Raw genomic sequence first — 56,713 nt, forward strand, 5'->3', positions numbered from 1 at the left:
GGTCCATGCAGAAGTCGATGTCGAAGTCGGGCATCGACACGCGTTCGGGGTTCAGGAAGCGCTCGAACAGCAGGTCGTAGGGCAGCGGGTCCAGGTCGGTGATGCCCAGCGCCCAGGCCACCAGCGAGCCGGCGCCGGAACCGCGGCCCGGGCCGACCGGGATCTCATGATCCTTGGCCCAGTTGATGAAGTCCGCCACGATCAGGAAGTAGCCGGGGAAGCCCATCTTGATGATGACGTCCAGCTCGATTTCCAGGCGCTGCTCGTACTCCTCTCGGGTCTTGCCGGGCGCGAGCGGGTTCTTCTCCAGGCGCTTGGCCAGGCCTTCGCGCGACTGGCTGCGCAGCCACGATTCGATGGTGTGGTCGCTCGGCGTGGGAAACGCCGGCAGCGCGTATTCGCCCAGCTTGAGCTCGACGTTGCAGCGCGTGGCCAGGGCCAGCGCGTTGTCGAACGCGTCGGGCACGTCGGCGAACAGCGCGGCCATTTCCTCGCCGGTCTTGAGGTATTGCTCTTCGCTGTAGTCGCGCGGGCGCTTAGGGTCGTCGAGCACGCGGCCCGAGGCGATGCACACGCGCGCTTCGTGCGCTTCGAAGCCGTCGCGGTCGAGGAAGCGCGCGTCGTTGCTGGCCACCACCGGCAGGCCGCGCTTGCTCGCGGCCTGCAGGGCGAAGGCGTTGAACGCGTCTTCGCCGTCGCGCTGGGTGCGGGTCAGTTCCAGGTGCAGGCGGTCGCCGAACACGCCCTGCCAGTCGACCAGCCAGGCGTGGGCGAGCTCTTCGCGGTTGCTCGCGGCCAGACGCGCGGCCAGGCTGTTGCGGCCAGCGAGCGCGAACAGGCCGTCGTTGTCCTCGCGCAGCCATTCCGGGCGCAGCACCACGCCTTCGGTGCGGTGGCCTTCCATCCAGGCGCGGCTGAGCAGGCGCGACAGGCTCAGGTAGCCGCCGCGGTCGCGGCACAGCAGGGTCAGGCGCGAGGCCGATTCGTTGCCGTCGGCCAGATGCACGTCGGCGCCGATGATCGGCTTGATGCCGGCGCCTTCGCAGGCTTTGTAGAACTTGACCGCGGCGAAGATGTTGTCGAGGTCGGTCAGGGCCACGGCCGGCTGGCCGAGGGCGACGCAACGCTTGACCAGCTCGCCGATGCGGAGGGTCGAGTCGGCCAGCGAGTACTCGCTGTGCAGGTGGAGATGAACGAAAGGAGCGGACATGCGTACCGATTGTGCGGCCGTGCCGGGAGAGCGTGCCGGGAGCCGCGCGCCTTGATGGCGCGAGCCCGGGACGGCATCGGCACGGCGGGGAAAGTGCCGGATTGCAGGGTATCAGCCCGGTGGCGTGGGGCAAGGCTTGACAGGGGATTGAGGGCGCCCGACGGGCGATGGGACGCGAGCGGCGAGTCGCTGGCTGAGGGGCCGGCGGCGAGGTTGTGCGGTTTTGGGCGGTTGCGGTTTCGGGGCTGCGGGGGCGGGGCTGCGTCTGCGCGCAGAGCGTCGCGGGAAGCGGGGATACGAGGTCGGGCGGGGCGTCGCGCCTTCGTATTTCCTCGGCCGACGATTGGCCGCGGCGCGGGCCCGGGCGGCGCCCGCCCCCGGGACGGGTGCGCCCCCCCCGCCCCCCCCGCGCGGCGGGGGCCCCGGGGTTGTCGTCAGGCGCCGGCGCGGGCCGCCATGCGGGCCTTGCGTGCGGCCAGCTTCTCGTCGAACTTCGCCGCCTCTGCGTCCAGTCCGCTCATGTACAGTCCCAGCTCCTCCTGCGCCTTGCGGCCCTCGGGGCCCAGGCCGTCGATCTCCATGATCTTCAGGAAGCGCAGCACGGGCTGCAGGACGTCGTCGTGGTGGATGCGCAGGTTGTAGACCTCGCCGATCGCCATCTGCGCGGCGGCGCGCTCGAAGCCGGGGATGCCGTGACCGGGCATCCGGAAGTTGACGACCACGTCGCGGACGGCCTGCATGGTCAGGTCGGGGGCGAGGTCGAACGCCGCGCGCAGCAGGTTCCGGTAGAAGACCATGTGCAGGTTCTCGTCGGTCGCGATGCGGGCGAGCATGCGGTCGCAGACCGGGTCGCCGGACTGGTGGCCGGTGTTGCGGTGCGAGATGCGCGTGGCCAGCTCCTGGAACGCCACGTAGGCGATCGAGTGCAGCATCGAGTGGCGGTTGTCCGACTCGAAGCCCTCGCTCATGTGCGACATCCGGAACTGCTCCAGCTTGTCCGGGTCGACGGCGCGCGAGGTGAGCAGGTAGTCGCGCATCACGATGCCGTGCCGGCCCTCCTCCGCGGTCCAGCGGTGCACCCAGGTGCCCCAGGCGCCGTCGCGGCCGAACAGCGAGGCGATCTCGTGGTGGTAGCTGGGCAGGTTGTCCTCGGTCAGCAGGTTCACCACCAGCGCGATACGGCCGATCTCGGTGACCTTGGACTGCTCCTTCTCCCAGGCCTCACCGTCCTCGAAGAGGCCGGGGAAGTTGCGCCCGTCGCTCCAGGGCACGTACTCGTGCGGCATCCAGTCCTTGGCGACCTGCAGATGCCGGTTGAGCTCCTTCTCGACCACTTCCTCCAGTGCGTACAGCAGCTGAGCGTCGGTCCAGGTGCCGGCGGGGCTGCCGAGATGGGGAGCGGTGATCGTCATGGACTCTCCAGGGGGACATGCGTACGAGCGGTGTGCAGTAACTTACGGCATCGTAGGCTACGTTCCCGTAGGTTACGAGGTCGTAGGTTAAAGGTGCCGTAAAGACCGCAGATCAGCGATGTCGTCCGTAGGCCCGCCACAGCGCGCGGACCCGCAGGTCCGTGGCCGGACGGCGGCTGCGCCGGCTCGTCAGACGTACAGCTCCCGCAGCCGGACCGAGAGACATGTCACACAGCCTTCGAGCTTCTCGAACTCGCTGATGTCCACGACGACCGGTTCGTAGCCGAGGTCGGAGAAGAGGTCCGCCGTCTTCGGGGCGCTGGCCGCCATCAGCAGTCTGTCACCGCCGAGCAGGACGACATGGGCGCCGGCCTCCTCCGGGACGGGCAGGAAGCGGGCGAACAGCGAGGGGGCGTCCAGCGTCGGGATGTGACCGATGACCGTCCCGTCGGGCAGGGCCGTGACCGCGGACTTCAGATGCAGCACCTTGCTCACCGGCACGGCGACGACCCGGGCGCCGAGCGGCTCGAACGCGGCGCGCAACTGCTGGACACCGGCGGCGTTGGTACGTCCGCCACGGCCGACGTAGACCGTGTCGCCGATCTTCAGGACGTCCCCGCCGTCCAGCGTGCCCGGCTCCCAGATCCAGTTCACCGAGCAGCCGAGACCGGCCACGGCCTCCTCCACCCCGGCGGTCTCCGCGCGCCGGGAGTCGGCGCCCGGCCGGGCGATCAACGCCACGTTCCGGAACATGACGACCGTGTCCTCGACGAACACCGAGTCCGGGCAGTCGTCGGCCGGATCCACCTCGATGGTCTCCCAGCCGTGCGTGCGCAGGGCGTCCACGTACGCCTCCCACTGCCGGCCAGCGAGATCGGCGTCGATCCCCTCCCGCTCGATGTGCGTCACCAGCCCTTCGGCAAGACGCGGGCTGGGGCGGCGGACGAGGGCTTTCTTGCTGGGCACGAGCGTGACTCCGTATCGGATGGACGTGTCTGGACCACACCGACGGGGTTCCCGGGATCGGCCGGTACCCCTCGGGCGTCGGCCGACCATCATGCAGGGCGAACGGAGGAGAGGACACCCCCCGGAGCCCGGCGGCGAGGGCGGCGAGAGGGCGGCGATGCGGCGTTCCGAGCAGGGGCGGGCGTGGCGTGCCCGGGCGTGCCGCGGTCAACGGGTTCGCTCCGGGCATCCCATCGCAGTAGCCGATCAACGGTCTTACGGATCATTCACCTGGGCGGGGCCGTACCGATCGTGCGGTGGGTCGTTGGTCGTAGTGCTCCGGCCGAGGCGGCCGGCGACCGAACCGGCGGAAGGAAACCGACACAGATGTACGGCACGCGGCGCATGGCAGTGGTGGCCTCGATCGTGGGGATGCTGGTGGCCGTCCCGGCCGGCATGGCCACGGCCCATGCCGGGGACGGCGACGCGGGGGCGGGCGGTGTGCTGTCCAACCTCTCCGGCCGGAACTCCTCCGGCCACGCCAACCTCTGCGGCACCGGCAAGGTGGCCCTGTTCAAGGAGCGCACCTGTGTGACCGAGGACGACGGCAGGGGCGGCGGCGACCAGGCGGGCCCCAGCGGCGGCGTCCTGTCCAACCTGCTCTTCGCCCGGAACGCCTCGGGCCACAGCAACAACTGCGGCAACGAGACGGTGGCGGTGTTCAGCAGGACCACCTGCGTCACCGCGGACCGTTCCGGCCGCTGAGCGGTCCCACCCGAACAGGCGAGAGGGGCCTCGGTGCCGTCGACTTCCTTGTGCGTGGGCGTGGTCGCGCCGCTGACGGGCCGGCTGGCCCCTCTCGGCTCCCCGCTGTCGTACGTCCTGCGCAGACTCGCCCCCCGCCTGGCACACGTGCGCAACGGCGGCCGGCGGTACACCGTCACCGTCGCCGTGCGCGACAGCCGCTCGGACCCCGAGGCGGCCCGGCGGGCCGTGCGCGAGCTGGCCGCCGCCGGCGCGCACCTCGTGCTGACGATGGCCGGGACGCGGGTGCTGCCCGCGGTCACCGACGCCTGCGAGGAGGCCGGCGTTCCCTGCGTGTCGACCACGTTCCCGTGGCAGGCCTACTTCCACGCGCGCGCCGCCGAGCCGGGGCACCGCTTCCGGTGGACCTACCACTTCGCGTGGGGACTGGACGACATCGCCGCCGTCTTCGCCGACCTGTGGGAGCGCGTGGGCGGCCGGGGCACCGTCGGGTGCCTGTGGAACGACGACCTGCAGGGGGCCCTGCTGCGGCACCAGCACCACGGCTTCGCCCCGGTGACGTCCGCGCGCGGGCACACCCTGGTCGACCTCGGCGCCTACCGGGAACCGGCCCCCGGCTTCGCCGCGCAGGTCGCCCGGCTGCGCGAGCACGGCGCCGACCTCGTCACCAGCGCCGCCACCGCCACCGACCTGGCCCTCTTCCACCGCGAGGCCCGGGCGGCGGGAGTGCGGCCGCGGCTGATCACCTGCTCGCGCTGGCTGACCTACCCGCACACCCACACCACCCCCGCCCCCGGCGTCCACGGCGAACTCGGCGACGCGCGCGTGGCCACCCTCGTCTACTGGAGCCCGGACCACCCCTACCGCTCCGGTCTCGACGGCACCTCGTGCGCCGAACTCGCCCGTGCCTACGAGCGGGACACCGGCGCCCCCTGGCTGCAACCCCTGGGCCTCGCCCACGCGCTGCTGGAGACCGCCCACCACGCCCTCACCGCCGCCGACGACCCCACCGACCGGGCCTGCGTGGCCCGAACCCTCGCCGACACCACCCTCGACACCGTCGCGGGCACCCTCGACTGGACCCGGGGCCCGGCGCCCAACATCGCCCTGCTTCCCCTGGTGGGCGGGCAGTGGCAGCCGACGGCACGCGGCCCCCGTCTCGCCGTCGTCGGCAACCGGGCCCATCCCGGCGTTCCGCTCACCGGGGAGCTCACACCGGCGTGCTGACCTCCGGCCGCACGAACCGCCGCAGATGCTCCCCGGTGAACGACCCGTCCGCCTCCAGCAGTTGCCGCGGCGTCCCCTCGAACACCACCTGTCCGCCGTCCCGTCCGCCGTCCGGGCCGAGGTCGATCACCCAGTCGGCCCGGGCGACCACGTCCAGGTTGTGCTCCACGACGACGACCGTGTTGCCCGTGTCGACCAGCCGGTCCAGCAGGCCGATCAGGCCCTCCACGTCGGCCATGTGCAGACCGGTCGTCGGTTCGTCCAACACGTAGAGCGCGCCCGTGCGGTGCAGCCGCGTCGCCAGTTTGATGCGCTGCCGCTCACCGCCGGAGAGCGTGGACAGGGGCTGGCCGAGCGTCAGATACGTCAGGCCGACGTCCCGCAGGGCGCGCAGCCGGCGCCGTACCGCCTCGTCCTCGAAGAAGCCGAGTGCCTGCTCGGCCGTCATCTCCAGGACGTCGGCAACGGAACGGCCCCGCACGGTCAGATCCAGCACCTCCTCCTTGAAGCGCCGTCCCTCGCAGGTGTGGCACGTCGTCGTGACCGGATCCATGAAGGCGAGGTCGGTGGAGATCACGCCCCGGCCCTCGCAGGTGGGGCAGGCGCCGCCGGAGTTGAAGCTGAACAGGCCGGCCTCGGTCCCCGTCTCGCGGGCGAAGATCTTCCGGACCGTGTCCATGATCCCCAGGTACGTCGCCGGTGTGGACCGGCCGGAGATGCCGATCGACGACTGGTCGACCACCACCGCCTCCTCGTGCGCGGCGGTGAACTCCCCGACCAGACTGCTCTTGCCCGACCCGGCGACCCCCGTCACCGCGGTGAGCACCCCGGTGGGGAACCGTACGGTGACGTCCCGCAGGTTGTGCCGGCCGGCGCCCTTGACCCACAGTTCGCCGGTGGGCCGGCGCACCTCCTCCTTGACCGTCGTGCGCCGGCGCAGACAGCGGCCGGTGAGCGTGTCCGACGCGGCCAGTTCCGCCGGTGTCCCCGCGAAGACCACCGTGCCGCCCCCGGCGCCGGCGCCCGGCCCCATGTCCACGACGTGGTCGGCCAGCGCGATGACGTCCGGGTCGTGCTCGACGACCAGCACGGTGTTGCCCTTGTCGCGCAGCCGCAGCAGCAGATCGCCGAGCCGGCCCACGTCCCGCGGGTGCAGTCCGACGCTCGGCTCGTCGAAGATGTACGTCATGCCGGTCAGGCTGGAGCCGAGGTGCCGCACGGTCTTCAGCCGCTGTCCCTCCCCGCCGCTGAGGGTGGCGGTCTCCCGGTCGAGGCTGAGATAGCCGAGGCCGATCGCCTCGATCCGCTCCAGCGCGGCCACGGCCGCCTGGGCGATCGGCCGGGCCACCGGGTCGTCGATCTCCCTCAGCACGCTGATCAGGTCGGTGACCTGCATCCGGGTGCAGTCGGCGATCGACCGGCCGCCGATCCGGGTGGCCAGCGCCGCCGCGTTCAGCCGCGCTCCGCGGCAGGCCGGGCAGACGCCCTCCACCAGGAATTCCCGGACCAGGTCCCGGGTCTTCTGGCTCATGCCGGACAGGTCCCGCTTCAGGTACAGCCGCTCGAAACGGTCGGCGAGGCCCTCGTACTCGGTGGTCCACGTGCCGCCGCTGCCGGTGACGTCGACCTTGCTGCCGGGCCGCCCGCGCAGCAGGAACTCCCGCTCGGCGGCGGTGAACCGCCCCACGGGCTTGTCCGGGTCGAGGTCGGGGCTGTTGGTGTACGTCTGGCCCTGCCAGGTCCCCGCCGCGAACGGCGGGAAGCGGACCGCCCCGCCGGCGAGCGAGCGATCGGGGTCCAGGATGCGGTCCCAGTCGGGCCCCACGGTCCGGCCGAGCCCGTCGCACTCGGGGCACATGCCCGACGGGTCGTTGAACGAATAGGCCGTGGCCGGGCCGGCGCTGGGTGTGCCGTGCCGGGAGAACAGGACGCGGATCACCGAGTAGACGTCCGTCATGGTGCCGACCGTCGACCGGGAGTGGCCGCCGACCGGCCGCTGGTCGACGACGATCGCGGGGGTGAGGTCCTCCAGGGCGTCCGCGTGCGGCCGTTCGAACTTGGGCAGCCGGTTGCGGACGAACCACGGGTAGGTCTCGTTGAGCTGGCGCTGCGACTCCACCGCGATCGTGTCGAAGACGACCGACGACTTACCCGACCCCGAAACGCCGGTGAACACGGTCAGCCGGCCCTTCGGGATGCGGAGAGTGACGTCCTTGAGGTTGTTCTCACGGGCTCCGGTCAGGGTGATGAAATCGGGCATGCACCCGACGCTAGGCGGAATACCCGACAGCCTCTGGCGTGATTTCCCGCAGTTCTCCCTCCTCCAGCAGCAGCCAGCGCGTGATGCCGATCGACTCCAGGAACGGCAGGTCGTGACTGGCCACGACGAGCGCCCCCTCGTAGGAGTCCAGGGCCGTGGTCAGCTGCCGCACGCTGGCCATGTCCAGGTTGTTGGTCGGCTCGTCCAGCAGGAGCAGCTGCGGCGCCGGTTCGGCGAGCATCAGCGCGGCCAGGGCCGCCCGGAAGCGTTCGCCGCCCGACAGCGTCGACGCCCGCTGGTCGGCCCGGGCACCGCGGAACAGGAAGCGGGCCAGGCGCGCCCGGATCCGGTTGTCGGTGGCGCCCGGCGCGAACCGGGCCACGTTCTCGGCGACCGTCCGCTCCCCGTCCAGCACGTCGAGGCGCTGCGGCAGGAACCGCAGCGGGACGTGCGCCGTCACCTCGCCCGACTCCGGGGCCAGCTCGCCGGTGATCGTGCGCAGCAGCGTGGTCTTGCCCGTGCCGTTGCGCCCGATCAGCGCGACCCGCTCGGGGCCGCGCAGTTCGAGCCCGCCCCGGACCCGGGCGCCGTGGCGGAGCCCGAGATCCTGGAGGGTGAGGACGGTACGCCCCGGCGGGACGGCCGTGAACGGCAGGTCGACGCGGATCTCGTCGTCGTCGCGCACGGCCTCCACCGCCTCGTCGAGCCGCTCCCGGGCCTCCGCGAGCTTCTCCTCGTGCATGATCCGGTGCTTGCCCGCCGAGACCTGGGCGGCGCGGCTCCTGAGCTTCATGACGGCCCGGGGTTCGCGCTTGGTGTCGTACATCTTCTGCGCGTACCGCCTGCGGCGGGCCAGCTTCACCTGCGCGTCCGACAGTTCGCGTTTCTGCCTGCGCAAGTCGGCCTCGGCGACGCGCACCATGCGCTCGGCCGCCTCCCGCTCGGTCTCCAGGGCCTCCTCGTAGGCGGAGAAGTTGCCGCCGTACCAGGTGATCCCGCCGGAGCGCAGGTCGGCGATCTGGTCGACCAGGTCCAGCAGTTCGCGGTCGTGGCTGACGACGACCATGACGCCCGGCCAGGACCGCACGGCCGCGTACAGCCGCCGGCGGGCGTACAGGTCGAGGTTGTTGGTCGGCTCGTCCAGCAGCAGCACGTCGGGCCGGCGCAGCAGCAGCGCGGCCAGCCGCAGCAGGACGGACTCGCCGCCCGACACCTCGCCGACGGTGCGGTCCAGCCCGATGTGCCCGAGGCCGAGTTCGCCGAGCGTGGCCAGGGCGCGCTCCTCGACGTCCCAGTCGTCGCCGACGGTCTCGAAGTGCTCCTCGGCCGCGTCGCCCGCCTCGATGGCGTGCAGCGCCGCACGCCGGGCGGCGATGCCGAGCGCCTCGTCGACGCGCAGGGCGGTGTCCAGCGTGACGTTCTGCGGCAGGTAGCCGATCTCGCCGGCGACGCGGACGGTGCCGTCGGCCGGTAGGAGTTCCCCGGCGATCAGCCGCAGCAGGGTGGATTTCCCGGAGCCGTTGACCCCGACCAGGCCGGTCCGGCCGGGGCCGAACGCGGCGTCCAGGCCGTCGAGGACGACGGTGCCGTCGGGCCAGGTGAACGACAGGGAGGTGACGGTGACGGAAGCGGACATGGAGGCCTCGCTCGGGGTTGCTCGAAGCGGTCAGGGGCACACGCGTGTCGAGACACCTGCGACCAGGGAGGAGGCCTCACGGGCATGGAAAGAGCCCTGCACCGGGGGACGGCTCGAACGCCGAGGTCGCACGCAGCGCACACACCTCACGGGTGGGGCGCGGTGTCTTGAGGACCTCAGACGAGCAACGTCCTTCTCCAATCGACGGCAACAGGACCGCTGTACACCGTAGGAAGGGGTACGGGGCCTGTCAACGCATTAACCGAAGCCGATCACCCCGCTCCAGGAGGCCCCGTGTCCCACGGTTCGCTCACGCTGCCGGCCCGGCTGTCGCTGCTGGCCTGGGACACCGCGCGGCCCCCGGCGGGCGGCGCCGCCCACCCGGCCGGCCCGGTGCGCGCCGGTGCCCTCGTCGACCTGGCCCGGCGCGGGCTGCTCACCGACGAGGACGGCATCGCGACCCCGGCCGACATGGACTCCCGCAGCGGTGACGCCGCCCTGGACGGGCTGCTGGAACTCGTCCACGAGTCGTGCCCGCATTCCTGGCGGACCTGGGTGACGCTGCGGGCACGGGTGACCGCCGACGCCGTACGGGAGCAGCTCGTGGCCGGGGGCTATCTACGGGCCGAGAAGAGACGCGTCCTCGGTGTGTTCCCCTCCGTCGAGTACGCGCTGGAGCGGGCGGCCGCGGTGAAGGTGCTGCGGGAGGAGACGCGCGAGGCCCTCCTCGGGCCGCTCCCGGCCGCCGGCCTCACGGAGCGGGACGCGGCGGTCGCCGTCCTGGCGGACGCGGCGGACCTGCTCGGCGCGAGCGCGGGCGAGCGGCGCGTCGAGGAGCTGACCGAGCGGGCCGGGGCGTCGGTGCCGGGCCTCGCGCGGATCGTCCGCGAGGTCCGCGCGGCGGTGGCCGCGACGGTGCCGGTACCGGCGTCCCTCTGACGGCCCGTCTGCCGCGTTCCGCCCGGATTCCGGCCGGCCGGGGCCACTGGTCGTGGCACGGGCGTGCCGCGCCGGAACGACCGCGCCGCGGCCTTCCGCCGCACTCCGCGGATCCGGCGGTGCCGGGGGAGTCGACCGCTGGGCGTCACCCGCGTCGGCACCGGCGCAGGGCTCGCCCGGTCCTCGCCCGACCCCCCGCTTCGGGCGCCGCGTCGGCGTTCAGCACGCGTCCCGCATCAGTTCCGCCAGGTCGTGGTCCAGATCCAGCTGCAGGTGCTCCAGGCCGACGGGCACGAGCTCGCTCGTCGCAGCCAGGAACGAGCGGATCTCGCTCGACCGGACGTGCACCACGGCGGTGCCCTCGGGGGCGTGGAACTCCAGTACCGTGCGGTCGTACCCGTAGGGCCGCACCCGTACGTCGCCCTGCCCCTCGGGGCCGTCCATCCCGGCGGTGAGCAGCTCGCGGGAGAAGGTCCAGCACACGTCGACGCCCTCCAGCGTCGCCGGGGCGGGGAAGGTCATGCGGACGGCGAACGGGTCGCTCCGGTCGTAGTGCAGCGTCGCGGGAATGCTCGGCATACGCGGCGCGGCGGCGACGAGGCGGGCCTCCACGGGCTGCTCGATGACGATGGACAACGCCTTGCTCCCTTGTGACGACTGGACGGACACGTCCGGGCGGATGAGGCCTGGCATGGGAAGAGACGACGGAATCGGCCATTCCGTGCACACGAGGTGAGAGTGACCTCGGTCACCGCGTTCATGCACGGGAGTGACCCGGCTCTCCTCATGTGCCCCGAAGGGCACGCGTGACGCCTCCCGTCCTGCCCGGCCCGGCCGGGAGGCCGTCTGGACGGCACCCGGGCGGTGGGCTAGCTTCCCCGGCCATGAGGCGCATGGGGAGCAGGCGACGGACGGGACGGGCAGGGCGCGGCGTGATCGCGGCCACGGCGTGCGCGGCGGCCCTGGCGGTCCTGACCGCCGGGCCCGCGGGCGCGCAGCAGCCGGACCGGCGGGCGCCGCACTGGGAACTCAAGGACACCGGCACCCCGGAGGTACGGTTCCGCGGCCTGGCCGCCGTCAGCCGGAACACCGCCTGGGCCGCGGGCACCGCCGGCACCGTGCTGCGCACCACCGACGGCGGGGCCGGCTGGCGGAACGTCTCGCCGCCCGGCGCGGGTGAGTTGCAGTTCCGGGACGTCGAGGCGTTCGACGCGCGCCGGGCCGTCGTCCTGGCCATCGGTGAGGGCGAGGCGTCCCGCGTCTACCGCACCGACGACGGCGGAACGACCTGGACCGAGTCCTTCCGCAACACCGACCCGAGGGCCTTCTACGACTGCCTCGCCTTCTTCGACCACCGCCACGGCCTCGCCCTGAGCGACCCGGTGGACGGGAAGTTCCGCATCCTGTCCACCGGCGACGGCGGCCGGACCTGGACGGTGCTGCCGGACCGGGGCATGCCGCCCGCCCAGGAGGGCGAGGCCGGATTCGCCGCGAGCGGCCAGTGCCTGGTGACGTCCGGGCCGAGGGACGCCTGGATCGCCACCGGCGGAGCCGCGCACGCGCGCGTGCTGCACTCCGCCGACCGGGGACACACCTGGAAGGCCACCACCATGCCCCTGCCCGCGGGCGACCCGGCCCGCGGGGTCTTCGCCCTGGCCTTCCGCGACCGGGCCCACGGCCTCGCCGTCGGCGGCGACTTCCGCCCCGACCAGCCCTCGCCCACGGCCGCCGCGCGCACCTCGGACGGCGGCCGGCTCTGGCGCCCGGCGGCCACACCTCCCCCCGCCTACCGCTCCGGCGTCGCCTGGCTCCCGCACAGCCGCACCGCCGCCCTCGCCGTCGGCCCCACCGGCACCGACCTCACCACCGACGCCGGCCGCACCTGGCGGACGGTCGACCCGGGCTCCTACGACACCGTCGACTGCGCCCCGGACCACGGCTGCTGGGCCGCCGGCGAGAAGGGGCGCGTGGCCCGCCTGGAGCAGTGAGCGAGCGGGGTGCGGTGAGGGTTGGCAGTGTGGGTACCCGTTCACGGGACGTGAAAGGAAGTGAGCGAGAATGCCACGCGGTTCGAGCCCCAAGCGGGAGCGCCAGTACGAGCACATCAAGGAGAGCGCGAAGGACCGGGGCGAGAGCACCGGCCGCGCCAAGGAGATCGCCGCACGGACGGTGAACAAGGAACGCGCCCGCTCCGGCGAGTCGAAGACGGCCGGCCGCACCTCCACCAAGGACATGTCGTCGGGCAAGCGCGGCGGTCAGCGCTCCGGGCAGGGCTCCCAGGGCCCCACCTACGACCAGCTGTACCAGGAGGCCAAGCGCAAGGGCGTCGAGGGCCGTTCCGGCATGAACAAGAGCCAGTTGCAGCGCGCACTGGGCAAGTGAGGCGCACGCTCCACCAGGCCGGCGGGACACCCTGACCCCGCCGGCCTCGGCGCGGGCCGTAGGCTTCGGGCACCATGACGACCGTACGCATCCCCGAGGACTGGCCCGCCACCGAGGAGCAGGCCCGCGCCGTCCAGGAGGCCCTGCGCGAGCGGGTCGTCCTCGACGAACCGGGCCCGCCGCCCGGCAGCGGCCGTGTCACCGGAGTCGACGTCGCCTACGACGACGCGCGCGACGTCGTCGCGGCGGCCGCGGTCGCCCTGGACGCGGCGAGCCTCGACGTCGTCGCCGAGGCGACCGCGGTGGGCCGGGTCTCCTTCCCCTACGTGCCCGGGCTGCTCGCCTTCCGCGAGCTCCCCACGGTCCTGGCCGCCCTCGACGCCCTGCCGTGCGACCCCGGGCTGGTCGTGTGCGACGGCTACGGCCGCGCCCACCCCCGCCGCTTCGGCCTCGCGAGCCACCTCGGCGTCCTGACCGGCCTGCCCACGATCGGCGTCGCCAAGAACCCGTTCACCTTCACCTACGACGAGCCGGACACCCCGCGCGGCAGCACCTCGGCGCTGCGCGCCGGCGACGAGGAGGTCGGCCGCGCCCTGCGTACCCGGGACGGGGTCAAGCCGGTCTTCGTGTCGGTGGGCCACCGCGTGAGCCTCGCCAACGCCTGCGCCCACACCCTCGCCCTGACCCCCGCGTACCGCCTCCCGGAGACCACCCGCAGGGCGGACGCGCTGTGCCGCGAGGCGCTGCGCGGGACCTGCGCGAACTGAGCCGCCACCCGTTCCGGGAAAAGCCGCCACCCGCATCCGGGAAACAGGGGAGCCTCAGGCCGGGGGAGAGGGCGGAGCGTGCGGGGGCGCGTCTGAGTACCGGCACTGAGTACCCGTACGGATGTCCGGCCGGCGCCTCCCCGGCAGGCTGGGGCGCATGACAACGCACCGCGCCCCCAAGCCCGTTGCCGGCCCGACCCAGACCGTCGAGCGGGCCGTCACCATCGGCCTGATCCTCGCCGTGCTCGCGGGGCTCGGCTGGATAGCCGGGATGATCTACACCATCGCCGAGTGGCCGCTGTAGGCCGCCCGGCGACTCCTCAGCGCACCGACGCCACGCGGAAGCGGATGCCCGCCGCCCGCAGCCGCTCGACGAGCGCGTCGCCCATCGCGACCGCCGTGGTGACCTGGCCGGCCGTGTGCGGCAGTTCGTCGAAGGCCAGGCACAGTGCCGACTCGGCCAGCATCTTCGCCGTCTCGCCGTAGCCGGGGTCGCCGCCCGAGACCTCCGAGTACACCCTGCGGCCCCCGCCCTCGCCCACGAAACGCACGGAGAACCAGCTCCTGGCCCGCTTCTGCGGGTCCGGCCCGTCCCCGGGCCTGAGCCGGTCCGTCAGCCAGCGCCGCGCGGGCGGCACCTGGGCCGCCGCCACCAGCGCGCCGAGGGCCGCGACCCCGCCCGCGGCGACCGGCAGCCGGCGGACGGCCGCGTACTGGCGGTAGCGGAAGTCGGGCCCGTACCGGGGCAGGGCCGCCGCCGACCGCCGCACGATCTGCGGGTCGATGGTCGGCATCGGCAGCGCCCACGCCCCGACCTCCCAGGCGAACCGCGGCCCGCCCAGCGGCGCGGAGGCCCGCCGGCCCACCAGCCGCGGCTCGTGCCGCCGCCGGTCCCGCGCGGCGGACGCCATCTGCCGCTGCCGCGCGAACTGGTTGAGGGCGGAGGCGAAGGTCCCTCCGGAGAACGCCGCGTCGACGGTCACGAAGCCCTCGATCCCCAGCGGCACCCCCTCCGGCAGCTGCTGCACGGTGAAGTACACGCCGAGGTCGTACGGGATCGAGTCGAACCCGGCGGCGTGCACCAGGCGGGCCCCGGTCTCCCGCGCGCGTGCGTCGTGCCGGACGTACATCAGGTCCACGAACTCCGGCTCGCCGCACAGGTCCAGATAGTCCGTCCCGGCGTCCGCGCAGGCGGCGACGAGCCCTTCGCCGTAGGTGACGTAGGGGCCGACCGTCGTGGCCACCACGCGCGCCTGCTCGGCGAGGGCGCGCAGCGAGGCCGGTTCGGACGCGTCCGCCCGCACCACGCCGACGTCCGCGGCGCCGGGCAGCCGTTCCCGCAGCCGCGCCAGCTTCTCCTCGCTGCGGCCGGCGATCGCCCAGCGCAGCCCTTCGGGCGCGTGCCCGGCCAGGTACTCGGCGGTGAGCGTGCCGGCGAAACTGGTGGCCCCGAAGAGCACGATGTCGTAGGGACGGTCCGTCCTGTTCTGCCTGCTCATGACACCCCTCGGTCGCGCAGCCCGTGCCGCTGTCGGTGGCCGAGGCTAGCGTGAGCGGTGCGGAGCCCGACGACGAGCCCGGAGGAACGCGATGGCCGTGCCCAGGAATGCCCTGAAGAAGCGGGAGAAAGTGCGCGCGTTCGCGCTGGGGCTGCCGGGCGCCGCCGAAGAGTTCCCCTGGGGCGAGTCCGTCGTGAAGGTCAACCGGAAGGTGTTCGTCTTCCTCGGTGTGGAGGACGGCGGTCACCCCCTCGGGGTGACGGTGAAGCTCACGGACGAGACGGCGCACGCCCATGCGCTGGCCTGCCCCGGCGCCGAGCCCGCCGGATACGGCCTGGGCAAGGCGGGCTGGGTCAGCATCCCCCTGGAGGCGCAGGGCGCCCCGTCCGCCGAGCTCCTGTGCGACTGGGTGGAGGAGAGCTACCGGGTGATCGCGCCGAAGCGGCTGACGGCCGAGCTGGACGGGGGCTGACCCGTACGGCACATTGCTAAGCGCTTGCTCGTTCCGCTCTTGTGCGGAGTGGAACGTGTTCTTAGCATCACTGGTGTTACATCATCGGTGTCACAGCACTGGGGGCCGGATGACCACGGCAGGAACGGCAGCACACGGCCCGCTCACCGGCGTGCGCGTCGTCGAGCTGGCCGGGATCGGGCCCGCCCCGTTCGCCGCCATGCTCCTGGCCGACCTCGGCGCCGACGTCGTACGCGTGGACCGGCCCGGCGGCCCCGGCCTCGGCATCGACCCGGCCTGCGACGTCACCAACCGCAACAAGCGCTCGGTGCTCGTCGACCTGAAGGCCCCCGACGGCCCGGACCGGGTCCTCGCACTGGCCGCTCGGGCCGACGTCCTGGTCGAGGGCTACCGCCCCGGCGTCGCCGAGCGCCTCGGCGTCGGGCCCGGGGACTGCCACGCCCGCAACCCGCGTCTGGTGTACGGCCGGATGACCGGCTGGGGCCAGGACGGCCCGCTCGCCCCCCGCGCGGGGCACGACATCGCCTACATCGCCCCCACCGGCGCCCTCGGCCTGACCGGCCGTCCCGGCCAGCCGCCGCCGGTCCCCGCCAACCTGCTCGGCGACTACGCGGGCGGCTCCCTCTACCTCGTCGTCGGCGTGCTCGCCGCCCTCCACCACGCGCGGGCGAGGGGCACCGGCCAGGTCGTGGACGCCGCCATCGTCGACGGCACCGCCCACCTCGCCACGATGATCCACGGCATGCTCGCCGCCGGCGCCTGGCAGGACCGCCGCGGCGCCAACCTCCTCGACGGCGGCTGCCCCTACTACGGCACCTACGAGACCGCCGACGGCCGGTACATGGCCGTCGGCGCCCTGGAGCCGCAGTTCTACGAGGAGTTCCTCGCCCTGCTGGGGATCGAGGACCAGGGCGACGCCCGCACGGACGTCACCCGCTGGGAGGAACTGCGTCAGGAGGTCGCCGCCCGCTTCAAGAGCCGCACCCGGGACGAGTGGACGGCCGTGTTCGACGGCACCGACGCGTGCGTGGCGCCCGTGCTGTCCCTGCGGGAGGCCCCCCACCACCCGCACCTGGCCGCCCGCGGCACCTTCACCGACCACGGCGGCATCACCCAGCCCGCCCCGGCCCCCCGCTTCTCCGCCACCCCGACCTCGGTCCGCAGCGGCCCGGCCCGGCCCGGCGCCGACACGGCGGACGTCGCCCGGGACTGGGACGTTCCCGGGCTGCTCCGCTCGTCCCCCACCCCTCAGTGAAAGGCCCCCTCGTGAGCACCGAAGCGTACGTCTACGACGCGATCCGCACCCCGCGCGGGCGCGGCAAGGCCAACGGCGCTTTGCACGGCACCAAGCCCATCGACCTGGTCGTCGGACTCATCCACGAGATCCGCGCCCGGTTCCCGGACCTCGACCCGGCCGCCGTCGACGACATCGTGCTCGGCGTCGTCGGACCGGTCGGCGACCAGGGCTCCGACATCGCCCGGATCGCCGCCATCGCCGCCGGACTGCCCGACACGGTCGCCGGAGTGCAGGAGAACCGCTTCTGTGCCTCCGGACTGGAGGCCGTCAACCTCGCCGCCGCGAAGGTCCGTTCCGGCTGGGAGGACCTCGTCCTCGCGGGCGGCGTCGAGTCGATGTCCCGGGTGCCGATGGCCTCCGACGGCGGCGCCTGGTTCAACGACCCGATGACCAACCTCCAGGTCAACTTCGTGCCGCAGGGCATCGGCGCCGACCTCATCGCCACCATCGAGGGCTTCTCCCGCAGGGACGTCGACGAGTACGCGGCCCTGTCCCAGGAACGGGCGGCCACCGCCATCAAGGACGGCCGCTTCGACAGGTCCGTCGTCCCCGTGAAGGACCGCAACGGGCTCGTCGTCCTCGACCACGACGAGTTCCCGCGCCCCGGCACGACCGCCGACTCCCTCGCCAGGCTGAAGCCGTCCTTCGCGGACATCGGCGAACACGGCGGCTTCGACGCCGTCGCGCTCCAGCAGTACCACTGGGTGGAGAAGATCGACCACGTCCACCACGCGGGCAACTCCTCCGGCATCGTCGACGGCGCCTCGCTCGTCGCCATCGGCTCCAGGGAGGTCGGCGAGCGCCACGGCCTCACGCCCCGCGCGCGGATCGTCTCCGCCGCGGTCTCCGGCTCCGAGCCCACCATCATGCTCACCGGCCCCGCCCCCGCCACCCGCAAGGCCCTGGCCAAAGCCGGGCTGACCATCGACGACATCGACCTCGTCGAGATCAACGAGGCGTTCGCCGCGGTCGTGCTGCGCTACGTGCGGGACATGGGCCTGCCCCTGGACAAGGTCAACGTCAACGGCGGCGCGATCGCGCTCGGCCACCCCCTCGGCGCCACCGGCGCGATGATCCTCGGCACCCTCCTCGACGAACTGGAGCGCCAGGACAAGCGCTACGGCCTCGCCACGCTGTGCGTCGGCGGCGGCATGGGCGTCGCCACGATCATCGAGCGCATCTGACCTCCTCCTGACGGATCACACGGAGCACCTCCACATGAGCACAGAATCCACCACCATCCGCTGGGAGCAGGACCGCACCGGTCTCGTCACCCTCGTCCTGGACGACCCGAACCAGTCCGCGAACACCATGAACCAGGCGTTCCGCGACTCCCTCACCGCCGTCGCCGACCGGCTGGAGGCCGAGAGGGACTCCGTCCGGGGCGTCATCATCACCTCCGCCAAGAAAACCTTCTTCGCCGGTGGCGACCTGCGCGACCTCATCCGCGTCACGCCCGAGACCGCCCAGGAGCTGTTCGACGGCGGCATGGCCGTCAAGCGGAACCTGCGCCGCATCGAGACCCTCGGCAAGCCCGTCGTCGCCGCCCTCAACGGCGCCGCCCTCGGCGGCGGTTACGAGATCGCCCTGGCCTGCCACCACCGCGTCGCCCTGGACGCGCCCGGCTCCAAGATCGGCTGCCCCGAGGTCACCCTCGGCCTGCTCCCCGGGGGCGGCGGCGTCGTGCGCACCGTCCGGCTGCTGGGCATCGCCGACGCCCTGCTGAAGGTCCTTCTCCAGGGCACCCAGTACAGCCCGCGCCGCGCCCTGGACAACGGCCTCGTCGACGAGATCGCCGACACGCACGAGGAACTCCTGGCCAAGGCCCGTGCCTTCATCGACGCCCACCCCGAGTCGCAGCAGCCCTGGGACAGGCCGGGCTACAAGATCCCCGGCGGCACCCCGGCCCACCCCGGGTTCGCCGCCCACCTGCCCGCCTTCCCCGCCACCCTGCGCAAGCAGACCAAGGGCGCCCCCTACCCGGCCCCGCGCAACATCCTCGCCGCCGCCGTCGAGGGCGCCCAGGTCGACTTCGAGACCGCCCAGGTCATCGAGGCCCGCTACTTCGTGGAACTCGCCACCGGGCAGACCTCGAAGAACATGATCCAGGCGTTCTTCTTCGACCTCCAGGCCGTCAACTCCGGCGCCAACCGTCCCCAGGGCGTCGAGCCACGCAAGGTCTCCAGGGTCGCCGTCCTCGGCGCCGGCATGATGGGCGCCGGCATCGCCTACTCCTGCGCCCGTGCCGGCATCGACGTCGTGCTGAAGGACGTCTCCCTGGAGGCGGCCGTCAAGGGCAAGGGCTACTCCGAGAAGCTGTGCGCCAAGGCCGTCGCCGAGGGCCGCACGACCCGGGAGAAGGCCGACGCGCTGCTCGCCCGCATCACGCCCACGGCCGAGGTCCAGGACCTGGCGGGCTGCGACGCGGTCATCGAGGCCGTCTTCGAGGACACCTCCGTCAAGCACAAGGTGTTCCAGGAGATCGAGCACGCCGTCGCCCCCGACGCGCTGCTGTGCTCCAACACCTCCACCCTGCCCATCACCGCCCTCGCCGAAGGCGTGGAACGCCAGGGCGACTTCATCGGGCTGCACTTCTTCTCGCCGGTCGACAAGATGCCGCTCGTCGAGATCATCAAGGGCGAGCGCACGGGCGAGGAGGCCCTGGCCCGCGCCTTCGACCTGGTCCGGCAGATCAACAAGACGCCGATCGTCGTCAACGACTCGCGCGGCTTCTTCACCTCCCGCGTCATCGGCCACTTCCTCGACGAGGGCGTCGCCATGGTCGGCGAGGGCATCGAGCCCGCCTCCGTCGAACAGGCCGCCGCCCAGGCCGGCTACCCGGCCAAGGTCCTGTCCCTCATGGACGAACTGACCCTCACCCTGCCCCGCAGGATCCGGGCCGAGACCAGGCGGGCGGTCGAGGAGTCCGGCGGCACCTGGACGCCCCACCCCGCCGAGGCCGTCATCGACCGCCTGGTCGAGGAGTTCGGCCGCACGGGCCGCAGCGGCGGCGCCGGCTTCTACGACTACGACGAGGACGGCAGGCGCGCCGGACTCTGGCCGGGCCTGCGCGAGCACTTCACCAAGCCCGGCCACCGGATCCCGTTCGAGGACATGCAGGAACGCATGCTGTTCTCCGAGGCGCTGGACACCGTCCGGCTGCTGGAGGAGGGCGTGCTGACCTCCGTCGCCGACGCCAACATCGGATCCATCTTCGGCATCGGCTTCCCCGGCTGGACCGGCGGCGTGCTCCAGTACATCAACGGCTACCGGGGCGGGCTGCCCGGCTTCGTGGCCCGCGCGCGGGAACTCGCCGAGCGCTACGGCGACCGGTTCGCCCCGCCCGCCCTGCTCGTCGAGAAGGCGGAGAAGGGGGAGCGCTTCAGCGACTAGGTCGTGTCGTTTGGATCAGGCGTGGCCCTGGTCCGCGGCCGGCCCGCCGGCGGGGCGGGTCAGCCACTCGCCCAACTCTTCCTTGAGCGAGCGCTGGAACGCGGTGAGGAGCGCCTGCACCACCAGCGGGTGCATGTGCGCCGACAGGGACCGCACGTCCCGCGCGTCGCGCTCCGCCACCTCGCCGCGGAAGAGCTGGGAGAGTTCCCGGGCCGCGGCGCGCGCGTGCTCCAGCAGGACCTTGCGCGCCGCGAAGATCGCCTCGGGGGATAGCGGCACGTCCAGCAGCCCGGTGCCCAGCCTGAGCAGGCCGAGGTCGGCCTCGTAGCCGTCCTCGGCGGGCCGGATCACGCCCATCGCCACGAGCCGCTCGACGTCCTCCTCGTCCAGCGGCCGCCCGGCCCGGCGCGCCAGCTCCTCGCGGGTGACCGTCTCGACGGTGTCCGGCGCCCAGGACGCCACCACCGCCCGGTGCACGGCCAGGTCGTGCGCGCTCAGGCCGGGCGGCAGCTGCCGCAGGTAGCGCTCGATGCCGGCCAGCGTCATGCCCTGCCGCTGCAGCTCCTCGATCAGCGCCAGCCGGGCCAGGTGCCCGGGCCCGTAGTGCCCCACGCGCCGGGGGCCGAGCACCGGCGGCGGCAGCAGCCCCTTGGTGCCGTAGAAGCGGACCGTGCGCACCGTGACTCCGGACCGGGCGGCCAGCTCGTCGATCGTGAGGGTCGGCTCGTCGGCGTCGGTCGTCATGTGCAGCAGTATCGCTGTCCCACCAGTGCTGTGACACCTCGTCCGCAGCAAGCGATGACCATGCGGTGAACGTCGGGCGGCCACTGTGCGGGTCCCTGGTGGACCTTGTGAGAAGTGACGCTCTGTGACGCCGGTCACCGTGTGCGAGCTGAGGCGTGTGGGAAAGTGCTGCCTTGGTCTGTGCCGCGTCACAAGGGTGGTGCGGGCCAACGCACTGTACGGACCCCGGACCCACGACGTCCGGGGCGATCCAGGAAGTGGAACCACCCGTGAGCAAGGACGCCGTGAACACGGCTGCGGCCGCGCCGCGCACCGATGCGGCCCAGGTGCCCGCGGACGCGGGCGACGCCGGTTACAGCAAGGACCTCAAGGCCCGCCACGTCAACATGATCGCCATCGGTGGCGCGATCGGCACCGGGCTCTTCCTGGGGGCGGGCGGCAGGCTGCACAACGCGGGCCCGGCGCTCGCGCTGGCGTACCTGGTCTGCGGCGTCTTCGCCTTCTTCGTCGTGCGGGCCCTCGGCGAGCTGGTCCTGTACCGGCCCTCCTCCGGCTCCTTCGTGTCCTACGCGCGCGAGTTCCTCGGGGAGAAGGGCGCCTACGTCGCCGGCTGGATGTACTTCCTCAACTGGTCGACCACCGGCATCGCCGACATCACCGCGATCGCGCTCTACACGCACTACTGGAGCCTGTTCACCGACATCCCGCAGTGGGTGCTGGCGCTGATCGCCCTCGCGGTGGTGCTGGCCGTGAACCTGATCTCGGTGAAGATCTTCGGCGAGATGGAGTTCTGGTTCGCGATCATCAAGGTCGCGACGTTGGTCGGCTTCATGCTCATCGGGATCTTCCTGCTCGCCACGCAGCACGAGGTCGGCGGCCGGACGCCTGGCCTGAGCGTCATCACGGACAACGGCGGCGTCTTCCCGCACGGCGTGATGCCGGTCGTCCTCGTCATGCAGGGCGTGATCTTCGCGTACGCCGCGCTGGAGCTGGTCGGTGTCGCCGCGGGCGAGACCGCCGAGCCGGAGAAGGTCGTCCCGCGAGCGGTGAACTCGATCATGTGGCGGGTGGGCCTGTTCTACGTCGGCTCGGTCGTCCTGCTCGCCCTGCTGCTGCCCGGCTCGGTCTACTCGGCCGACCAGAGCCCCTTCGTCACGGTCCTGTCGAAGATCGGCGTCCCGGCCGCGGGCGACGTGATGAACCTGGTGGTCCTCACGGCCGCCATGTCCTCCCTCAACTCGGGCCTGTACTCCACGGGCCGCATCCTGCGCTCCATGGCGATGGCCGGCTCCGCGCCGAAGTTCACCGCCCGCATGAACCGCAGCCAGGTCCCCTACGGCGGCATCCTGCTCACCTGCGCGGTCTGCGTCCTCGGCGTCGGCCTGAACTTCCTCGTGCCGGCCCAGGCCTTCGAGATCGTGCTGAACGTCGCCTCGCTCGGCATCATCAGCACCTGGGTGATCATCATGATCTGCCATCTGGTCTTCGTCCGCCGTGCCAAGGCGGGCCTGGTCGCCCGGCCCTCCTTCCGCCTCTTCGGCAGCCCGGTCACGGAGATCGCCACGATCGCCTTCCTGATGGCCTGCCTCGCCATGATGTGGAACGACCCCGAGGTCGGCCGCAAGACGCTCCTGCTGATCCCGCTGATCGCGATCATGCTGGTGGCGGGCTGGTTCGGCGTGCGCCGCCGGGTGTCGCAGACGGCCGACCAGGAGCTGTCCGAGCTGGCGGGGTAGCGGCCCCGGCCCGGGCCACCGCCAGTGCCGCGAGCGGCCGGTCCGCCGGCCGGAAGGGGAGCGTCCCGTCAGCGCGGGACGCCGAAGGCCCGCAGCAGGCAGCCGGTCAGCCGGCGGGCGATCGTCCCGCCGGGGTCCAGGCGGGGGTTGAAGATCGTGACGGTGAGGCCGGCCGCGCCGTCACCGGCCAGTGCCGTCCCCAGCACGGTCTCCAGCTCCTGCCAGGACAGGCCGTCCGGCAGCCGGTGGTCGACGGCCGGCATCACCGCGTCGTCCAGGACGTCGACGTCGAGATGGACCCAGTAGCCGGCGCCCCCGCCCGAGCCGGTCAGCAGGCCGACCGCCCGCCGGGCGGCCTCGCCGGCCCCGAGGGCGCGCACGGTGTGCAGGTCCAGCGCGTGCAGCCCGTCCGGCAGCGGCTGCATCCCGTACGCCGCGGACTCCTCCGCGTCCCGGAACCCCAGGGCGACGACGTCCTCGTCCCGTACCAGCGGGCCGCGCCCCTCCAGGTCGGCCAGCGGGCGCGGGCCGCGCCCGGTGGCCAGGGCGAGTTCCATGGAGGCCGCCTCGCCGGCCGGCTCGGCCTCCGGCTGGTAGAAGTCCGTGTGCCCGTCGAGGAACAGCAGCCCGTGCCGGTCCCGGCGGCGCAGCGCCAGCAGCGCGCCGAGCAGCACGCTGCAGTCGCCGCCGAGCACCAGCGGGAACCGGCCGCCGTCGAGGACCGCGCCCACGGCGTCGGCCAGCTGCGCCGAGTAGGCCGCGATGCCGTCCGGGTTCAGCACCCCGGTCGCCGCGTCCCGCCGCGGGTCGTAGGGCGGCGGCTCGACCCGCCCCGCGGGCTGCGCCGCGAGCGCCTCGGCCAGCCCGGCGCCGAGCAGCGCCGGCGCCAGGTCCTCGACCCCCGTCGGGCGCAGCCCCAGCACGGACGGTGCCTCGACGATCGCCACGTCCCGCACGCCCGGCACCTCCGTCGGCCGCCCTCGTGTCACGCCGCCGGGCCCGTACGCCCGGTGCGTATGGGCCCACCGTAGACCGCTCGGCGGGACGCGGCGCGGTCAGTGACGGTGCCCCGTGCCCTCCGCGTGGCCGCCGTGCTCGTGCACCCCGTTGGTCGCCGCGATCCTCTTCCACGACTTGGGCGGGGTCACCGTCTTGCCCGCCTTCGCGACCGCCGCGGCCCGGGCCGCGGGCACCCCCGGCTTGGACGGCTGGAACAGCCAGGTGTCGAAGAGGGCGGCCAGCGGCTTGCCGGAGACCTCCTCGGCGTAGCGCCGGAAGTCGGCGACGGAGGCGTTGCCGTGCGCGTACTTCTGCGGCCAGCCCTTGAGGATCGTGAAGAACGCCTCGTCGCCGATCGCGTTGCGCAGCGCCTGCACGGCCAGCGCGCCCCGGTCGTAGACCGCGATGTCGAACTGCTCGTCCGGTCCGGGATCCCCGGGCCGCACCGTCCAGAACGGGTCGTCGGCGGGGTGCGAGGCGTACACGTAGTCGGCGAGCTCCTGCGCGGTGCCCTCGCCCTCGTGCTCCGACCACAGCCACTGCGCGTACCGGGCGAAGCCCTCGTTGATCCAGATGTCCTTCCAGCCCTTGAGGGACACCGCGTCCCCGTACCACTGGTGGGCCAGCTCGTGGACGACGACGGACACGTTCGACCCGTTGGCGAACTGCCGGGGGCTGTAGTACGGCCGGGTCTGGGTCTCCAGCGCGTAGCCGGTGGTGGTGTTCGGGACGTACCCGCCGAGCGCGTTGTACGGGTAGGGGTCGAAGTATCCGCTCAGCCAGTCCGCGATCTCGCCGCTGCGCTCGATGCTCGCGCGGGCCGCGCCGGCGTGGTCGCCCAGGTCCTTGCTGTACGCGTTGACGACCGGGATGCCGCTCTCGGTCGTGCCGGTGGTCAGGTCGAACTTCCCGACCGCGAGCGTGGCGAGGTACGTGGCCTGCGGCTTGTTGGAACGCCAGTTCCAGCGCGTCCAGCCGAGCCGTGAACTCGTCGACTGGAGCGTGCCGTTGGAGATGGCCTGCGTGCCGTCCGGCACCAGCACGGACACGTCGTAGGTGGCCTTGTCGAGCGGGTGGTCGTTGCTCGGGAACCACCAGGCGGCCGCCTCCGGCTCGTTGGCCGCGACACCGCCGTCCGGGGTGCGGTGCCAGCTGGTGAAGCCGTAGGCCCGCTTCGACGACGGCACGCCGTGGTAGCGCACGACGACGGTGACGGCGGTGCCCTTGGACAGCGGGGTCTTCGGTGTGATCTCCAGCTCGTGCTCGCCGGAGGTCGTGAACGAGGCCTTGACCCCGTTGACGCGTACCTCGTCGACGTCCAGCAGGAAGTCGAGGTTGAAGCGCGACAGGTCCTGGGTGGTGCGGGCCACGAGGGTGGCCGTGCCCTCCAGTTCGTCCGTCGCCGGCTGGTACTTCAGCCGGAGGTCGTAGTGGGAGACGTCGTATCCGCCGTTGCCGTAGGCCGGGTAGTAGGGGTCGCCGATCCCCGGCGCGCCGGGGGAGTGGGGGGCGGCCGATGCCGGGATCGCCAGCAGGAGAACGGCCGCTGCCAGGGCTCCCGGCACGATGATTCTGCGGTGCACGCAAGGCTCCAAGTCGTAGGTCCCGAAGTCTGTCCGGAGCCTATTGACTCCCTGCGTCTCTGGTCATGTCCATGGCCTCTCTTGTCACACGATCGCCATTCGGCCGACACGGGACAGGCGCCCCGCCGGCCCCTCCCGGACACGCCGGTCCGTCAGCCGCCCTCTTCTGCACAGGAGTTCACCGATGTACCGTCCGGCGCATGCCGAAACGCACGCGCTTCACGACCTGGAGACCGCTCGCGACGGCGGCCACGGCCGCCCTGATGGCCACCCTGCTCACCCCGGCGGCCGCACAGGCGGCACCGCGCGGGAGCGAACCCGTCCACTCCTACGAGAACGCCATCCGCGAGGCCGTCTGGGTGGACACCGGACTCGACGGGAACGGCGACGGAAAGGCCGACCGCGTCGCCGTCGACATCGTCCGCCCCCGCGAACCCGCCGCCCAGGGCCGCAAGGTGCCCGTCATCATGGACGCCAGCCCGTACTACTCCTGCTGCGGGCGCGGCAACGAGAGCCAGAAGAAGACGTACGACGGACACGGCGACGTCGTGCAGCTGCCGCTGTTCTACGACAACTACTTCGTCCCGCGCGGTTACGCGGTCGTCGGCGTCGACCTGGCCGGAACCAACCGCTCGGACGGCTGCGTCGACGTCGGCGGCCGCTCCGACGTCCGGTCGGCCAAAGCCGTCGTCGACTGGCTCAACGGCCGCGCCAAGGCCTACACCACCCGCACCGGCACCACCCGCGCCGAGGCCGACTGGACCAACGGCCGCACCGGAATGATCGGCAAGAGCTGGGACGGCACCATCGCCAACGGCGTCGCCGCCACCGGCGTCGAGGGCCTGGAGACCATCGTCCCGATCAGCGCCATCTCCTCCTGGTACGACTACTACTTCCAGCAGGGCGCCCCGCTGTACGACTCCGGCCCCGACTGGCTCTCGAACTACGTCAACAGCCCCGACGCCCGCGCCACCTGCGCGGCCGTGCAGCGCAAGCTCGCCGACGGTGCCCCGCGCAGCGGCGACTGGACCCCGCTGTGGACCGAGCGCGACTACGTCAGGGCCGCGCGCAAGGTGAAGGCCAGCGTCTTCCTCGTCCACGGCCTGCAGGACCTCAACGTCCGCATGAAGCACGTCGGCCAGTGGTGGGACGCCCTCGCGAAGAACGGCGTCGACCGCAAGATCTGGCTCTCGCAGACCGGCCACGTCGACCCCTTCGACTTCCGGCGCGCGGAGTGGGTCGACACCCTGCACCGCTGGTTCGACCACGAACTCATGGGCTACGACAACGGCATCGACCGCGCGCCCATGGCCGACATCGAGCGCGCGCCCGACCGGTGGAGCACCTCCCGGACCTGGCCTCCGGCCGGCACCCGCGCCGCCACCCTGCGCCCCGGCCCGGGCGCCCAGGACGGCGTCGGCACCCTCGGCCTGCACCGCCGCCACGGCACCGCGACCGTCACCGACGACCCCGCGCTGAGCGAGACCGACTGGGCCGCGAACATCGACAAGCCGACACCGGAGAAGGCCGGCTTCGTCACCGGACCGCTCACCCGTGACCTGCGCCTGTCCGGCTCCTCCGAGGTCACCGTCACCGCGACGCCCTCCACCCCGACGGCCCACCTCTCCGCCGTCCTCGTGGACATCGGCCCCGCCACCATCCGCGACTACGCCGACGCCGGCGAGGGCATCACCACCCTCGCCGACCGCACCTGCTGGGGCGCGAGCACCGCCGGCGACAGCGCCTGCTTCAAGGAGACGAAGGCGAAGACCACCGACGTCGACTACACGATCGTCAGCCGCGGCTGGGCCGACCTCGGCAACCACGCCTTTGACGGCAAGGGCGCCCCGCTCACCCCGGGCAAGCGGTACACGATCACCCTCGACCTGGCGGCCACCGACCACGTCGTGCCGAAGGGCCACCGCCTGGCGCTGATCGTCGCGGGCACCGACAAGGATCTCATCGACCCTCCCGCCGACCGGCCGACCCTGAAGCTCGACCTCGCCCGCACCTCGGCACGCGTGCCGTTCGCCGGCGGAGCCACCGCCTTCGCCCGCGCCACCGCCGGTGCCGCGTCCGCCACGCCCGGCGCCTCCCTCCTGGACGGCGTCCGGGAGCCGCGCACCACCCACCGCGTCCCGGGGGAAGCCCGGTGATCCGCGCCCGCGCCCTGACCCTGACCGCCGCGGCGCTCGCCGCCTCCCTGGTCGCCGTCCCGGCCGAGGCGACGGCCACGGACGCACCGCCACGCACCGGCTTCGAGCAGACGAACGGCGCCCGCTGGACCACCCAGCCCGAGGAGCAGGACTTCCTCCGGGCCGTGGACCGGTTGAGCGGCCGCGTCTCCGTGACCCGCTTCGGCACGACGAAGCAGGGCCGCCCCCTCCAGCTCGTCCGGATCGGCACCCGGCCCCGTCCGAACAAGGTGCTGCTCGTGTGCAGCCAGCACGGCGACGAGCCCTCCGGCCGCGAAGCCTGCCTGACCACCGTCCGCGACCTCGCCCACGCCCAGGACAGCCGCACCCGGCGCTTCCTGGACCGCACCACGGTCCTCGTCGTGCCCACCGCCAACCCGGACGGCCGGGCCGCGCACACCCGCGGCAACGGCGACGGCGTCGACATCAACCGCGACCACCTCGCCCTGAGGACCGCCGAGGGCCGCGCCCTCGCCGCCGTCATCCGCGACCAGCGCCCCGACCTCGTCTACGACCTGCACGAGTACGGAGCCACACCCCCCTACTACGACAAGGCCCTGTTCGACCTGTGGCCGCGCAACCTCAACACCCATGACGCGGTCCACGAGGAGGCGCGCACGCTCTCCGAGGCCTACGTCCGGCCCGCCGCGCAGCGGGCCGGCCACTCGACCGGCACCTACGGCATCTGGACCGACCCGGACACGGGCGAGCCGATCCGGCAGGTCGCCGGCGACGGGCAGGAGCGCATCCTGCGCAACATGTCCGGGGTGAAACACTCCGTCGGCCTGCTCATCGAGAGCCGCGTGGACCCGCTCACCGACGCCGAGAAGGCTGACGAGGCGCTGAACAACCGGCGCCGGGTGACCTCGCAACTGGCCGCCCTGAAGGGCCTGTTCGGCTTCACCGAGGAGCGCCGTGGCCGGATCGAGGCGGCCACGGGACGGGCCCGCCTCGCTGGGTACGCCGACAGCGGCCCGGTCTACCTCGGCGGCGCGGACAACGATCCCCCCGAACCGTCCGAGCTCGTCCCGGACCCGCCCTGCGGGTACCGGCTCACGGCCGCCCAGTACGCCGAGGTCGGCGACGAACTGGCCCTGCACGGCGTGCGGGTGCGCAAGGACGCCGAGGGCGTGCTCGTCCCCCTGCGCCAGTCCCTGCGGGCACTCGTCCCGCTGCTGCTCGACGACCGGGCCGAGTACCACCTGACGGGAGGTTCACGCGAAACCGCGTGCTGAGGAGGGTGAAAATCCGCCACACGTGGTAGCAGCGTTACGGAGGAACCGATTCTCCACGCTGTCCCGATGAAAGGTGCCGCCTGTGACGCAAGAACGACCAAGCGACAAGGACTCCCACGAGGGAGCCGCGCTGCCGGGGTCGGAAGCGGGCCTGCCCGGCCGGAACCGGCCGCAGACCGACCGCGTCGTCTTCGGCGTCACAGCGGTGCTCACCCTCGCCTTCGTGGTCTGGGGCGCCGCGGCGACCGACTCGCTGGAAGACGTCTCCACGAGCATGCTCAGCGGCCTGATGCACAACGGCGGCTGGGCGTTCATGCTCGCCGCCTCGGGCTTCGTCGTGTTCGCCCTGTGGCTGGCGATCAGCCGCTACGGCCGGATCCACCTGGGCGCGGAGGGCGAGGAGCCCGAGTTCCGCACGGTCTCCTGGGTCGCCATGATGTTCAGCGCAGGCATGGGCATCGGCCTGATGTTCTACGGCGTGAGCGAGCCGCTGTCGCACTACACGACGGCCCCGCCGGGCACCGATCCGGCCGACTCCGGCGAACGCATGGAGACGGCCATGGCGACCACCCTCTTCCACTGGACGCTCCACCCCTGGGCGATCTACGCCGTGGTGGGCCTGGCCATCGCCTACAGCACCTTCCGCAGGCGCCGCCGGCAGACCATCAGCGCCGTGTTCACCCCGCTCATCGGCAAGAAGAACGCGAACGGCGCCGCCGGCCGGGTCATCGACATCCTCGCGATCGTCGCGACGGTCTTCGGCTCCGCCGCCTCCCTGGGGCTCGGCGCGCTGCAGATCGGCTCCGGTGTGCAGGAGCTGGACTGGATGGACAAGGTGAGCACCGGGCTGCTCGTGGCGATCATCGCGGTGCTGACCCTGGCCTTCGTCGCGTCCGCGGTGTCGGGTGTGGAGAAGGGCATCCAGTGGCTGTCCAACACCAACATGGTGCTGGCGCTGGTGCTCGCCCTGTTCGTGTTCGTGGCCGGGCCGACCATCATCGTCCTGGACCTGCTGCCCACCTCGGTCTTCGCCTACCTCGGCGACCTGCCCCGGCTGGCCGGGCGCACGGAGGCCAGCGGCGGCGAGGGCGTCGCGGACTGGCTGGGCAGCTGGACCGTCTTCTACTGGGCGTGGTGGATCTCCTGGACGCCCTTCGTCGGCATGTTCATCGCCCGGATCAGCCGGGGCCGCACCATCCGGCAGTTCGTGGGCGGGGTCATCCTCGTGCCCAGCACGGTCAGCCTGGTCTGGTTCGCGATCTTCGGCGGCTCGGCGATGAAGATGCAGGAGGAGGGGCAGCTCGGCAAGGAGACCACCCCGGAGGGCCAGCTCTTCGGCGTGCTCCAGCAGTTCCCGATCGCCACCGTGACCAGCCTGCTCGTGATGATCCTGGTCGGCATCTTCTTCGTCTCCGGCGCGGACGCGGCCTCGATCGTCATGGGCACGCTGTCGCAGAAGGGCGCGCTCGAACCGGGCCGGCTGGTCGTGGTGTTCTGGGGCGTGGTCACCGGCGCGGTCGCCGCGATCATGCTCATGGTCGGCAGCGGGCAGGGCGACGCCCTGACGGGCCTGCAGAACCTCACGATCCTCGCGGCGGCACCGTTCGTCGTCGTGATGACCTTCATGTGCGTCGCGCTCATGCGCGACCTGCGCCGCGACCCGGTGATCGTGCGCGAGCAGATGGGGTCCGAGGCCGTCGAGCAGGCCGTCATCGAGGGCCACAAGAAGTACGACGGCGAGTTCGAGTTCCGCGTCGGCCCGGGCCGCGGCCCGGACGTCGAGGGCGACCCGATCGGCAAACACTGACCCGGCCCCTGAACACCGGCCCGCCCCTGCGGCGCCCCGGGGCATCCCACCCGGGGCGCCCCGGGCAGGATGCCCGGCCCCGACCACACCGGAATCCGCCCCGCGACACCCATCACCCCGTCACCCCGCCCCGCGGCACCCCATCACCCGGCGCTCCGGCGCCCCGGCGCCCCATGACCTCGGCACCCCGGCGCTCCGGCAACCCGGCGCCCAGGCGCTCCGGAACTCCGGCGCTCTCGCGTCCCGGCACCCCATCACCCCGGCACCCCATCACCCCGGCGCCCCTGCGCTCTCGCGTCCCGGCACCCCGGCACCCCTGCGCCCCATCACCGCTCGCGTCCCGGCACCCCACCACCCCTGCGCCCCATCACCCCCCGTGCTCCGGCGCCTCGCGCCCCGTTCCTCCATCACCCCCGCGCCCCGGCGCTTCGGCGCCCCATCAACCTCGCGCTCCGGCGCCTCGGTGCTCTGCCGCTCCGGCGCCTCCGCACCCCCGCGCTCCGGCGCCCCGTCCCGGCGCCCCACTACCCCCGGCGCCCTGCGCCTCGGCGCCCCCGCGCCCCCGCCTCCGCGCTCCTGCGCCCCCGCGCCTCATCACCCCCGCGCCTCGGTGCCCGATCACCCCCGCGCCCCCGCACCTCGGCGCCCCCCGCCGCGCCCCCCGCACCTCTCCGCCCCCCCGCCGCGCCCCCGCACCTCGGCGCCGCCCCCCCGCCGCCCGCGCGCCGCTCCCGGCCCCCGGCAACCCAGGGCCGGGCTCCGCCTCAGCCCGTGATCAATTCCGCCGCCTCCTCCGCGCAGCCCCACGCCACCGTGACGCCCGCGCCGCCGTGGCCGTAGTTGTGCACCAGGAGACGGCCGTCCGGCAGGGCGTCGCGTTCCAGGCGGACCGCCGGGCGGGCGGGGCGCAGCCCGACCCGGTGGGCCAGCACCTTCGCCCCGGCGACCTCCGGCCGCAGCGCCGCACAGCGCGTGACGATCGCCTCGGCCGTCACCGGGTCCGGCTCCAGGGACCACGCGTCCTCCTCCGCCGTGCCGCCGAGGACGAGCCCGCCCGGCTGCGGGAACAGATACGCGTACTGCCCGGCCGCGTCGCTGGAGACCAGCCAGGTGTCGATGCCGGGGTTCTCCACGACGACCAGCTGCCCGCGTACCGGCCGCACGGACGGATCCGGCACCAGCTCCCGCGCCGCGAGCCCCGTGCAGTTCACCACCACCGGCGCGTCGGCCTCCGCGAACGAGGACACCGCACGCGCCTCGACCACCCCGCCCGCCGCGACGAACCGCTCCCGCAGCCACGCCAGATGCACCGGCATGTCGATGAGCGGCAGCCGAGCCCGCACCCCCGGCCCCGCGTACTCCCCGGCCGTGGTGGACCGCAGCCCCGGCACCCGCTCCGCCAGCCACCCCGCCACCTCGTCGAGCCGGGTCTCGCCCAGTACCCCTTCGACCATGCGTACGCCGGCCCGCCCGCCCCGCCCCGCCAGCCCCTCGTACACCTCCAGCGACCGCAGGCCCCACGCCCGCGCCAGGGGGGCCGGCTCGATCCGGTAGGGCCACCACAGCGCACCCGCAACGGCGGAGGTGGTCGCCTCGGCGGGGTCCCGCGTCCACAGCCGCACCCGCCGCCCCCGCTCGGCGAGCACCACCGCGGTCGTCAGCCCGACGACCCCGCCTCCGACCACCACGATCTCGTCACCCGGTTCGTCTGCCATGGCCGGACCGTAGCGGAATACGTCATGCCGTGCTCACATCACGCCATGTGTGGGGATACTCACTCCATGTGCGCCGAGTACGCCCAGTACACGACCTTCGGCCTGGCCCCCGCGATGCGGGCCGGCGGAGTCCTCACGGACGGTGGCTACCAGGTCCACCGGGACTTCCTGGACTTCATCGTCGACGGCCGCCCTCTGCTGTTCCGGCTCTCCGACCTCGACGCGGTCTCCCCGCTCGCCTCCGACGTCCCACCCGCGATCTTCACCGCCCAGGTCCGCAGCCTGCTCCTGGAGAGCCCGGCCCCGCTGCCCGGAGGCCGGTACGTCGTCTACGGCTGCCCGGAGTGCGCGGACCTGGCCTGCGGCGCCGTCACCGCGGTGATCCGCCCCGACGGGGAGGACGTCATCTGGCGTGACTTCGCCTGGCAGACCGGCGAACACGCCGACCTCGAACGCAACGGCTACCACGGTATCGGCCCGTTCCGCTTCCGCGGCGGCGAATACCGTGCTGCCCTGACCGCCCTGCTCGACGGCTCCGCCCCGGACCCCCGCCGCCGTATCCTGCTGATCGGCGCCCGCGTCGCCGTCCTGGCCCGCCTCGCCGCCGCGTTACGCACCATCGGCGTCGGCGCCGACATCGCCCACGACGCCGACGGCGTGCCCGCCGACGAACTGCGCGGCTACGGCGCCGTCGTCTTCGGCCCGGACACCGCCGACCGGGAACGGGCCGCCGTCCGCCGCGCCTTCGCACACGCCCGGGTCCCGGTCGCCCACGTCGACGGCCTCGCCCCGATCGTCCCGCTCCTCGTCGCCCAGATCGAACACGCCCTGGACCGCAGCCCCGCCGGACAGCGCCGCCTCACCGCCCTGACCGCCGACGGCACCGGCGCGGACGTCGACGTCACCTCCGCCTGCCGGGTCACCCTCACCGCCTACCGCCTCGACCGGCTCTCGCGCACCCGCATCCACGACCTCTTCGACGGCGTCCTGGAGCCGGGCCGCCACCGTCTCGCCCTGGACCCGAAGGCGGTGAAGGGGCAGTCCTTCCTCGTCGCGCGCACCACGGGAAGCGTCCTGGCGACGGCGGTGGCCCACGGGCCGTGACCCTCGCGGCGGCCCACTAGGATCGGCCCCCTGATGACTGCCACCCTCGTCGCCAAGAACCTCGCCGCCGGTCACGGCGACCGCGCCCTGTTCACCGGACTCGACCTCGTCGTGGCCCCTGGCGACGTCATCGGCCTGGTCGGCGCCAACGGCGCGGGCAAGTCCACCCTGCTCCGGATGCTCGCCGGCCTCACCCCGCCCGAGCGGGGCGAGCTACGCCTGTCCCCGCCGACCGCCACCGTCGGCCATCTGCCGCAGGAGCCCGACCGCCGGCCCGGCGAGACCGTCCGGGCGCTCCTGGCCCGCCGCACCGGCGTCGCCGAGGCCCAGCGGCTCATGGACGAGGCGACCCAGGGCCTGGTCGACGGCGCGCCCGGCGCCGACGACGCCTACGCCGTCGCCCTGGAGCGCTGGCTCGGCCTCGGCGGCGCCGACCTCGACGACCGCGCCGAGGAGGTCGCCGACTCCCTCGGCCTCGCGATCGACCTCGACCAGCCGATGACCTCCCTGTCCGGCGGCCAGGCCGCCCGCGCCTCCCTGGCCTCGCTGCTGCTGTCCCGCTACGACGTCTTCCTGCTGGACGAGCCGACCAACGACCTCGACCTGGACGGCCTGGAGCGCCTCGAACGCTTCGTCTCCGGCCTGCGCGCCGGCACGGTGGTCGTCAGCCACGACCGCGAGTTCCTCACCCGCTCGGTCACCAAGGTCCTCGAACTCGACCTCGCCCAGGGAGAGATCAACCTCTACGGCGGTGGCTACGCGGCCTACCTGGAGGAACGGGACGTCGCCCGGCGGCACGCCCGCGACGAGTACGAGGAGTACGCCGACAAGAAGGCGGCCCTCCAGGACCGCGCGCAGATGCAGCGCTCCTGGATGGACAAGGGCGTGAAGAACGCGCGCCGCAAGGCGGGCAACGACAACGACAAGATCGGCCGCAAGTTCCGCAGCGAGGCCAGCGAGAAGCAGGCCGCGAAGGCCCGCCAGACCCAGCGCATGATCGAGCGCCTGGACGTCGTCGAGGAGCCCCGCAAGGAGTGGGAACTGCGCATGGAGATCGCGTCGGCGCCCCGCTCGGGCGCCGTCGTCGCGACCCTGCGGGACGCCGAGGTGCGCCGCGGCGGCTTCGTCCTCGGCCCGGTGTCCCTCCAGATCGACTGGGCCGACCGCGTGGCGGTGACCGGCGCGAACGGCGCGGGCAAGTCCACCCTGCTCGCCGCCCTGCTCGGCCGGATCCCGCTGGACGCCGGGCACGCCGCGCTCGGCTCGGGTGTCCTGCTCGGCGAGGTCGACCAGGCCCGCAAGCTGTTCCACGGCGAGGAGTCCCTGCTCGACGCGTTCCGCGCGGCCGTCCCGGACACCGAACCGGCCGAGATCCGCACCCTGCTGGCCAAGTTCGGCCTCAAGACGGACCACGTGCTGCGCCCCGCGGCGACCCTCTCCCCGGGCGAGCGCACCCGGGCCGCCCTGGCCCTGCTGCAGGGCCGGGGCGTCAACCTCCTGGTCCTCGACGAGCCCACCAACCACCTGGACCTGCCGGCCATCGAGCAACTGGAGTCGGCCCTCGACGCCTACGAGGGCACCCTCCTGCTGGTCACGCACGACCGCCGCATGCTGGACGCCGTGCGCGTGACCCGCCGTCTGGAGGTCGCGGACGGCAAGGTGACCGAGCGCTAGACGGCCGCCAGACGCCTCGCCGGGGAGGGGTGGTCGACGACGAACCCCTCCTCGTCGCACTCCAGGTCGCCGCGGACGTCACCGCAGGCGTACCGGATGCGCCCGGGACGCAGATGCGTGTACGTCTGCCGCGCCGGCCGCACCGCCAGGTCCGGCACGGACACCCGGGCCATGAGCAACTCCACCTCGCCCGGCCCCCGATGGAGCCCGTGCCGCAGCACCGGCACGCTGTCGGTCAGCGGGCACAGCCCGAGAGCGCAGTCGAGGGCCCCGTCGACGGCCGGGAGCCGCTCGCCGTCCGCGGACCATCCGCCTCCGCCGTCGTGCCGCAGATCGAGCGTGCGGCTGCCGCCGGCGGTCTCGACCGTCACCCGCAGTCGCCGGGTGACGAACCCGTCGCCGGTGTCCAGGTCGTAGGTGACCCAGTAGGGCTCCGGCTCGGTCCCGACGGCCCGCCCACGTGCCCGCAGCACGCCGTCCCGCACCTGGACCCAGGCGGTCTCGAACCCCCGGCTCGCGGACACTTCCCACGTGAGGACACGTGCGGCGGACATGAACCCAGTCTAGATCCGCCCCTGCGTGCGGCGCGGGGCCGCGGTCGAGGCGCGGATCCCCACGGCAGCTCCGTCGAAGCGCTCAGCGACGGCCGTTTTTGGGATCGACCAGACCGGCCCGGCGCAGCGCGTCGGCCATCGCGCTGTTCGCCGGCGCGGGCGCCTGACGCGACCCGCCGCCCTGGCCCCCGCGACCGCCGCCCTGGGCACCCCGGCCGCCGCTCCGGCCACCGCCCTGACCGCCGCGGCCGCCGCCCCCGCCCTGCCGCTGCTGCGGCGGGCGCCCGCCCCGCTGGCGGCGCTCCCGCTCGCCGGACCCACCGCCCTGGCCGTCCTGCGGGGCCGCCTCGTCGTCCAGCCGCAGCGTCAGCGAGATCCGCTTGCGCGGGATGTCGACGTCGAGGACCTTCACCTTGACGATGTCGCCGGGCTTGACCACGTCCCGCGGGTCCTTGACGAACGTCTTCGACATCGCGGACACGTGCACCAGGCCGTCCTGGTGGACGCCGACGTCGACGAACGCCCCGAAGGCGGCCACGTTGGTCACGACGCCCTCCAGGATCATCCCGGACGACAGGTCGGAGATCTTCTCCACGCCCTCCTTGAAGGCGGCCGTCCTGAACGCCGGACGCGGGTCGCGGCCCGGCTTCTCCAGCTCCTTGAGGATGTCGGTCACCGTCGGCAGACCGAAGGAGTCGTCGACGAAGTCCTGCGGCCTCAGCGAGCGCAGCACGGACGTGTTGCCGATGAGCGCGGCGACCTCCTGCCCGGTCGTCTTCACCATGCGCCGGACCACCGGGTAGGCCTCCGGGTGCACGCTGGAGGCGTCCAGCGGGTCGTCGCCGCCGCGGATCCGCAGGAAGCCCGCGCACTGCTCGAAGGCCTTCGGGCCGAGCCGCGCCACCTTCTTCAGCTGGCTGCGGGACGTGAACGGCCCGTTCTGGTCGCGGTGCGCCACGATGTTCTCGGCGAGCCCGGAGGTGATGCCGGAGACCCGGGCCAGCAGCGGCGCCGAGGCCGTGTTGACGTCCACGCCCACGCCGTTCACACAGTCCTCCACCACCGCGTCCAGCGAGCGCGACAGCTTCACCTCGGACAGGTCGTGCTGGTACTGGCCGACGCCGATCGACTTCGGGTCGATCTTCACCAGCTCGGCCAGCGGGTCCTGCAGCCGGCGGGCGATCGACACGGCGCCGCGCAGCGACACGTCCATGTCGGGCAGCTCCTGCGAGGCGAACGCGGACGCCGAGTACACCGACGCGCCCGCCTCGGAGACCATCACCTTCGTGAGGTTCAGCTCCGGGTGCCGGGCGATCAGTTCCCCGGCGAGCTTGTCGGTCTCGCGGGAGGCGGTGCCGTTGCCGATGGCGATCAGCTCGACCGCGTGCTCCTTCGCCAGCCGGGCCAGCTTGGCGATGGCCTCGTCCCACCGGTTGGCCGGGACGTGCGGGTGGATGACGTCCGTGGCGACGACCTTGCCGGTCGCGTCGACCACGGCGACCTTCACACCGGTACGGAAACCGGGGTCGAGGCCGAGCGTCGCGCGCGTGCCCGCCGGGGCGGCGAGCAGCAGGTCGCGCAGGTTCGCGGCGAAGACCCGCACGGCCTCGTCCTCCGCGGCCGTGCGCAGCCGCAGCCTGAGGTCGATGCCGAGGTGGACGAGGATGCGGGTGCGCCACGCCCAGCGGACCGTGTCCTTCAGCCACTTGTCGGCGGGGCGGCCCCGGTCGGCGATCCCGAACCGGTGCGCGACGATCCCCTCGTACGACGACGGGCCGTCGGTCGGCTCCTCGGGCTCCAGGACGAGGTCGAGGACCTCCTCCTTCTCGCCCCGCAGCATCGCCAGGACGCGGTGCGAGGGCAGCTCCGTGAACGGCTCGGCGAAGTCGAAGTAGTCGGCGAACTTCGCGCCCGCCTCCTCCTTGCCCTCGCGCACCTTGGCGACCAGCCGTCCGCGCACCCACATGCGTTCGCGCAACTCGCCGATCAGGTCGGCGTCCTCGGCGAACCGCTCGGTCAGGATCGCCCGGGCGCCGTCGAGGGCGGCCTGCGGATCGGCCACGCCCTTGTCCGCGTCGACGAACGCGCCGGCCGCGGACAAGGGCTCGACGGTCGGATCGCCGAGCAGCCCCTCCGCCAGCGGCTCCAGGCCCGCCTCGCGGGCGATCTGCGCCTTGGTGCGCCGCTTGGGCTTGTACGGGAGGTAGATGTCCTCCAGGCGCGCCTTGGTCTCCGCGCCCCGGATCCGCGCCTCGAGCTCGTCGGTGAGCTTGCCCTGCTCGCGCACCGACTCCAGGATCGCGGCCCGCCGCTCCTCCAGCTCCCGCAGGTAGCGCAGCCGCTCCTCGATCGCGCGCAGCTGCGCGTCGTCGAGCATCTCGGTCGCTTCCTTGCGGTAACGGGCGATGAAGGGCACCGTGGAACCGCCGTCGAGCAGTTCCACGGCGGCCCTGACCTGCCGCTCCCGTACGCCGAGCTCCTCGGCGATCCTGCCTTCGATGGACACTGCGCTGGTGGACCCGTTGGACCCGGGTGTCGTCACGATCCCGTACCGCCTTCTCCGCTGAGGTTGCGCGGCAATTGTGGCAGGTGACACCGACACCCGGGGATCAGGGCGGCACGCGGCGGCCCGTCGGCGGCGGTCAGGCCCGGCGGCTGCGGGTGGAGGACGAGGCCCCGCCGAAGAGCCGGGCCACCGCCCGGAAGGGCAGCGTCACGACGGTGGCGATGGCCCCGCCGATCTGGCGCAGCACGTCTGCGATAGCACGGAACACGAAATTCCCCTTTCTCCACTCCCGGCCGCGCCGGCCGGTCGGAGAACGGGTACCGCGCAGACGGCTCACCATGCGTCACGGCCGAACACGCGTGCCGGGCGCGGTCCCCGGCAGGGCGGGAGCCGGCCCCGCGACGGACCCTCAGGCCTTGCCGATCAGGTCCGCCGGGAACGCCCCCGCCATGGCTGCGGCCCGCGCGAACGCCGTGCCCAGCTCGGTCAGCCGGGCCACGCCCTCCGCTCCCAGGTGCTCGTACGGGGCCCGGTCGAGGCGGTCCGTGACCCGCTCGATCTCGTCGCGCAGGGCGGCGCCCTGCCCGGTGAGCTCGCCGCTCTCGTCCAGCAGCCCGCGCTCGCGCAGCCGTTGCGAGGCGGCGTCCCAGTCCTCCCGGCTCCAGCCCCGGGTGGCGAACACCCACTTCGGCGTCATGCCCTTGCCCGTGGCGGTATGGGTCACCAGGGCCTCCAGGCCGTCCAGGCCCGCGGACACCAGGGCGGCCAGGTGCCCGTCGCCCCGGTGCTCGCGCAGCAGGGTCGCCGCGTGCCAGTACCTCAGGTGCGGCTCCTCGGGGACGGGCAGGTCGGCGTGGGCGGCGTACAGCGGCCGTGCCTCGCGCGCACAGGCCTCGGCGGCCCGCAGGGCGAGCCGGGCGGCCTCCGCCATCTCCGCCGACGCCAGGGCCTCCTCACCGAGCAGCCGGCGCAGGGTCGCGTCCACGGCACGCACGCGTGCGGCCAGCACCTGTGCGGGCGTGGCGGTCTCCCACACCGCGGGCACATGCCGGGCCACGAGTTCGTACCGGTAGTTGTAGAAGGCCGCGGCCACCGCCCCCGCGCCGACCGGACCGAAGGCGGCGGACCGCACGGCGAAGTTCACGGCCCGGGGGTCGGTGACCCCGACGGCGGCCAGTTCCCGGCCGAGGTCCGGCGAGAAGTAGTGCGTCGCGTGCAGGGAGTTGAGCACGTTGTGACAGCGTCGGCCGGCGCGCGGCTCCAGGGCGGCAGTCGTCATGGGTCGCAGGTTACCAACCGCTTGGTATGACCTCCGCTGCCGTGTGCCGCAGGGCAGGAAAGGTGGGGTATTCGTCATTGCGGCCGTGCGCCGCGCCCGCGCACCATCGACGGCATGGCCCAGCGCACGGTTCTCGCCGTCCTCTACGACGGCGTGCAGAGTCTCGACGTGACCGGACCGGTGGAGGTCTTCGCGGGCGCGGAACTGCTCGCCCCGGGGACGTACCGGATCCGCACGGCCTCCCTGGACGGGGCCCCGGTACGGACCACCAGCGGCCTCGCCCTCGTCCCCGACTCGCCCCTGGCCGGTGCCCCCGACCCGGACGTCCTCCTCGTCCCCGGCGGCACGGGCGGCCTGCGGCCCGACGCGCGACTGGTCGACTGGGTGCGCGAGCACGGGCCGCGCGCCGGGCGGCTGGTCTCCGTGTGCACCGGCGCGACCGTGCTCGCCGCGGCCGGGCTGCTGGACGGCCGCCGGGCCACGACCCACTGGGCCTACTGCGACCGGCTCGCCCGCGACCATCCGGCCGTCGAGGTCGACCCCGACCCGGTCTACGTCCGCGACGGGCACGTGGCCACCTCGGCCGGTGTCACCGCCGGCATCGACCTCGCCCTCGCCCTGGTGGAGGAGGACCTGGGCCGGGACGCGGCCCTCACCGTCGCCCGGCACCTGGTGGTCTTCCTGCGCCGGCCGGGCAACCAGGCGCAGTTCAGCGCCCAGCTGGCGGCCCAGACCGCCCGTCGCGAGCCCCTGCGCGAGGTGCAGCGCCACATCGCCGAGCGCCCGGACGCCGACCTGTCCGTCGAGTCCCTCGCCGCCCGGGCCCGTCTCTCGCCCCGCCACTTCGCCCGCGCCTTCCGCGCCGAGACCGGCATGACACCCGGCCGCTACGTGGACCGCGTCCGCCTCGAACACGCCCGCCGCCTCCTGGAGGACACGGCCGACGGCATCGAGGAGATCTCCCGCACCAGCGGCTACGGCACGCCGGAGGCCATGCGCCGCGCCTTCGTCAAGGCTCTGGGCACGCCCCCCGCGGAGTACCGCCGCCGTTTCCGCCCCGCCCCGGCACCCTGACCACCGCACCCGACCGGAAGGCACCCCGTGCAGATCGCCATCGTCCTCTACGACCGCTTCACCGCCCTCGACGCCGTCGGCCCCTACGAGACCCTCGGGCGGCTCCCGGGCGCGCAGACCGTCTTCGTCGCCGAGGAGCCCGGACCCGTGCGGAACGACTCGGGCACTCTCGCGCTCACCGCCGACCGCGCCCTGTCCGACGTGCCGCACCCCGACATCGTCGTCGTCCCCGGCGGCCCGGGCCCACTGCCGCTGGCGGCGGACGGACCCCTGCTCGCCTGGCTGCGCGCCGCCGACGCCACCAGCACCTGGACGACGTCCGTGTGCACCGGCTCCCTGCTGCTCGCGGCGGCCGGGCTCCTGCGGGGCCGCCGCGCCACCTCCCACTGGCTGGCCCTGGAGGAACTCGCCCGCCACGGCGCCGAACCCACGGGGGAGCGGGTCGTAACCGACGGCAAGTACGTCACCGCCGCCGGCGTCTCCTCCGGCATCGACATGGGGCTGACCCTGCTCGGCCGGATCGCCGGCGACGACCACGCGCGCGTCGTCCAGCTGGCCACCGAGTACGACCCCCAGCCGCCCTACGACGCCGGATCACCCGAGAAGGCCCCGTCGCACCTGGTCGACCTGGTCCGGACCCACGCCGGGCTCATCCTGACGTAGGCACGCTCCAGCCGAACCGGGGCGGCCTGCGCTCCAGGAACGCGCCGACCCCTTCCGCGGTGTCGCCGCTCGCGCGCGCCTGTCCGGCCCAGTGCGCGTCCCGGTCCGTGCGGCCGTCCGCGAACTCCTTGGCCGCCGCCTGCGTCAGCTGCGAGCGGGACACCAGGATCCGGGCGAACTCGGCGACCCGGGTGCCGAGTTCGCCCGCGGGCAGCACCTCGTCGACCAGGCCGGTGCGCAGCGCGCGTCGCGCGTCGATCAACTCCGCCGAGAACAGCAGGTACTTGGCGGTGGCCGGTCCCACCAGGGACACCAGCCGCCGGGTGGCGGACGAGGGGTACACGATGCCGAGCTTCGCGGGCGTCACCCCGAACAGCGCGCCCTCCTCGGCGAACCGCAGATCGCAGGCCGCCGCGAGTTGCGCGCCGCCGCCCACGCAGTGCCCGCGGATCGCCGCGAGCGTCGGCTTCGGGAACGCCGCGAGCGCCTCCTCGGCCCGCACGGCCAGCCCCTGCGCCTCCTGCGGCGAGCCCCGCAGCGTGGAGATGTCGGCTCCGGCGCAGAACGTCCCGCCCTCCCCGGTGAGCACCAGCACCCGCACGGCCGGGTCGTCCGCGAGCTCCGCGAGCAGCGGCGGCAGGGCGCGCCACATCGCGGCCGTCATGGCGTTGCGCTTCCGCGGGTGGCTGATGACGACCGTCGCGACCGACTCGGCCACGCTGTGCTGCAGCTGCGGATCCATGCGCTGGATGCTATCCGGAGGCCAAACCCGTACAACCCGAATAGTTCGCCGAGACGGCACAACAGGGACAGGACCAGTCCCACAACTGACCGTGTCATACGCCAACGGTCAGAAGTGCTCGATACTTGCTGACTTCTGTTCAGCCCTGGGGTCCGGAGCGCATCGTTACCAACACTCGACGTGTGGCGACAATCGAGCGCGAGGGTGGCGACCGGACGATGGACGACGACGGGCGCGGGTCCGGCCCACGCCCAGAGGGCGGCGCGGCGCCCCTGGGCGCCGGACCGGCGGGTCCGCTGCCGTACGAAGGGGTCTGGCGCTTCACCGCGCCGGCCGTCGACGCCTCGGTCCCGCAGGCGCGGCACGCCGTACGGGACCTGCTGCGCCGTCAGGGGGTGCCGGCCGCGGACGACGTGGCCCAGGGGCTGCTGCTGATCGTCTCGGAGCTGGTGACCAACGCCGTGAAACACGCGGCCGTGCTGTCGCCGACGATCGCGGTCGAACTGGCCGTCGGCGCCGAATGGCTCCGGGTGTCCGTGGAGGACAACCACCCCTACCGGCCGACGGCCCTGGAGACCGACCACGGCCGGACCGGGGGCCGCGGCCTGCTCCTCGTCCGCGAGATCACCCGCGAGGCGGGCGGTGTGTGCGAGGTCGAGCACACCGCGAGCGGCGGCAAGGTGATCTGGGCCGCCCTCCCCCTCCGCCCCACCCGCTTCCCCTAGGCCGTGTCCGTAAAGTCCCGCCTCACCAGCCCGCCGAGGTGCCCGTCAGCTCCCTGATCGCCGGTCGGGCGGCGTCCAGGACGGTCATGAACCAGGAGGAGAACGTGTCCTTGGCGTGCCGCTCCGCGAGCTCCGGCGGGGTCACGAACGCCGTCGACGCCACCTCGGCCGGGTCCGGCCGCAGCACGGCCTGCACCATGCCGACGAAGAGGTGGTTGTACTCCTGCTCCACCAGTCCCGACTCCGGGTCCGGGTGGTTGTAGCGGACCGTGCCCGCCTCGGCCAGCAGGGACGGGGAGGCGCCGAGCTCCTCGAAGGTGCGCCGCGCCGCCGCCGCGAAGGGCGCCTCACCCGGGTACGGATGCCCGCAGCAGGTGTTGGACCACACACCGGGGGAGTGGTACTTGCCCAGCGCGCGCTGCTGGAGCAGCAGCCGGCCGTACTCGTCGAAGAGGAACACCGAGAACGCGCGGTGCAACTGCCCGGGCGGCTGGTGGGCGGCGAGCTTCTCCGCGGTGCCGATCGTCTCGCCGTCCTCGTCGACCAGTTCCAGCAGAATCGCGTCCGCGGTGCCGTTCGACGAGCTGTGCGTCGCGGTGGCAGGTGTGATCGGCATACCCATCCTTCACATCGGTCTTCGCGCCCCAAGTCTGCCGTACGAATCCGGCACTCCCGGCACTTCGCTGCCGCCCGCATGTCCCGCGCGGCGGCGGGGGAGCGCGGGAGGCGTCGCCGGGACGCCGGAAAGAGGGACCCCGCAGGGGATCGTGCCCGGGCCGATGGGCCGAAAATCGTCTCCGCCGATGCGGTGAGAGCCTTCGGCGCGGGCGCGCGCCGGAGGGTCGTGCACCCCGGCGCACACCGGACGTCACGCGCCCCATGGGTCTCGCGCGCCTCGGAGGTGCGTCAGTGACAGAGACGCGCCTCGTGCTCCGCGTGCCCGCCCGGCTCCAGCTGGAAGGTGCAGTGCTCCACATCGAAGTGGTCCCCGAGGCAGTTCTGCAGCTCGTGCAGCATCTTCTCGTGGCCCGTCGCGTTCAGCGTCTCCGAGCTGACGACCACATGGGCCGACAGCACCGGCATGCCCGAGGTGATGGTCCAGGCGTGCAGGTCGTGGACGTCCTCCACCCCGTCCGTGGCGAGGATGTGCGCCCGCACCTGCGCCATGTCGACGCCCTTGGGGGCCGCCTCCAGCAGCACGTCGAGGGTCTCGCGCAGCAGCTTCAGGGTCCGGGGCACGATCATCAGCGCGATGACGAGCGAGGCGACCGGGTCGGCCGCCTGCCACCCCGTGAGCATGATCACCACAGCGGAGACGATCACCGTGAGGGACCCCAGCGCGTCCGCCGCCACCTCCAGGAACGCGCCGCGCACGTTCAGGCTCTCCTTCTGGCCCCGCATCAGCAGCGCCAGCGACACCAGGTTCGCCACCAGGCCGATCGCACCGAACAGCAGCGCCAGCCGGCCCTCGGTCTGCGCCGGGGTGAGGAAGCGCTGCACCGACTCGTACACCACGTACCCGCCGGCCCCCAGCAGCAGCAGGCAGTTGGCCAGGGCGGCCAGTATCTCGGCGCGCGCGTAGCCGAAGGTGGCCCGGTCGCTCGGCGGGCGGTTCGCGAAGTGGATCGCCAGCAGCGCCATGGCCAGGCCCAGCGCGTCCGTCGCCATGTGGGCCGAGTCCGCGACCAGCGCCAGCGAGTCGGCGAGGACGCCACCGACGATCTGGACCGCCACGACGCCGAGCGTGATCGCCAGCGCGACCCGCAGCCGGCCCCGGTACGCCGAGGTCGCCGTGGCGCCGCCCGGCCCTCCGTGCGCGTGCCCGTGATCGTGCCCAGCCCCCATGAAAAGCCACCCTCCGCGTCCGCCTCATCCTGCTCGGGCACCCCAGTGAACTACGGGGAGGGGGTATCCGCAACGCGGCACTGAACACCGTTGTCATGTGCCCTGACCTGCGCAAACGACACGCAGGTCAGCGCGCCCTCAGTCGCTCCCGGCAGGGCGCGAGCCGTGGTGCAGCAGCCACCCGCGCCAGGCCGACTCGGCCATCTCGCGCACCCCGCGCCGGGCGGTCCAGCCGAGCTCCGCGGCCGCCCGCGCGGCGGAGGCGACCGCCCTCGGCGCGTCCCCGGGCCGCCGGTCCTCGACGACCGGGGGCCGCCGGTCGCCGGTGACCTCGCCGATGACCGTGATCAGCTCGCGCACCGAGACGCCCTCACCGCGGCCGATGTTGACCGTCAGGTCGCCCGGCACGCCGTCCCCGGCGAGCCGCCGGGCCGCCGCGAGGTGCGCCTCGGCCAGGTCGGCGACGTGGATGTAGTCGCGGACGCAGGTGCCGTCCGGGGTGGGGTAGTCGTCGCCGAAGATCCGGGGCGCCTCGTCGCGGGTCAGCCGGTCGAACACCATCGGCACGATGTTGAACACCCCCGTGTCCGCCAGCTCGGGCGCGGCCGCCCCCGCCACGTTGAAGTAGCGCAGGCACACGGTGGAGATCCCGTGCGCCCGGCCCGCCGCCCGCACCAGCCACTCCCCGGCGAGCTTGGTCTCGCCGTAGGGGTTCACCGGCGCGCAGGGCGTGTCCTCCGTGATGAGGTCCACCCCCGGATCGCCGTACACCGCCGCCGACGACGAGAACACGAAACGCCGCACGCCCGCCCCGGCCACCGCGTCCAGCAGGGTCGCCAGTCCGCCGACGTTCTCCCGGTAGTACCGCGTCGGCTGCGCGACGGACTCGGCGACCTGCTTGCGCGCCGCGAGATGCACCACACCCGTCACGCCGTGCTCCGCGAACACCCGCTTCAGCAGCGCCCCGTCGAGCGAGGAGCCCCGCACCAGCGGGACGCCGGACGGCAGCCGCGCGGGCACTCCGGCCGAGAGATCGTCCAGGGCGAGGACGCGCTCCCCGGCCTCGGTCATGGCCCTGGCCACGTGGGCCCCGATGTAGCCGGCCCCGCCGGTGATCAGCCAAGTCATGGTCGCCCACCCTATGCCGCCCCCGCCGCGCCCGGCGCAATGTCCCCGATGTCCGGTACGGACGGCGCGGTTTGTGGGGCGGCCCCCGGATCCCCGATGATGATCGCGGCAAGGGCTCGGGCGAACTGCGTCGATCCATCCGCCGAACGGGTGGTGAACACGCCCTTCCCGGCATCCGATAGCCTCTGCCGACAGCCGCCCGGCAGTCACCGGCGCGGGCGCCCCCAACGTGCACACCACCGGCGCGGACGCGTCGGTACCAGGGAGTGAATTCGGTTGTCGACCGCCATCCTCACCGGTCAGCCGGTCCCCGGATCGTCGATCGAGGGCGACCTGCGGTCCCTCGGGTTCGACGTCCGGGTCGCGGCCGACGCCGCCGAGGCCGAGACGCTGCTCGCCGAGGTGCCGGGCGACGAGCGGGTCGCCCTGGTCGACGCCCGGTTCGTCGGGCACGTGCACGCACTGCGCCTCGGCCTCACCGACCCCCGCTTCCCGCTCGCCGCCATCCCCGGCGCCGTCACCGCCCGGCCCGCCGGCCGCCAGGCCCTCACCCGGGCCGTGGCCCGCGAGAACTCCTCGGGCGGCGGCACCACCCTGGTCGACAGCCTCGCCGACCGCGTCCTCACCGCCCTGGACGCCGACGGCGCCGAGGTGCACCGCCCCGAGCTGGGCACCCTGGTCGCCGCTGTCCCCGCCGACCCGCAGGCCCGCAACGAGGCCCGGCAGGCGGTCGCGGACGTCGACGACGAGGCCGTGCGCCTGAAGTCGGCCGTGAAGGCCCGCGACGGCTTCTTCACCACCTTCTGCATCAGCCCGTACTCCCGCTACATCGCCCGCTGGTGCGCCCGCCGCGGCCTCACCCCGAACCAGGTCACCACCGCCTCGCTGCTGACCGCCCTCATAGCGGCGGCCTGCGCCGCCACCGGCACCCGCGGCGGCTTCGTCGCGGCCGGCGTGCTGCTGATCGCCTCCTTCGTGCTGGACTGCACCGACGGCCAGCTCGCCCGCTACTCCCTGCAGTACTCCACGCTCGGCGCCTGGCTCGACGCCACCTTCGACCGGGCCAAGGAGTACGCTTACTACGCCGGTCTCGCCCTCGGTGCCGCCCGCGGCGGCGACGACGTCTGGGCCCTGGCCCTGGGCGCCATGGTCCTGCAGACCTGCCGGCACGTCGTGGACTTCTCCTTCAACGAGGCGCACGTCGCGGGCACGGACGCCACCGTCAACACCAGCCCCACCGCCGCCCTCTCCGACCGGCTCGACAGCGTCGGCTGGACGGTCTGGGTGCGCCGCATGATCGTCCTGCCCATCGGCGAGCGCTGGGCGATGATCGCGGTCCTCACGGCCCTCACCACCCCCCGCATCACCTTCTACGCCCTGCTCATCGGCTGCGCGTTCGCGGCGGCGTACACCACCGCGGGCCGGGTGCTGCGCTCCCTCACCCGCACGGCCCGGCGCACCGACCGGGCGGCCGCCGCACTGGCCGACCTGGCGGACAGCGGCCCGCTCGCCCAGGGATCGGCCCAGGCGCTCAAGAAGCCCGCCCGGGCTCTGCCGGGCTTCACGGCACCCGCCGTCGCCCTCCTCGGCGGTCTCGCCGTCGTCCTCACGTCCGCGCTGGCCGGCTTCGGCGGCCCCTGGCCGGTCGTCGCCGCGCTCGCCTACGCCCTGACCTCGGGCCTGGCCGTCGCCCGCCCCCTCAAGGGCGCCCTCGACTGGCTCGTCACCCCGTTCCTGCGCGCCGCCGAGTACGGCACCGTCCTCGTGCTGGCGGCGAGAGCGGACGTGAACGGAGCCCTTCCTGCGGCTTTCGGGCTGGTGGCCGCGGTCGCCTACCATCACTACGACACGGTGTACCGCATCCGCGGCAACGCCGGAGCGCCCCCCGCCTGGCTGGTGCGTTCCATCGGGGGGCACGAGGGACGGACGCTGCTCGTCACCGTCCTCGCCGCGCTGCTCACCGCCTCGCAGTTCACGGTCGCGCTCACGGTCCTCGCCGTGGCCGTGGCCCTGGTGGTGCTCGTCGAGAGCATCCGCTTCTGGGTCGCCGCCCACCAGGGTGGCGCGCCCGCCGTACACGATGAAGGAGAACCCGCATGATCGGCCTCGTGCTGGCGGCCGGCGCCGGACGGCGTCTGCGCCCCTACACCGACAGCCTTCCCAAGGCGCTGGTGCCGGTGGGGCCCGCGGGCATAGAGGGCGAACCAACGGTTCTCGACCTGACCCTCGCCAACTTCGCCGAGGTCGGCCTCACGGAAGCGGCGATCATCGTCGGCTACCGCAAGGAGGCCGTGTACGCGCGCAAGGAGGCGCTGGAGGCGAAGTACGGCCTCAAGCTGACCCTCATCGACAACGACAAGGCCGAGGAGTGGAACAACGCCTACTCCCTGTGGTGCGGCCGTGACGCCCTCAAGGACGGCGTGATCCTCGCCAACGGCGACACCGTCCACCCGGTCTCCGTCGAGAAGACGCTGCTCGCCGCGCGCGGCGAGGGCCGTCGCATCATCCTCGCCCTGGACACGGTCAAGGACCTGGCCGACGAGGAGATGAAGGTCGTCGTCGACCCCGCCCGGGGCATGACGAAGATCACGAAGCTGATGGACCCCGCCGAGGCCACCGGCGAGTACATCGGCGTCACCCTCATCGAGGGCGACGCCGCCCCCGAACTGGCCGACGCGCTCAAGACCGTGTGGGAGACCGACCCGCAGCAGTTCTACGAGCACGGCTACCAGGAACTGGTGAACCGCGGCTTCCGTATCGACGTGGCGCCCATCGGCGACGTCGCGTGGGTGGAGATCGACAACCACGACGATCTCGCCCGGGGACGGGAGATCGCATGCCAGTACTGACCCGGCTGATCCCCTCGCCGCTCGTCGTGGACATCCGCCCGGGTGCCCTCGACGACCTGGCGTGCGTCCTCGCCGACGAGCGCATCTCGCACTCCGGCCGCCTCGCCGTCGCCGTCAGCGGCGGCTCCGGCGCCAAGCTGCGCGAGCGCATCGCGCCGAGCATGCCCGGCGCCACCTGGTACGAGGTCGGCGGCGGCACCCTCGACGACGCGGTCCGGCTGGCGAGCGACATAAAGGCCGGCCACTACGACGCGGTCGTCGGCCTCGGCGGCGGCAAGATCATCGACTGCGCGAAGTTCGCCGCGGCACGCGTCGGACTGCCCCTGGTCGCCGTGCCGACGAACCTCGCGCACGACGGCCTGTGCTCGCCGGTCGCCACCCTCGACAACGACGCGGGCCGCGGCTCCTACGGCGTGCCCAACCCGATCGCGGTCGTCATCGACCTGGACGTCATCCGCGAGGCCCCGGTCCGCTTCGTCCGCGCCGGCATCGGCGACGCCGTCTCCAACATCTCGGCGATCGCCGACTGGGAGCTCGCCAACCGCGTCAAGGGCGAGCGGATCGACGGACTGGCCGCGGCCATGGCCCGCCAGGCCGGGGAGGCCGTGCTGCGGCACCCGGGCGGCATCGGGGACAACGACTTCCTCCAGGTGCTCGCCGAGGCCCTCGTCCTCAGCGGCATCGCCATGTCGGTGTCGGGCGACTCGCGGCCGTCCTCCGGGGCGTGCCACGAGATCAACCATGCCTTCGACCTGCTCTACCCGAAGCGGGCCGCCGCCCACGGCGAGCAGTGCGGCCTCGGCGCGGCCTTCGCGATGTGGCTGCGCGGGGCGCACGAGGAGTCGGCGTACATGGCGGAAGTACTGCGCCGGCACGGGCTGCCCGTGCTGCCGGACGAGATCGGCTTCACCACGGACGAGTTCGTCAAGGCCGTCGGGTTCGCCCCGGAGACCCGGCCCGGCCGCTACACCATCCTCGAACACCTCGACCTGAACCCCGAACAGATCAAGGACACCTACACCGACTATGTCAAGGCCATCGGTAGCTGAACTACGCCCCGTCGTTCACCCCGCAGGGGTGAAGGACCGGCGCAGCGGTGAGCACTGGATGGGACGCCTCTACATGCGCGAGGTGTCCCTGCGGGTCGACCGCTACCTGGTCAACACCAGGGTCACGCCCAACCAGCTCACGTACCTGATGACCGTCTTCGGTGTGCTCGCGGCCCCGGCACTGCTCGTGCCGGGGATCCCGGGCGCCGTGCTCGGCGTCGTGTGCGTCCAGATGTACCTGCTGCTGGACTGCGTCGACGGCGAGATCGCCCGCTGGAAGAAGCAGTACTCGCTCAACGGCGTCTACCTGGACCGCGTCGGCGCCTACCTCACCGACGCCGCCGTCCTCACCGGCTTCGGCCTGCGCGCCGCCGACCTGTGGGGCACCGGCCGCATCGACTGGCTGTGGGCCTTCCTCGGCACCCTGGCCGCCCTCGGCGCCATCCTCATCAAGGCCGAGACCGACCTCGTCGGCGTCGCCCGCCACCAGGCCGGCAAGCCGCCGGTCAAGGAGGCCGCCGCCGAGATGCGCTCCTCCGGCATGGCGCTGGCCCGCAGGGCCGCCGCCTTCCTGAAGTTCCACCGCCTCATCCTCGGCATCGAGGCGTCCCTGCTGATCCTGGTCCTGGCCATCGTCGACCAGGCCCGCGGGGACCTGTTCTTCTCCCGGCTGGGCGTGGCGGTGCTGGCCGGCATCGCCCTGGTGCAGACGCTGCTGCACCTCGTCTCCATCCTCGCTTCGAGCAGGCTGAAGTGAGCGGCATGAAGGTCGGCGCCGTCATCATCACCATGGGCAACCGCCCCGACGAACTGCGCGCCCTGCTCGACTCGGTCGCCAAGCAGGACGGCGACCCGGTCGAGGTGGTCGTCGTCGGCAACGGCTCGCCCGTCCCGGACGTCCCCGAGGGCGTGCGCACGATCGAGCTGCCCGAGAACCTCGGCATCCCCGGCGGCCGCAACGTCGGCATCGAGGCGTTCGGCCCGGCCGGCCGGGACGTCGACATCCTGCTCTTCCTCGACGACGACGGGCTCCTCGCCGGCCAGGACACCGCCGAGCTGTGCCGCAAGGCGTTCGAGGCCGACCCGAAGCTCGGCATCATCAGCTTCCGCATAGCCGACCCCGACACCGGCGTCACCCAGCGTCGCCACGTCCCCCGGCTGCGCGCCGCCGACCCGATGCGCTCCTCCCGGGTCACCACCTTCCTGGGCGGCGCCAACGCCGTGCGCACCCGCGTCTTCGCCGACGTCGGAGGACTCCCGGACGCGTTCTTCTACGCCCACGAGGAGACCGATCTCGCCTGGCGGGCCCTCGACGCCGGCTGGATGATCGACTACCGGTCCGACATGGTGCTCCACCACCCGACGACCGCCCCCTCGCGGCACGCGGTCTACCACCGCATGGTCGCCCGCAACCGCGTCTGGCTGGCCCGCCGCAACCTGCCCGCGCCCCTCGTCCCGGTCTACCTCGGCGTGTGGCTGCTGCTCACCCTCCTGCGCCGCCCCTCCCGCCGCGCGCTGCGGGCCTGGTTCGGCGGATTCCGCGAGGGCTGGGCCACCCCCTGCGGACCCCGCCGCCCCATGAAGTGGCGTACGGTGTGGCGGCTGACCCGACTGGGCCGGCCCCCCGTCATCTGACAAGCTCGTGTCCGCGAGCGTCCGGGAGCATCCGGGAGGGGCCGTACCCCGGCCCCCGGCTCATGCCAGGCCCGCACAGGCCGCGCATCTCGAAGACGAAAGTTTCCACTAGTGAGTGAGACAACGCACGACGCCACGGTCGCGGTGAGCGCGCCCGCGGCGCCCGACGAGGGCCTCACGGCGAGGGAGCTCGCCGAAAAGCACGGGCTGAGCGTGAGCGGCGCCCGGCCGTCCCTCATCGAGTACGTCCGTCAGCTCTGGGGACGGCGGCACTTCATCCTCGCCTTCTCCCAGGCGAAGCTGACCGCGCAGTACAGCCAGGCCAAGCTCGGCCAGCTGTGGCAGGTGGCCACGCCACTGCTCAACGCGGCCGTGTACTTCTTCATCTTCGGCCTGCTCCTGGAGGCCGACCGGGGCATGTCCCGCGAGGTGTACATCCCGTTCCTCGTCACGGGCGTGTTCGTGTTCACCTTCACGCAGAGCTCGGTGATGGCGGGCGTGCGCGCGATCTCCGGCAACCTCGGCCTGGTCCGCGCCCTGCACTTCCCGCGCGCCTCCCTGCCGATCTCCTTCGCGCTGCAGCAGCTCCAGCAGCTGCTGTTCTCGATGATCGTGCTGTTCGCCGTGGCGATCGGCTTCGGCCACTACCCGGACCTGTCCTGGGCGCTGATCGTGCCGGTGCTCGTCCTGCAGTTCTGCTTCAACACCGGCCTCGCGCTGATCATGGCCCGGGCGGGCGCCAAGACCCCCGACCTCGCGCAGCTGATGCCGTTCGTGATGCGGACCTGGATGTACGCGTCCGGCGTGATGTTCTCCATCCCGATCTTCCTCGAGGACAAGCCGGCCTGGATCGCCAACGTCCTGCAGTGGAACCCGGCCGCGATCTACATGGACCTGATGCGCTTCGCGCTCCTGGACGACTACGGCTCGCAGTACCTGCCCGACCACGTCTGGGCGGTCGCGGGCGGCTGGGCCGTGCTGTTCGCCCTCGGCGGCTTCGTGTACTTCTGGAAGGCGGAGGAGAGGTACGGCCGTGGCTGAGCAGAAGCAGGACGCGAAGATCCCCACCGTCATCGCGGACGACCTGCACATCGTCTACCGCGTCAACGGCGCCAAGACCGGCAAGGGCAGCGCCACCGCCGCCCTCAGCCGCATCCTCAGGCGCGGCTCCGACGACAGCGCGCGCGGGGTGCGCACGGTGCACGCCGTGCGCGGGGTCTCCTTCGTGGCCTACCGCGGCGAGGCCATCGGCCTGATCGGCTCCAACGGCTCCGGCAAGTCCACCCTGCTGCGCGCCATCGCGGGCCTGCTGCCCGCCGAGCGGGGCAAGGTCTACACCGACGGCCAGCCCTCGCTGCTCGGCGTCAACGCGGCCCTGATGAACGACCTCACCGGCGAACGCAACGTCATATTGGGCGGGCTCGCGATGGGCATGTCCCGCGAGGAGATCAAGGAGCGCTACCAGGACATCGTCGACTTCTCCGGCATCAACGAGAAGGGCGACTTCATCACCCTGCCCATGCGCACCTACTCCTCCGGCATGGCGGCCCGGCTGCGGTTCTCCATCGCCGCGGCCAAGGACCACGACGTGCTGATGATCGACGAGGCGCTGGCCACCGGCGACCGCAAGTTCCAGAAGCGCTCCGAGGACCGCATCCGCGAGCTGCGCAAGGAAGCCGGCACGGTGTTCCTGGTCAGCCACAACAACAAGTCCATCCGCGACACCTGCAACCGCGTCCTGTGGCTGGAGCGCGGTGAGCTGCGCATGGACGGCCCGACCGACGAGGTGCTCAAGGAGTACGAGAAGTTCACCGGCAAGTGACCCGGTTCGGCCAGGGCCCCGGCGGAACTGTTCCGGCGGGGCCCCGCGTCTGCAAAGGAAACGTCAACTCCGGCCCTTTCCAGGAAGCTTGGGGCCGATCGGTGTGTTCTCGTGATGTGCAGGACACCCAGGCGAACCTCGATGCGTCGTACAACGTAAGCTGTACCGGTCCCTAAACACGGCAATCAGGGCGATAATGCGCGACACCGCTCGTCGGTTCGCCGTGCGGACGGCCGGGCGGCGTGTCCGAAATAGTGTGTATTGGGTCGGCAGTGTAGAACGGGAGATGTGACGGCGATGGCTACGGAAACTCCCCAGCTCCACGCAGCACGTGCCGTCCCCGCGCCGGGCAGCCGGCGGTGACGGGAACCGGCACGCCGCGCGCCCTCGACCCGGAGCGCGGCACCCTCGACAAGGCCGCGGGCGAGAACTTCCCCGTGGCCCCGTTCTTCCTGCCCCGGGCCTGGCGCACCGACCTCATGGCCGTCTACGGCTTCGCCCGCCTCGTCGACGACATCGGCGACGGCGACCTCGCCCCCGGCGGCGCCGACGCCCGGCTGCTCGGCGTCCCTCCGCGGGAGGCCGGCGACCGGCTGGTCCTGCTCGACGCCTTCGAGGCCGACCTGCGCAGGGTCTTCGACGCGACGCCCCGTCACCCGCTGCTGCGCCGCCTGCAGCCGACCGTCCGCCGCCGCGGCCTGACCCCCGAGCCGTTCCTCGGCCTGATCGCCGCCAACCGCCAGGACCAGCTGGTCGGCCGCTACGAGACCTACGACGACCTGCTCGCCTACTGCGAGCTCTCGGCCAACCCGGTGGGCCGTCTCGTCCTCGCCGTCACCGGCACCTCCACGCCCGAGCGGATCCGCCGCTCCGACATGATCTGCACCGCGCTGCAGATCGTCGAGCACCTCCAGGACGTGGCCGAGGACCTCGGCCGCGACCGGGTGTACCTGCCCGCCGCCGACCTGAAGCGCTTCCACGTCGAGGAGGCGGATCTCGCCGCGGACACCGCCGGGGCCCCGGTCCGTGCGCTCATCGCGTACGAGGCGCGACGGGCCCGGGAGCTGCTGGATGAGGGCGCCCCCCTGGTGGGTAGCGTCCACGGCAGGCTGAAGCTGCTGCTCGCCGGGTTCGTGGCGGGAGGAAGGGCGGCCCTGCACGCGATCGCCGCCGCCGACTACGACGTACTTCCCGGCCCGCCCAAGCCCGGCAAGGTCCGCTTGCTGCGTGAGGTGGGCGTGACCCTGCGAGGAGAGGGGTGATCCGGACCGTGGAGTCGGAACCACACGCGTCCCCGCCGGTACTCGCCGCCTACAGCTACTGCGAGGCCGTCACCGGGCGGCAGGCCCGTAACTTCGCCTACGGCATCCGGCTGCTGCCGACGGCCCAGCGCCGGGCGATGTCGGCGCTGTACGCGTTCTCGCGGCGGGTCGACGACATCGGTGACGGCGCGCTCGTCGCCGACGTCAAGGTCGCCCGGCTGGAGGAGACCCGGGCGCTGCTCACCCGTATCCGCGAGGGCGGCGTCGACGAGGACGACACCGACCCGGTCGCCGTCGCCCTCACGCACGCCGCGCAACGGTTCCCGATCCCGCTGGGCGGCCTGGACGAGCTCATCGACGGCGTCCTGATGGACGTACGCGGCGAGACCTACGAGACCTGGGACGACCTGAAGGTGTACTGCCGCTGCGTCGCGGGCGCCATCGGGCGGCTGTCGCTCGGCGTGTTCGGCGCCGAACCGGGGGCGCGCGGCGTGGAGCGCGCGCCCGAATATGCCGACACGCTCGGCCTCGCGCTCCAGCTCACCAACATCCTGCGGGACGTCCGCGAGGACGCCGTGGGGGGCCGCACCTATCTGCCCGCCGACGATCTCGCGAAGTTCGGCTGCTCGGCCGGCTTCAGCGGGCCGAAGCCACCCGAGGGTTCCGACTTCGCGGGCCTCGTGCACTTCGAAGTGCGGCGGGCCCGCGCTCTTTTCGCCGAGGGCTACCGGCTGCTGCCCATGCTCGACCGGCGCAGCGGCGCCTGCGTCGCCGCCATGGCCGGCATCTACCGCCGCCTCCTCGACCGCATCGAGCGCGACCCCGAGGCCGTGCTGCGCGGCCGGGTCTCGCTGCCCGGCCGGGAGAAGGCGTACGTCGCCGTGCGCGGGCTGTCCGGCCTGGACGCCCGGCACGTGACCCGGCAGGCCGTCAGGAGGCGCGCATGAGCGGCGGCCCCACCGCCTGGGGCGGAAAGCGGCGGGCAACCCTCCGGCCGGGGCCCGCGTCCCTGACACCGACGGCCGGCCGTGCACGGTCCGGGCAGCACGGCCGCCGCGCAGGGGAGGGCGCGCGATGACGCACGGCACACGGTCGAGCCGACCGGCCGCGCAGGGCCGGCACACCGTCGTGGTGGGCGGCGGGCTCGCCGGCGTCACCGCGGCGCTCGCGCTCGCCGACGCGGGCGTCCGGGTCACCCTGCTGGAGGGCCGGCCCCGCCTCGGCGGCCTGGCCTTCTCCTTCCGGCGCGGCGACCTCACCGTCGACAACGGCCAGCACGTGTACCTGCGCTGCTGCACCGCCTACCGCTGGTTCCTGGGCCGCATCGAGGGGGCGGACCTGGCCCCGCTGCAGGACCGGCTCGACGTACCCGTCGTGGACCTCGCGCGGCCCGCCGGGCGGCGGCTCGGCAGACTGCGCCGCGACGCGCTGCCCGTGCCCCTCCACCTGGGCCGCAGCCTCGCCACCTACCCGCACCTGTCGCTCGCCGACCGCGCCCGGGTGGGCCGGGCCGCGCTCGCGCTGCAGCGGCTCGACCTCGCCGACCCGGCGCTGGACACCCAGGACTTCGGCGGCTGGCTCGCCGCGCACGGCCAGTCCGCGCGCGCCGTCGAGGCGCTGTGGGACCTGGTCGGGGTCGCCACGCTCAACGCGGTCGCGGCGCAGGCCTCCCTGGGGCTCGCCGCGATGGTGTTCAAGACGGGCCTGCTGTCCGACCCGGGCGCGGCCGACATCGGCTGGGCGCGCGTCCCGCTGGGCGACCTGCACGACCGGCTGGCCCGCAAGGCCCTGGACTCCGCGGGCGTCCGCACCGAGCTGCGCACCCGTGTCACCTCCGTCGCCCGCGACGCGCACGGGGGGTGGCGCGTCCAGGTGCCCGGCGAGACGCTCGACGCCGACGCCGTCGTGCTCGCCGTACCGCAGCGCGAGGCACACGACCTGCTGCCCGAGGGCGCCCTCGACGCGCCCGAGCGGCTCCTGGAGATCGGCACCGCGCCCATCCTCAACATCCATGTGGTGTACGACCGCAAGGTCCTCGCCCGGCCCTTCCTCACCGCCCTCGGCACGCCGATCCAGTGGGTGTTCGACCGGACCGAGGCGTCCGGGCTGCGCTCCGGGCAGTACCTGGCCCTGTCCCAGTCCGCGGCCCAGGACGAGATCGACGCACCCGTCGCCGTCCTGCGCGAGCGCTATCTGCCCGAGCTGGAGCGGCTGCTGCCGCTGACCCGGGGCGCCGGGGTGCAGGACTTCTTCGTCACCCGGGAGCGCACCGCGACGTTCGCTCCCACCCCCGGCGTCGGGCGCCTCAGGCCCGGCGCCCGCACCAAGGCAACCGGCCTGTGCCTGGCCGGAGCGTGGACCGCCACCGGGTGGCCCGCGACCATGGAGAGTGCGGTCCGCAGTGGTGTGAGCGCGGCGGACGCCGTGCTGGGCGCCCTGGGCCGGCCCCGCCCCCGTCACCTCTTCGACGTCGAGGAGGCGGCGTGATGCCGGCCCAGGCCGGCGCGGCGGACGGCGGCCCCCGCACCCCCGGTACCGCAACAAGAGGAGAGACTGTGCCCACTGTGCCCCCGGCCTCGAGGAC

General features: G+C 73.1%; 51 protein-coding genes (1 of these 51 cut by a window edge). 32 read left to right on the forward strand and 19 right to left on the reverse strand.

What is annotated here, in order from left to right; translation table 11 throughout:
- The 3 genes from dnaE to ddaH form a co-directional block, all read right to left on the reverse strand.
- Positions 1-1,210, reverse strand: a 1,210-nt coding sequence (gene dnaE / locus ACIGAN_RS13545) for a DNA polymerase III subunit alpha (protein WP_399857245.1), incomplete at its 3' end; no start/stop codon positions are given.
- Positions 1,211-1,644: 434 nt separating this feature from the next.
- Positions 1,645-2,622, reverse strand: coding sequence for an acyl-ACP desaturase (locus tag ACIGAN_RS13550; protein WP_365741363.1), 978 nt, complete (start codon positions 2,620-2,622; stop codon positions 1,645-1,647).
- Positions 2,623-2,811: 189 nt separating this feature from the next.
- Positions 2,812-3,588, reverse strand: coding sequence for a dimethylargininase (gene ddaH, locus ACIGAN_RS13555; RefSeq protein ID WP_365741362.1), 777 nt, complete (start codon positions 3,586-3,588; stop codon positions 2,812-2,814).
- Positions 3,589-3,954: 366 nt separating this feature from the next.
- Here ddaH and ACIGAN_RS13560 point away from each other — a divergent pair, with 366 nt between their 5' ends.
- Both ACIGAN_RS13560 and ACIGAN_RS13565 read left to right on the forward strand, forming a co-directional pair.
- Positions 3,955-4,332, forward strand: coding sequence for a hypothetical protein (locus tag ACIGAN_RS13560; RefSeq protein WP_399857248.1), 378 nt, complete (start codon positions 3,955-3,957; stop codon positions 4,330-4,332).
- Positions 4,333-4,365: 33 nt separating this feature from the next.
- On the forward strand, positions 4,366-5,559 hold the full coding sequence (locus ACIGAN_RS13565; protein ID WP_399857250.1) for an ABC transporter substrate-binding protein: 1,194 nt from the start codon (positions 4,366-4,368) through the stop codon (positions 5,557-5,559).
- Here ACIGAN_RS13565 and ACIGAN_RS13570 read toward each other — a convergent pair.
- Complete coding sequence (locus tag ACIGAN_RS13570; protein ID WP_399857252.1) at positions 5,543-7,819, reverse strand: ATP-binding cassette domain-containing protein; 2,277 nt, start codon at positions 7,817-7,819, stop codon at positions 5,543-5,545. The genes ACIGAN_RS13565 and ACIGAN_RS13570 overlap by 17 nt on opposite strands.
- Before the next feature lie 10 nt (positions 7,820-7,829).
- Complete coding sequence (locus ACIGAN_RS13575) at positions 7,830-9,455, reverse strand: ABC-F family ATP-binding cassette domain-containing protein (protein ID WP_365098817.1); 1,626 nt, start codon at positions 9,453-9,455, stop codon at positions 7,830-7,832.
- Between the two features lie 294 nt (positions 9,456-9,749).
- On the opposite strand from ACIGAN_RS13575, the gene ACIGAN_RS13580 reads away from it, so the two are divergent.
- Positions 9,750-10,394: a GOLPH3/VPS74 family protein gene (locus tag ACIGAN_RS13580; RefSeq protein ID WP_365098816.1), complete on the forward strand. Its 645-nt coding sequence runs from the start codon at positions 9,750-9,752 to the stop codon at positions 10,392-10,394.
- A 219-nt stretch (positions 10,395-10,613) separates the two neighbouring features.
- Here ACIGAN_RS13580 and ACIGAN_RS13585 read toward each other — a convergent pair whose 3' ends face one another.
- A complete protein-coding gene (locus tag ACIGAN_RS13585) occupies positions 10,614-11,030 on the reverse strand; it encodes an SsgA family sporulation/cell division regulator (protein WP_365098836.1) in 417 nt (138 codons plus the stop codon).
- Positions 11,031-11,287: 257 nt separating this feature from the next.
- Here ACIGAN_RS13585 and ACIGAN_RS13590 point away from each other — a divergent pair, with 257 nt between their 5' ends.
- The 4 genes from ACIGAN_RS13590 (at position 11,288) to mmpA (ending at position 13,847) form a co-directional block, all read left to right on the forward strand.
- Positions 11,288-12,382 carry a WD40/YVTN/BNR-like repeat-containing protein gene (locus tag ACIGAN_RS13590; RefSeq protein WP_399857255.1) on the forward strand — a complete coding sequence of 365 codons (1,095 nt, stop codon included), beginning with the start codon at positions 11,288-11,290 and terminating at the stop codon, positions 12,380-12,382.
- Positions 12,383-12,452: 70 nt separating this feature from the next.
- The gene (locus ACIGAN_RS13595) at positions 12,453-12,776 is read left to right on the forward strand and encodes a plasmid stabilization protein (protein WP_365741348.1); all 324 of its coding nucleotides are present in this window, start codon (positions 12,453-12,455) and stop codon (positions 12,774-12,776) included.
- Between the two features lie 74 nt (positions 12,777-12,850).
- Positions 12,851-13,543, forward strand: a complete 693-nt coding sequence (locus ACIGAN_RS13600; RefSeq protein WP_365741346.1) for an endonuclease V — start codon at positions 12,851-12,853, stop codon at positions 13,541-13,543.
- A gap of 157 nt (positions 13,544-13,700) precedes the next feature.
- On the forward strand, positions 13,701-13,847 hold the full coding sequence (mmpA, locus tag ACIGAN_RS13605) for a morphogenic membrane protein MmpA (protein ID WP_010042861.1): 147 nt from the start codon (positions 13,701-13,703) through the stop codon (positions 13,845-13,847).
- A gap of 16 nt (positions 13,848-13,863) precedes the next feature.
- Here the strand turns inward: mmpA and ACIGAN_RS13610 are convergent, their stop codons facing one another.
- Positions 13,864-15,042: a saccharopine dehydrogenase family protein gene (locus tag ACIGAN_RS13610; protein WP_365741344.1), complete on the reverse strand. Its 1,179-nt coding sequence runs from the start codon at positions 15,040-15,042 to the stop codon at positions 13,864-13,866.
- Between the two features lie 91 nt (positions 15,043-15,133).
- On the opposite strand from ACIGAN_RS13610, the gene ACIGAN_RS13615 reads away from it, so the two are divergent.
- The 4 genes from ACIGAN_RS13615 (at position 15,134) to ACIGAN_RS13630 (ending at position 20,204) form a co-directional block, all read left to right on the forward strand.
- Positions 15,134-15,514, forward strand: coding sequence for an MmcQ/YjbR family DNA-binding protein (locus ACIGAN_RS13615; protein WP_399857258.1), 381 nt, complete (start codon positions 15,134-15,136; stop codon positions 15,512-15,514).
- Between the two features lie 109 nt (positions 15,515-15,623).
- The gene (locus tag ACIGAN_RS13620; protein WP_365741340.1) at positions 15,624-16,769 is read left to right on the forward strand and encodes a CaiB/BaiF CoA transferase family protein; all 1,146 of its coding nucleotides are present in this window, start codon (positions 15,624-15,626) and stop codon (positions 16,767-16,769) included.
- Positions 16,770-16,780: 11 nt separating this feature from the next.
- Positions 16,781-17,995, forward strand: coding sequence for an acetyl-CoA C-acetyltransferase (locus tag ACIGAN_RS13625; RefSeq protein ID WP_365098809.1), 1,215 nt, complete (start codon positions 16,781-16,783; stop codon positions 17,993-17,995).
- 34 nt (positions 17,996-18,029) lie between these two features.
- Positions 18,030-20,204, forward strand: coding sequence for a 3-hydroxyacyl-CoA dehydrogenase NAD-binding domain-containing protein (locus ACIGAN_RS13630; protein WP_399857261.1), 2,175 nt, complete (start codon positions 18,030-18,032; stop codon positions 20,202-20,204).
- A gap of 15 nt (positions 20,205-20,219) precedes the next feature.
- On the opposite strand, the gene ACIGAN_RS13635 is transcribed toward ACIGAN_RS13630, so the two are convergent.
- Positions 20,220-20,948 carry a MerR family transcriptional regulator gene (locus ACIGAN_RS13635; RefSeq protein WP_399857263.1) on the reverse strand — a complete coding sequence of 243 codons (729 nt, stop codon included), beginning with the start codon at positions 20,946-20,948 and terminating at the stop codon, positions 20,220-20,222.
- 269 nt (positions 20,949-21,217) lie between these two features.
- Between ACIGAN_RS13635 and ACIGAN_RS13640 the strand changes: the two genes are divergently transcribed.
- Positions 21,218-22,684, forward strand: a complete 1,467-nt coding sequence (locus ACIGAN_RS13640; protein WP_399857265.1) for an amino acid permease — start codon at positions 21,218-21,220, stop codon at positions 22,682-22,684.
- A 68-nt stretch (positions 22,685-22,752) separates the two neighbouring features.
- Here ACIGAN_RS13640 and ACIGAN_RS13645 read toward each other — a convergent pair whose 3' ends face one another.
- Together ACIGAN_RS13645 and ACIGAN_RS13650 are read right to left on the reverse strand one after the other, a co-directional pair.
- Complete coding sequence (locus ACIGAN_RS13645) at positions 22,753-23,640, reverse strand: arginase family protein (protein ID WP_399857267.1); 888 nt, start codon at positions 23,638-23,640, stop codon at positions 22,753-22,755.
- 99 nt (positions 23,641-23,739) lie between these two features.
- On the reverse strand, positions 23,740-25,266 hold the full coding sequence (locus ACIGAN_RS13650) for a M1 family metallopeptidase (RefSeq protein ID WP_399857269.1): 1,527 nt from the start codon (positions 25,264-25,266) through the stop codon (positions 23,740-23,742).
- Positions 25,267-25,466: 200 nt separating this feature from the next.
- Here ACIGAN_RS13650 and ACIGAN_RS13655 point away from each other — a divergent pair, with 200 nt between their 5' ends.
- The 3 genes from ACIGAN_RS13655 (at position 25,467) to ACIGAN_RS13665 (ending at position 30,503) form a co-directional block, all read left to right on the forward strand.
- Positions 25,467-27,422: a Xaa-Pro dipeptidyl-peptidase gene (locus ACIGAN_RS13655; RefSeq protein WP_399857271.1), complete on the forward strand. Its 1,956-nt coding sequence runs from the start codon at positions 25,467-25,469 to the stop codon at positions 27,420-27,422.
- On the forward strand, positions 27,419-28,696 hold the full coding sequence (locus ACIGAN_RS13660; RefSeq protein ID WP_399857273.1) for a M14 family metallocarboxypeptidase: 1,278 nt from the start codon (positions 27,419-27,421) through the stop codon (positions 28,694-28,696). Before ACIGAN_RS13655 ends, ACIGAN_RS13660 begins: the two co-directional genes overlap by 4 nt.
- Before the next feature lie 82 nt (positions 28,697-28,778).
- Complete coding sequence (locus tag ACIGAN_RS13665) at positions 28,779-30,503, forward strand: BCCT family transporter (protein ID WP_365098801.1); 1,725 nt, start codon at positions 28,779-28,781, stop codon at positions 30,501-30,503.
- Positions 30,504-31,267: 764 nt separating this feature from the next.
- On the opposite strand, the gene ACIGAN_RS13670 is transcribed toward ACIGAN_RS13665, so the two are convergent.
- On the reverse strand, positions 31,268-32,218 hold the full coding sequence (locus tag ACIGAN_RS13670; RefSeq protein WP_399857275.1) for an NAD(P)/FAD-dependent oxidoreductase: 951 nt from the start codon (positions 32,216-32,218) through the stop codon (positions 31,268-31,270).
- 66 nt (positions 32,219-32,284) lie between these two features.
- On the opposite strand from ACIGAN_RS13670, the gene ACIGAN_RS13675 reads away from it, so the two are divergent.
- Both ACIGAN_RS13675 and ACIGAN_RS13680 read left to right on the forward strand, forming a co-directional pair.
- Positions 32,285-33,322 (forward strand): oxidoreductase, encoded by a 1,038-nt coding sequence (locus ACIGAN_RS13675; protein ID WP_399857277.1) that lies wholly within the window; start codon positions 32,285-32,287, stop codon positions 33,320-33,322.
- Between the two features lie 33 nt (positions 33,323-33,355).
- Positions 33,356-34,996: an ABC-F family ATP-binding cassette domain-containing protein gene (locus ACIGAN_RS13680; protein ID WP_399857279.1), complete on the forward strand. Its 1,641-nt coding sequence runs from the start codon at positions 33,356-33,358 to the stop codon at positions 34,994-34,996.
- On the opposite strand, the gene ACIGAN_RS13685 is transcribed toward ACIGAN_RS13680, so the two are convergent.
- From ACIGAN_RS13685 to ACIGAN_RS13700, 4 genes are all read right to left on the reverse strand, one after another.
- The gene (locus ACIGAN_RS13685) at positions 34,993-35,550 is read right to left on the reverse strand and encodes a putative glycolipid-binding domain-containing protein (RefSeq protein ID WP_365098797.1); all 558 of its coding nucleotides are present in this window, start codon (positions 35,548-35,550) and stop codon (positions 34,993-34,995) included. The genes ACIGAN_RS13680 and ACIGAN_RS13685 overlap by 4 nt on opposite strands.
- Positions 35,551-35,632: 82 nt before the next feature.
- Positions 35,633-38,092: a Tex family protein gene (locus ACIGAN_RS13690; RefSeq protein WP_399857282.1), complete on the reverse strand. Its 2,460-nt coding sequence runs from the start codon at positions 38,090-38,092 to the stop codon at positions 35,633-35,635.
- 100 nt (positions 38,093-38,192) lie between these two features.
- Positions 38,193-38,324, reverse strand: a complete 132-nt coding sequence (locus ACIGAN_RS13695; RefSeq protein ID WP_256122763.1) for an LPFR motif small protein — start codon at positions 38,322-38,324, stop codon at positions 38,193-38,195.
- Between the two features lie 141 nt (positions 38,325-38,465).
- Positions 38,466-39,335, reverse strand: coding sequence for an SCO6745 family protein (locus tag ACIGAN_RS13700; protein ID WP_399857284.1), 870 nt, complete (start codon positions 39,333-39,335; stop codon positions 38,466-38,468).
- A 114-nt stretch (positions 39,336-39,449) separates the two neighbouring features.
- Here ACIGAN_RS13700 and ACIGAN_RS13705 point away from each other — a divergent pair, with 114 nt between their 5' ends.
- Together ACIGAN_RS13705 and ACIGAN_RS13710 are read left to right on the forward strand one after the other, a co-directional pair.
- Positions 39,450-40,409 carry a GlxA family transcriptional regulator gene (locus ACIGAN_RS13705; RefSeq protein WP_399857286.1) on the forward strand — a complete coding sequence of 320 codons (960 nt, stop codon included), beginning with the start codon at positions 39,450-39,452 and terminating at the stop codon, positions 40,407-40,409.
- A 27-nt stretch (positions 40,410-40,436) separates the two neighbouring features.
- Positions 40,437-41,072, forward strand: coding sequence for a DJ-1/PfpI family protein (locus tag ACIGAN_RS13710; protein ID WP_399857288.1), 636 nt, complete (start codon positions 40,437-40,439; stop codon positions 41,070-41,072).
- Here the strand turns inward: ACIGAN_RS13710 and ACIGAN_RS13715 are convergent.
- Positions 41,059-41,814, reverse strand: a complete 756-nt coding sequence (locus ACIGAN_RS13715; protein ID WP_365740434.1) for an enoyl-CoA hydratase/isomerase family protein — start codon at positions 41,812-41,814, stop codon at positions 41,059-41,061. The genes ACIGAN_RS13710 and ACIGAN_RS13715 overlap by 14 nt on opposite strands.
- Positions 41,815-42,032: 218 nt before the next feature.
- Between ACIGAN_RS13715 and ACIGAN_RS13720 the strand changes: the two genes are divergently transcribed.
- Positions 42,033-42,539, forward strand: coding sequence for an ATP-binding protein (locus ACIGAN_RS13720; RefSeq protein WP_365095585.1), 507 nt, complete (start codon positions 42,033-42,035; stop codon positions 42,537-42,539).
- 22 nt (positions 42,540-42,561) lie between these two features.
- On the opposite strand, the gene idi is transcribed toward ACIGAN_RS13720, so the two are convergent.
- From idi to galE, 3 genes are all read right to left on the reverse strand, one after another.
- Positions 42,562-43,155 (reverse strand): isopentenyl-diphosphate Delta-isomerase, encoded by a 594-nt coding sequence (gene idi / locus ACIGAN_RS13725; protein WP_365095394.1) that lies wholly within the window; start codon positions 43,153-43,155, stop codon positions 42,562-42,564.
- A gap of 290 nt (positions 43,156-43,445) precedes the next feature.
- Positions 43,446-44,384, reverse strand: coding sequence for a cation diffusion facilitator family transporter (locus tag ACIGAN_RS13730; RefSeq protein ID WP_399857291.1), 939 nt, complete (start codon positions 44,382-44,384; stop codon positions 43,446-43,448).
- A gap of 138 nt (positions 44,385-44,522) precedes the next feature.
- Entirely contained in the window at positions 44,523-45,512 is a 990-nt protein-coding gene (galE, locus tag ACIGAN_RS13735; protein WP_399857293.1) for a UDP-glucose 4-epimerase GalE, read from the reverse strand.
- A 276-nt stretch (positions 45,513-45,788) separates the two neighbouring features.
- On the opposite strand from galE, the gene ACIGAN_RS13740 reads away from it, so the two are divergent.
- From ACIGAN_RS13740 to ACIGAN_RS13795, 12 genes are all read left to right on the forward strand, one after another.
- Positions 45,789-47,612 carry a DUF5941 domain-containing protein gene (locus tag ACIGAN_RS13740; protein ID WP_399857295.1) on the forward strand — a complete coding sequence of 608 codons (1,824 nt, stop codon included), beginning with the start codon at positions 45,789-45,791 and terminating at the stop codon, positions 47,610-47,612.
- Positions 47,609-48,361, forward strand: coding sequence for a phosphocholine cytidylyltransferase family protein (locus ACIGAN_RS13745; RefSeq protein ID WP_365095405.1), 753 nt, complete (start codon positions 47,609-47,611; stop codon positions 48,359-48,361). The genes ACIGAN_RS13740 and ACIGAN_RS13745 overlap by 4 nt, the downstream gene beginning before the upstream one ends.
- Positions 48,349-49,410, forward strand: a complete 1,062-nt coding sequence (locus ACIGAN_RS13750) for an iron-containing alcohol dehydrogenase family protein (RefSeq protein WP_365740429.1) — start codon at positions 48,349-48,351, stop codon at positions 49,408-49,410. The genes ACIGAN_RS13745 and ACIGAN_RS13750 overlap by 13 nt, the downstream gene beginning before the upstream one ends.
- A complete protein-coding gene (locus ACIGAN_RS13755) occupies positions 49,388-50,167 on the forward strand; it encodes a CDP-alcohol phosphatidyltransferase family protein (protein WP_365740428.1) in 780 nt (259 codons plus the stop codon). Before ACIGAN_RS13750 ends, ACIGAN_RS13755 begins: the two co-directional genes overlap by 23 nt.
- A 5-nt stretch (positions 50,168-50,172) precedes the next feature.
- Positions 50,173-51,045, forward strand: coding sequence for a glycosyltransferase family 2 protein (locus ACIGAN_RS13760; protein WP_365095588.1), 873 nt, complete (start codon positions 50,173-50,175; stop codon positions 51,043-51,045).
- A 111-nt stretch (positions 51,046-51,156) separates the two neighbouring features.
- Positions 51,157-52,086, forward strand: a complete 930-nt coding sequence (locus tag ACIGAN_RS13765; protein ID WP_399857298.1) for an ABC transporter permease — start codon at positions 51,157-51,159, stop codon at positions 52,084-52,086.
- On the forward strand, positions 52,079-52,867 hold the full coding sequence (locus ACIGAN_RS13770; protein WP_399857300.1) for an ABC transporter ATP-binding protein: 789 nt from the start codon (positions 52,079-52,081) through the stop codon (positions 52,865-52,867). Before ACIGAN_RS13765 ends, ACIGAN_RS13770 begins: the two co-directional genes overlap by 8 nt.
- Positions 52,868-53,226: 359 nt before the next feature.
- Complete coding sequence (gene hpnC, locus ACIGAN_RS13775; protein ID WP_365740426.1) at positions 53,227-54,129, forward strand: squalene synthase HpnC; 903 nt, start codon at positions 53,227-53,229, stop codon at positions 54,127-54,129.
- Positions 54,126-55,076: a presqualene diphosphate synthase HpnD gene (gene hpnD / locus ACIGAN_RS13780; RefSeq protein ID WP_399857302.1), complete on the forward strand. Its 951-nt coding sequence runs from the start codon at positions 54,126-54,128 to the stop codon at positions 55,074-55,076. Before hpnC ends, hpnD begins: the two co-directional genes overlap by 4 nt.
- The gene (locus tag ACIGAN_RS13785; RefSeq protein ID WP_365095424.1) at positions 55,073-55,207 is read left to right on the forward strand and encodes a DUF6380 family protein; all 135 of its coding nucleotides are present in this window, start codon (positions 55,073-55,075) and stop codon (positions 55,205-55,207) included. Before hpnD ends, ACIGAN_RS13785 begins: the two co-directional genes overlap by 4 nt.
- Positions 55,204-56,616, forward strand: coding sequence for a hydroxysqualene dehydroxylase HpnE (hpnE, locus tag ACIGAN_RS13790; protein WP_399857305.1), 1,413 nt, complete (start codon positions 55,204-55,206; stop codon positions 56,614-56,616). Before ACIGAN_RS13785 ends, hpnE begins: the two co-directional genes overlap by 4 nt.
- Positions 56,617-56,684: 68 nt before the next feature.
- Positions 56,685-56,713, forward strand: the 5' end (the start) of a protein-coding gene (locus tag ACIGAN_RS13795; protein ID WP_365095429.1) for a polyprenyl synthetase family protein. Its footprint extends 1,039 nt past the window's final position; 29 of the gene's 1,068 nt are visible here — the first part of the coding sequence; it begins with the start codon at positions 56,685-56,687; its stop codon lies off the right edge, out of view.

The sequence above is a fragment of the Streptomyces sp. NPDC085931 genome, from assembly GCF_044540565.1.
Classification (GTDB): domain Bacteria; phylum Actinomycetota; class Actinomycetes; order Streptomycetales; family Streptomycetaceae; genus Streptomyces.

Excerpts from the sequence above, each read along its gene's own strand:
- ACIGAN_RS13630 (WP_399857261.1), top strand. The coding sequence starts at position 18,030 with ATGAGCACAGAATCCACCACCATCCGCTGGGAGCAGGACCGCACCGGT.
- ACIGAN_RS13715 (WP_365740434.1), bottom strand. The coding sequence starts at position 41,814 with ATGGATCCGCAGCTGCAGCACAGCGTGGCCGAGTCGGTCGCGACGGTC.
- ACIGAN_RS13635 (WP_399857263.1), bottom strand. The coding sequence starts at position 20,948 with ATGACGACCGACGCCGACGAGCCGACCCTCACGATCGACGAGCTGGCC.
- ACIGAN_RS13560 (WP_399857248.1), top strand. The coding sequence starts at position 3,955 with ATGTACGGCACGCGGCGCATGGCAGTGGTGGCCTCGATCGTGGGGATG.
- ACIGAN_RS13680 (WP_399857279.1), top strand. The coding sequence starts at position 33,356 with ATGACTGCCACCCTCGTCGCCAAGAACCTCGCCGCCGGTCACGGCGAC.
- idi (WP_365095394.1), bottom strand. The coding sequence starts at position 43,155 with ATGCCGATCACACCTGCCACCGCGACGCACAGCTCGTCGAACGGCACC.
- hpnE (WP_399857305.1), top strand. The coding sequence starts at position 55,204 with ATGACGCACGGCACACGGTCGAGCCGACCGGCCGCGCAGGGCCGGCAC.
- ACIGAN_RS13620 (WP_365741340.1), top strand. The coding sequence starts at position 15,624 with ATGACCACGGCAGGAACGGCAGCACACGGCCCGCTCACCGGCGTGCGC.
- ACIGAN_RS13610 (WP_365741344.1), bottom strand. The coding sequence starts at position 15,042 with ATGAGCAGGCAGAACAGGACGGACCGTCCCTACGACATCGTGCTCTTC.
- ACIGAN_RS13655 (WP_399857271.1), top strand. The coding sequence starts at position 25,467 with ATGCCGAAACGCACGCGCTTCACGACCTGGAGACCGCTCGCGACGGCG.
- ACIGAN_RS13615 (WP_399857258.1), top strand. The coding sequence starts at position 15,134 with ATGGCCGTGCCCAGGAATGCCCTGAAGAAGCGGGAGAAAGTGCGCGCG.
- ACIGAN_RS13575 (WP_365098817.1), bottom strand. The coding sequence starts at position 9,455 with ATGTCCGCTTCCGTCACCGTCACCTCCCTGTCGTTCACCTGGCCCGAC.
- ACIGAN_RS13705 (WP_399857286.1), top strand. The coding sequence starts at position 39,450 with ATGGCCCAGCGCACGGTTCTCGCCGTCCTCTACGACGGCGTGCAGAGT.
- galE (WP_399857293.1), bottom strand. The coding sequence starts at position 45,512 with ATGACTTGGCTGATCACCGGCGGGGCCGGCTACATCGGGGCCCACGTG.
- ACIGAN_RS13600 (WP_365741346.1), top strand. The coding sequence starts at position 12,851 with ATGACGACCGTACGCATCCCCGAGGACTGGCCCGCCACCGAGGAGCAG.
- ACIGAN_RS13785 (WP_365095424.1), top strand. The coding sequence starts at position 55,073 with ATGAGCGGCGGCCCCACCGCCTGGGGCGGAAAGCGGCGGGCAACCCTC.
- ACIGAN_RS13730 (WP_399857291.1), bottom strand. The coding sequence starts at position 44,384 with ATGGGGGCTGGGCACGATCACGGGCACGCGCACGGAGGGCCGGGCGGC.
- ACIGAN_RS13675 (WP_399857277.1), top strand. The coding sequence starts at position 32,285 with ATGTGCGCCGAGTACGCCCAGTACACGACCTTCGGCCTGGCCCCCGCG.
- mmpA (WP_010042861.1), top strand. The coding sequence starts at position 13,701 with ATGACAACGCACCGCGCCCCCAAGCCCGTTGCCGGCCCGACCCAGACC.
- ACIGAN_RS13570 (WP_399857252.1), bottom strand. The coding sequence starts at position 7,819 with ATGCCCGATTTCATCACCCTGACCGGAGCCCGTGAGAACAACCTCAAG.
- ACIGAN_RS13595 (WP_365741348.1), top strand. The coding sequence starts at position 12,453 with ATGCCACGCGGTTCGAGCCCCAAGCGGGAGCGCCAGTACGAGCACATC.
- ACIGAN_RS13750 (WP_365740429.1), top strand. The coding sequence starts at position 48,349 with ATGCCAGTACTGACCCGGCTGATCCCCTCGCCGCTCGTCGTGGACATC.
- ACIGAN_RS13550 (WP_365741363.1), bottom strand. The coding sequence starts at position 2,622 with ATGACGATCACCGCTCCCCATCTCGGCAGCCCCGCCGGCACCTGGACC.
- ACIGAN_RS13720 (WP_365095585.1), top strand. The coding sequence starts at position 42,033 with ATGGACGACGACGGGCGCGGGTCCGGCCCACGCCCAGAGGGCGGCGCG.
- ACIGAN_RS13670 (WP_399857275.1), bottom strand. The coding sequence starts at position 32,218 with ATGGCAGACGAACCGGGTGACGAGATCGTGGTGGTCGGAGGCGGGGTC.
- ACIGAN_RS13760 (WP_365095588.1), top strand. The coding sequence starts at position 50,173 with ATGAAGGTCGGCGCCGTCATCATCACCATGGGCAACCGCCCCGACGAA.
- ACIGAN_RS13590 (WP_399857255.1), top strand. The coding sequence starts at position 11,288 with ATGGGGAGCAGGCGACGGACGGGACGGGCAGGGCGCGGCGTGATCGCG.
- ACIGAN_RS13685 (WP_365098797.1), bottom strand. The coding sequence starts at position 35,550 with ATGTCCGCCGCACGTGTCCTCACGTGGGAAGTGTCCGCGAGCCGGGGG.
- ACIGAN_RS13745 (WP_365095405.1), top strand. The coding sequence starts at position 47,609 with ATGATCGGCCTCGTGCTGGCGGCCGGCGCCGGACGGCGTCTGCGCCCC.
- ACIGAN_RS13755 (WP_365740428.1), top strand. The coding sequence starts at position 49,388 with ATGTCAAGGCCATCGGTAGCTGAACTACGCCCCGTCGTTCACCCCGCA.
- ACIGAN_RS13700 (WP_399857284.1), bottom strand. The coding sequence starts at position 39,335 with ATGACGACTGCCGCCCTGGAGCCGCGCGCCGGCCGACGCTGTCACAAC.